This window comes from Pseudomonas sp. MIS38, from assembly GCF_019891575.1.
GTDB lineage: Bacteria > Pseudomonadota > Gammaproteobacteria > Pseudomonadales > Pseudomonadaceae > Aquipseudomonas > Aquipseudomonas putida_A.
The window spans coordinates 1-56,877 of sequence record NZ_JAFLXF010000027.1 but is presented as its reverse complement, the minus strand read 5'-3'; the positions used below and the strand labels follow the sequence as shown (position 1 = coordinate 56,877).

Sequence of the window (56,877 nt, the reverse complement as noted above, 5' to 3'; positions counted from 1 at the left end):
CCGCGCTAGCGCACCCACCGAGCCTTGGCCGAAGCCGAGCAACGCGGCGCCATTGGTCATCAGTGCCAGCCCGGCGATGACCCAGAGTCTGTAGCCTTTCATGCGCCGCCCACTCCTGCGAGTTCAGCGCGATCAACCAGCACGTCTGCGCGGTGTTCGAACTGGATGCCGGGGTGTGCGACCTGGATCGGTGCGTCGAAGCTGTGTTGGGTTTGCGCGGCGATGCTGACAAACAGCACCAAGGCCAGGTAAAGACCGATGGCCAGGTAGGCGCCGCGCTTGGCTGAAGTAATGATTGAACTGGCCATGATGTGCTCCGTGGGCATGTTTCAGTGCCGTCAGGATCAATCAAAAAAGCCGAAGCAACCACTCAGGGTTTTCCATAGTGAACATCAGCTTGGTTGATTATTTAGCCGGTCTATCTCAGCTTTGGAGAAAACCTATCGAGCGCAGATTTTTCGATCACGCATACGTGTAGGAGCTGCCGAAGGCTGCGATCTTTTGACTTTCAAGATCAAAAGATCGCAGCCTTCGGCAGCTCCTACAGGGAGTTGTTCGAAGCGGGCATTTCAGTGTTGGGCTTTGTGATCCAGCGCGGCGTAGAAGTTGGCGCTCTGTTGCAGGTATTTCTGGGTGTAGCTCTGGGTGTGGGATTTTTTGCCGGCTATTTCAACGTTGGCACTGGCTGGCAACGCAACGGTGGCGGAGATGGCGGAAGCGGCGATGATCGAGAAGAGATTGAAGTTCATGGCGGTAACCCTCGTGTTCGGTTGGCTTGCTTTGCCCGGTTGGGCCGTGGAGCAAACTTAACGCTCGAGGGTTGATCGCTTGAAATGCTTTGTAGCATTACCGGATATCAGCGCGATTAATACAACGAGACAGGCCCCGTGAACCGGGGCCTGTGGCTTATTGTCGCACTAGAAACTTCAGATCGCTGGGGGCGTCCATCGGCAGTTTTTGCACGGTTTTGCCGAGCAGACCGGTCTTGGCATCGCGCTCGACGACGACAATTGCGTTGCTCTTCTGGTTGGCGATCAGCAGGAATTTGCCACTCGGATCGAGGCTGAATTCGCGCGGGTGATCACCCTCCACCGAGCGTTTTTGCAGCTCTTTGAGCTGACCGGTGGCCGGATCAATGCTGAACACCAGCAACTGATTGGCGGTGCCACGATTGCTGACGTAGAGGAACTTGCCATCGGCCGACGCATGCAGCGCGGCGGCGGCTTTGTCCGAGGTCGGCTGACCGGCGGCCAGATCGACCATTTGCGTCTGGGTCAGCACGCCGTCGTGGTAGTCGAACACCGCGACCTGCGCGCTCATTTCCATGGTCAGCCAGGCATGCTTGCCGTCGGCACTGAACAGCAGATGACGCGGGCCGCTGCCGGCCGGCAGGCTCACCGAAGCGGTTTTCGCCGGGGTCAACGGCAGGTCCGGGTTGGCCTTCGGGTCAAATTTGTAGATGAAGACCTTGTCCGCCCCGAGGTCGTTGGAGAACACGTAGCGGCCATCCGGTGAGGAAACGGTCGAGTGCACGTGGTTCGAGGCCTGACGCTCGGGGTTGACCCGGCTCGCCGGGTGCGCGCTCATCTGCACCACCGGTTTGAGCTTGCCATCGGCGCCGACCGGCAACACCGCGAGGGTGCCGCCCGGATCTTCCACCACCGAATAGTTGCTGACGAACAGATGGCTGGCATCGCCGCTGAGGCTCGAATGGGTCGGCTCGTTGCCCAGGCTCTGCACTTGATTGATCAGGGTCAGAGTGTGGGTCTTCGGATCGATCGAGTAGCTGCTGACGCGGCCCACCGGGTCTTTCTGGCCGGGGCCGTTTTCGTTGACCACGAACAGCCGATGCTGGTCTTTGGACAGGGTCAGCCACGACGGGTTTTCGCTCTTCACCACTTGCAGCGGCTTGGCAGCGATCTGTCCGGTGGTGCTATCGAAATTCATTCGATAGATGCCCTGGCTGGTGCCGGCGGTGTAGGAGCCCACCAGCAATTGATAGGTCTCGGCGCTGGCACTGGATAGGCCCATCGCACCGACGCTGCCGGCCATCAGCAGTGGCCAGAATTTACGCATGTTCATTGATCATCTTCCTCGTCGTCGCTGCTGCTGACTACGTCGCCGACGCAGACCAAACGGTGCTCGCCGGTGGTCTTGGTGTCGCTGGCGTAGCCAATGATCAGCCAGCTCTGCAGGTCTTCATCAAACGTCGCCGCCGTAACCTGCGCCGGGGTGAACTCCCAATGCTTGGCCGTGCGGCCATCGATGCATTCGATGTGCAGGTTGTCGTCTTCGTCGAGGGCGAATTCGAAGGCATGCAAGCCATCGATTTCGACCATGCCGCAGTGTTCGAGGGCGTTGAGAAGGGTTTGGGCAGTCATGGCAAACAGTCTTTCTTAGGGGGGAAAGGGCCAATGATAGCTCATTGTCGCTGGAGATCCCTGTGGGAGCGGGCTTGCTCGCGAAAGCGGTGTGTCAGGCAATCAATCACTGACTGAAAGAATGCCTTCGCGAGCAAGCCCGCTCCCACAGGGGGTGTGCGGCGCGATTTACAACGCGTCGCGCGAGGGCTTGCCATCCACCAGCCGCTGGATGCGCAACGGATTGCCATTCTTCAGCGGTTCCGGCAGCAAGCTGTCGGGGTAGTTCTGGAAGCACACCGGGCGCAGGAAGCGATCGATCGCCAGCGTCCCCACCGACGTTCCGCGCGCATCGGATGTCGCCGGATACGGCCCGCCATGCACCATCGAATCACACACCTCCACACCCGTTGGATAACCATTGAGCAGGATCCGTCCGACTTTCTGTTCGAGCAGCGGCGTCAGTTCCGGGAAGCGTTCGAAGTCGGCTTGTTCGCCGATCATCGTCGCGGTCAGTTGGCCGTGGAGGCCCTGCAACGCCGCGCTCAGCTCGGCCTTGTCCGCTACTTCGACGATCACCGTGGTCGGGCCGAACACTTCTTCCTGCAGCACTTCATCGCCGTTGATCAACAGGCTGACATCGGCCTTGAACAATTGCGGCTGCGCCTGATTACCCTGCTGCGGCTGGCCCGCCAAGTGCTCGATCGCGGAATGCGCCAAGAGCTTCTGCAAGCCTTTGCCATAGCTGCCGAGGGTGCCGGCGTTGAGCATGGTCTGCGCCGGTTGATCGCCAATCAGCCCGGCAACTTGCTGGACGAAGGCGCTGAACTGCGGCGAGCGAATACCAATGACCAAACCCGGATTGGTGCAGAACTGGCCGCAGCCCTGCACCACCGAAGCGGTCAGGTCGCGGGCAATGGTTTCCGAGCGCTCAGCCAAGGCTTGAGGCAGAACGATCACCGGGTTGATGCTCGACATTTCGGCGAACACCGGAATCGGTTGCGGCCGCGCCGCTGCCATGTCGCACAGTGCCCGACCGCCCTTGAGCGAACCGGTGAAACCGACTGCCTGGATCGCCGGATGCTTGACCAGCCATTCGCCAACGCCACCGCCGTAGATCATGTTGAACACGCCTGCCGGCATCGCGGTTTTTTCGGCGGCGCGAATCAGTGCGTCGGCAACAAGTTCAGCGGTTGCCATGTGGCCGCTGTGGGCCTTGAACACCACCGGGCAACCGGCGGCCAGCGCGGCAGCGGTATCACCGCCCGCAGTGGAAAACGCCAACGGAAAGTTGCTCGCACCGAACACGGCCACCGGGCCGAGGCCGATGCGGTACTGGCGCAGATCCGGGCGCGGCAATGGCTGGCGATCCGGCAATGGCAAATCGATTCGCGCGCCGTAGAAATCTCCGCGCCGCAGGACTTTGGCGAACAGGCGCATCTGGCCGCTGGTGCGCCCGCGCTCGCCCTGAATCCGCCCCGCCGGCAGCGCGGTTTCGCGGCAGACCAGCGCGACGAACTCATCACCCAAGGCATCCAGTTCATCGGCAATCGCGTCGAGAAATTGCGCACGGCGTTCGCCGCTGAGGCTGCGATAAGCGGGGTACGCTGCGGCGGCGGCTTTGGCGGCGGCATCGACTTCGGCTTCAGTCGCTTGAATGAAATCGTACGGCAGGTGTTCGCCGTTGGTCGCGTCGACGCTTTGCAGTTTGACGTTGCCCGCTGCGCTGCGCTGTCCGCCGATGTAGTTGTGGCCAAGAATCTGAGTCATGGGAGCTCCTTAAAGGGTGCCGATGCTGTCCGGTTGAAAAGCCGCTGCTGCCGGAGCGATGCCGTTGACCAGCGGTGCGCCGAATTCGGCCTGGCTGATTTCAAACCGGTCGCCCGGTTGGGTGCGGATGCCATCGGCGAACGACAGGGTCGCGGTGCCGAAAAAGTGGATGTGCACGTCGCCAGGACGCAGGAACTGGCGGTATTTGAAGTGGTGGTATTCGAGGTTGGCGAGGCTGTGGCACATGTTGGCCTCGCCGCTGAGAAATTCGTTTTGCCACAGCACTTCGCCGTTACGCAGGATGCGACTGGTGCCGGCCAGATGCTGCGGCAATTCACCGGTGCGCAGTTCCGGGCCGTAGCTGCAACTGCGCAGTTTCGAGTGGGCCAGGTACAGGTAGTTCTTGCGTTCCATGACGTGGTCGGAGAATTCGTTGCCCACTGCGAAACCGAGGCGATACGGTTTGCCGTCGTGACCAATGACGTAGAGCCCGGCCATTTCCGGCTCTTCCCCGGCGTCTTCGGCAAACGGCGGCAACGGGAACGCTTCGCCCGGACGCACGACGATGCTGCCGTCGCCCTTGTAGAACCATTCCGGCTGCACGCCCGCTTGCCCCGCCGCTGGTTTACCGCCCTCCACGCCCCATTTGAAGATGCGCATGGTGTCGGTCATTTGCGCTTCGTCGCCGGCCTGCTGGTGCATCTTGTCCCGCGCCGAGGCGCTGCCCAGGTGCGTCAGGCCGGTGCCGCTGACCAGCAGGTGCGCCGGGTCCGGGTGATCCAGCGGTGGCAGGATGCGCCGGTCTTTGAGCAACTGCGCATAGTCATGACTGATGCCCAGGCCGTGGGTTTGTACTTGCTGCTCCAGAGTGCCGCCGGCTTCGATCGCGGCCAACGCGAGATCGCGTACGCTGCGGGCGTCCTGCACTTCGCGGATCAGCCCGTTGTCGACCACGCCGACGCGGCGCTCGCCGTTAATCAATTCGAATTGAACCAGATGCATATGTCCTCTCCTGTAAACCAGTCTTGAGTTCGGCGCCGATCCATTGTGGGAGCGGGCTTGCTCGCGAATGCGGTGTGTCATTCAACGAATGATGGTGGCTGACCCACCGCATTCGCGAGCAAGCCCGCTCCCACATGGGTTCCATGTTGTTCTGCAGATTCAGGTTCGGGTAGCACCGCGCGCACTGGCGGCGAACTGCTCGACCGGCAGCACGTGTTTGCGCTCAAGCACGCGGTAGACGATTCCGGTAAGAATCAAACCGAACACCATCACCCCGCTGAGGAAATACAGCCCCGAAGCCAGATTCCCGGTGTATTCCTTCAACGCCCCGATCACGAACGGCCCGATGTAGCCACCGAGGTTGCCCACCGAGTTGATCAGCGCGATCCCCGCCGCCGCACTCGCACCGGCAAAGAACCGCCCGGGCAAGGTCCAGAACACTGCCGTGCAGGAAAACAGCGCGAACGCCACCAGGCACAGCGCCGCCAGTTGCGCCACCGGCAGGGTCAGCCACGCGCTGAAGAACAGGCCCAGCGCGCCCAGCACATAGAGCACCGCGAGGTGGCCGTAGCGATCATTCATGCGGTCGGAACTGCGCGGCACGATCAGCAGACCGACGATGCCAAAGATGTACGGCACCGCCGAGACAAAACCGGTCACCAGATCGCTGCCGCCGAACTGTTTGATCAGCGTCGGCAGCCACAGGCCGAGGCCATAAATGCTCAGGGTCACCGGCAGGTAAAACAGTGCCAGCAGCAACACGCGTTTGTCTTTGAGCGCATGCAGCGGGTTGCCGTGACGGGTCTGGCCGTATTCCTGAAGATCTTTTTTCAGTTCGCCGGTCAGCCAGTCTTTCTCGGCCTGATCCATCCACTTCACGTTCTGCGGGCCGTCGGGCAGCCAGCGCAATACCGGCCAGGTCAGGAGGATCGCCGGGGTGCCGATGACGATGAACAGCCACTGCCAGCCGTGCAGACCGAGGATGCCGTCCATGCCCAGCAAGCCGCCGGATACCGGGCCGGTGATCATCATCGCGATGGGTTGCGAGAGGATGAACAGGCCGAGGATCTTGCCGCGATGGCGCACCGGAAACCATTGGGTGATGTAGTACAGAACGCCGGGGAAGAACCCCGCCTCCGCCGCGCCGAGCAGAAAGCGCATCACGTAGAAACTGTGCGGGCCCTGGACGAACGCCATGCCGATGGTGATTGCGCCCCAGGTGATCATGATCCGCGCGAACCAGCGCCGCGCACCGAAGCGCTCAAGCATCAGGTTGCTGGGGATTTCGAGAAGAAAGTAGCCGATGAAAAACAGCCCGGCACCGAGACCGTAGGCCGCATCACCGATGCCGATGTCGGCGCCCATGTGCAGTTTGGCGAAGCCGACGGCGGAGCGATCCACATAGGCGATCAGGTACAGCAGGATCAGGAAGGGAATCAGTTTCAGCGTGATGCGGCGAACAAGCCGCAGTTCCTGGCTCATGGGATCGGTCTCCGATTGTTGTTTTTATGGAACCTCGGGGGACGCCTCTCGCGGAAAACCGCCAGGGCCAATCCCTCCGTCGAAAACGACTATATAGTAATACTAATTACCCAACAACACTTCCAAAGCGGCGATTTTGCGCTTATGTTTAGCCGTGACTCGCAAACAATAGTCTTACAATAAGAGAATCGATCATGTCTGAGAAGAAACCCACCCTGCGCTCGGCCCAATGGTTTGGCACTGCCGACAAGAACGGCTTCATGTACCGCAGCTGGATGAAGAATCAGGGCATCGCCGACCACCAGTTTCATGGCAAGCCGATCATCGGCATCTGCAACACCTGGTCGGAACTGACCCCGTGCAACGCGCATTTCCGCCAGATCGCGGAGCACGTCAAACGCGGGGTGATCGAGGCTGGTGGCTTTCCGGTGGAATTCCCGGTGTTCTCCAATGGCGAGTCGAACCTGCGCCCGACCGCCATGCTCACCCGCAACCTGGCGAGCATGGACGTCGAAGAAGCGATTCGCGGCAACCCGATTGACGGCGTGGTGCTGCTGACCGGCTGCGACAAAACCACCCCGGCGCTGCTGATGGGCGCGGCCAGTTGCGACGTGCCGGCGATCGTCGTCACCGGCGGGCCGATGCTCAACGGCAAGCACAAGGGCAAGGACATCGGCTCCGGCACCGTGGTCTGGCAGCTCAGCGAACAGGTCAAGGCCGGCACTATCACCATTGACGACTTCCTCGCGGCCGAGGGCGGCATGTCACGCTCGGCGGGCACCTGTAACACTATGGGCACCGCGTCGACCATGGCTTGCATGGCCGAAGCACTGGGCACGTCCCTGCCGCACAACGCGGCGATTCCGGCAGTCGATGCGCGGCGTTACGTGTTGGCGCACATGTCCGGCATGCGTGCGGTGGAGATGGTGCGCGAAGACTTGCGCCTGTCGAAGATCCTGACCAAGGAAGCCTTTGAAAACGCCATTCGGGTCAACGCGGCTATTGGCGGTTCGACCAACGCGGTGATCCACTTGAAAGCCATCGCCGGGCGCATCGGTGTCGAGCTGGATCTGGATGACTGGACGCGCATCGGGCGCGGCATGCCGACCATTGTCGACCTGCAACCGTCCGGGCGCTTTCTGATGGAAGAGTTTTACTACGCCGGTGGTTTGCCAGCGGTACTGCGCCGTCTCGGCGAGGCCAATCTGATCCCCAATCCCGATGCACTGACCGTCAACGGTAAATCGCTGGGCGAGAACACCAAGGATGCGCCGATCTATGGGGAGGACGAAGTGATCCGCACCCTCGACAATCCGATCCGCGCTGACGGCGGCATCTGCGTGCTGCGCGGTAATCTGGCGCCGCTGGGTGCGGTGCTCAAGCCGTCCGCCGCTACGCCTGAGCTGATGCAGCATCGTGGCCGTGCGGTGGTGTTTGAAAACTTCGACATGTACAAGGCGCGGATCAATGATCCGGAACTGGATGTCGATAAAGATTCGATTCTGGTGATGAAGAATTGCGGGCCGAAGGGTTATCCGGGCATGGCCGAGGTGGGCAACATGGGCTTGCCGGCCAAGCTGCTGGCTCAGGGTGTGACCGATATGGTGCGCATTTCTGATGCGCGAATGAGCGGCACCGCGTACGGCACGGTGGTGTTGCACGTCGCCCCGGAAGCGGCGGCCGGCGGGCCGTTGGCGGTGGTGCAGGAAGGCGACTGGATCGAGCTGGATTGCGCCAGCGGGCGTTTGCATCTGGACATTCCGGATGCCGAACTGGCGGCGCGCATGGCGGATCTGCAACCACCGCAGCAGCTACTGGTCGGCGGCTATCGTCAGCTGTACATCGACCATGTGCTGCAGGCGGATCAGGGCTGTGACTTCGACTTCCTGGTGGGTTGCCGAGGGGCGGAAGTCCCGCGTCATTCTCACTGACACCGCAGATCTACTGTAGGAGTGAGCCTGCTCGCGATAGCGGTCCGCCAGTTGGTATCGATGCTGACTGACACACCGCCATCGCGAGCAGGCTCACTCCTACATTTGCTATGCATCAGCCTCAAGATCGCCGCACGCCTGCTATGATGCGCGGCATCTCCATCGCTCAGGATCGCGCCGTTCCCCATGGATTACCGCAAACCTTCCGACCGTAAAAGCATGCACTCGCGCATTGTCCAGGAACTGGGCATGCAGATCGTCTCCGGACGTTTTTTGCCCGACGACAAACTGCCCGCCGAAGCGCTGTTGTGCGAGGAATACGCGGTGAGCCGGCCGGTGTTGCGCGAAGCCACGCGGGTGCTGGTGGCCAAGGGGCTGGTGTATTCAAAACCGCGCGTCGGTACGGTGGTCAAGGCCCGTCGCGAGTGGCACATGCTCGACCCGGACGTGCTGCACTGGCTGATGCAAAGCAGTCCGCAGAATGAATTCTTCAATGTGCTGACCAGCGTGCGCAGCATCATCGAACCGGCCGCTGCCGCCCTCGCCGCCCAGCACGCGACAGAGGCCGACATCGCCGCCATCGGCGAAGCCTATCAGCGCATGGAATCAGCGCCGACGCCGGAAGCCTTGCTGCAACCGGATCTGGACTTCCACAGCCGCATCGCCGACGCGACCCATAACGATCTGCTGGCGAACCTGTGCAACATGCTTTCGGTGGCGATTGCCGAGGCGTTGAAGCATTCGAATCAACGGCCGAATCTGCATGAACTGGCGCTGCCGCGGCACAAGGCGATTCTTACCGCGATCGAGAACCGTGATGCCCTTGGCGCCCGCCACGCGACGCTGGTTCAGCTGGATGATGCGCGCAGTGCCTTGAGTGTTGTGCTTGGGGCGGATCTTTCGTAAGCCTTGAGACCGCTTGCCCTCACCCTAGCCCTCTCCCCGAGGGAGAGGGGACCGATCCGGGAATATTGACGACCTACACCGACGTGAACGATTTGCTTTGAATCCATAATCGGCTGGTATCTCAAATCTCATGATTTGCTGTGAATCCATAATCGATTCGGTATTTCCAGGTCGATGTATCAAGCCGCACACCTCGGTCAGTCCCCTCTCCCTCTGGGAGAGGGCTAGGGTGAGGGGCTTTTGATCTTGACTCATAAAAAAGCCGCAACCCTAAGGTTGCGGCTTCGTCGTTTCAGGCATCCGGATCAGTGAGCAAACAGCGAATTGCCCTTCTGCCCCGCCAGCTTCTCCGGTTTGATCAGGAACTTCGCCAGCGCCGGCAGCAGCCACAGCGCACCGAACATGTTCCACAGCAACATGAAGGTCAGCATCAGGCCCATGTCGGCCTGGAACTTGATCGCCGAGAAGATCCAGGTACACACGCCGATGGCCAGGCACAGACCGGTGAACAGCACCGCTTTACCGGTGGATTTCAGGGTCTGGTAATAGGCTTCCTGCAACGGCAGCCCGGCGCGCAGGAAACTTTCCAGACGGCTGTAGATGTAGATCCCGTAGTCCACGCCAATCCCCACGCCCAGCGCCACCACCGGCAGGGTCGCGACCTTGACGCCGATGCCCATGAACGCCATCAGCGCGTTGCCCAGCACCGAGGTCAGGACCAGCGGCAGGACGATGCACAGGGTCGCCGCCCATGAACGGAAGGTGATCATGCACATCACCGCGACGCAGATGTACACCAGGATCAGGATGGTCAGTTCGGCCTGTTTGATCACTTCGTTGGTGGCCGCCTCGATCCCGGCGTTACCGGCGGCGAGGATGAATTCCAGGCCGTCCTTGTTGTTGGCCTTGGCGAATTCCTGCACCGCGTGTACCGCACGGTCGAGGGTTTCGGCCTTGTGGTCGTTGAGGAAGATCAGCACCGGCGCCAGCGAACAGCTGTTGTTGTACAGGCCGTCAGCGCGGGCGATCGAGTTGTTCAGCACATCCGGGTTGCGCGACAGGGTTTCCCATTTCAGGTTGCCCTCGTTCATGCCCTTGATCATCTGCTTGGACACGGTCACCAGCGAGATCGCCGACTGCACGCCCTCGGTGTTCTGCATCTTCCACATCAGCTCATCGATCGGCGCCATGGCTTCGTAGCGCGAGCAGCCTTCGGTGGCGGTCTTGACCATCACCACCAGCACATCGGAACTGGTGGAATAGTTGTTGATGATGAAATTGTTGTCCTTGTTGTAGCGCGAGTCCGGGCGCAGCTCCGGCGCACCCTGATCGAGGTCGCCGATTTTCAGGTTCTGGCTGTACCAGAGGCCGCCGCCGAAAGCGATCAGCGCCAAAGCGATGGAGATCGGTGCGACTTTCGGGCTGGCGAAGTTCGACAGGAAGCGCCAGAACGGATGTTCGCGATTCGCGTCCTTCTTGCTCTTGGCGATGGCGCGCTTGCTGATGCCGACATAGGAAATCGCCACCGGCAGCAGGATCAGGTTGGTGAACACGATCACCGCCACGCCGATGGAGGCGCCAATCGCCAGTTCGCGGATCACCCCGATGTCGATGATCAGCAGCGTGATGAAGCCCACGGCGTCGGCAAGAATCGCGATCATCCCCGGCAGGAACAATTGCCGGAACGTGCGCCGCGCCGCCGTCAGGGCGTTATCGGCTTCGCTGGATTGCAGGGCGATCCCGTTGATCTTCTGCACACCGTGGGAAATGCCGATGGCGAAGATCAGGAACGGCACCAGCATCGAATACGGATCGAGTCCGAAACCGAAGAAGTGCATCAGCCCGAGCTGCCAGACCACCGCCACCAGTGTGGTGCTCAACACCGCCACGGTACTGCGCAGGCAGTTGGTGAACCACAGCAGCAGGATCAAGGTGATGACGAAAGCGATGCCGAAGAACATCACCACCATCACCAGCCCGTCGATCAGGTCACCGACCTTCTTGGCGAAACCGACGATGTGGATCTTGACGTTGGGGTTCTGCGCTTCGAACTTGTTGCGGATCTTGTCTTCGAGTTCATGGGAGAACTGGCGGTAGTCCAGCGCCAGCAGCTTGCCCTGATCCTGCGGGTCCGGGTAGGACTCCAGCAGCGGGATGTCGACGATGCTCGACTTGAAGTCATTGGACACCAAACGCCCGACCTGCCCCGACTTTAGGACGTTGTTGCGCAGCATGTCGAGGCTGTCCGGCGAGCCGTCGTAGCTCTGCGGAATCACTTCACCGCCGGCAAAACCTTCCTCGGTCACTTCGGTCCAGCGTACGCTCGGACTCCACAGCGACTTGAGGCCGGAGCGGTCGACGCCGGAGATGTAGAACACCTCGTCGTTGATCTGCCGCAGGGTCTCCATGTACTCCTTGGAGAAGATGTCGCCGTCTTTGGCTTCCACCGAAATCCGTACGGTGTTGCCCAGGTTCGCCAGATCGTTGCGGTGCTCCATCATCTTTTCGATGAACGGATGCTTGAGCGGGATCATTTTTTCGAAACTGGTGGACGGCCGGATCAGCGTGGCCTGCCAGAACAGGAAGATGCTGACCACCAGACAGATCAGGATCACGGCCGGGCGGTTGTTGAAAATCAGACGTTCGAGGAGCGTCGCTTTGTCCTGCTGAGGAGTGATCAAGGAAGTCATAGCCCCGCCTTCTTATTATTGATCTCGGCGCCGTTGGGCTGCGTGGTGTGCACGCCGCCCTGCCCGGTCAGAATCAGATTGCCGTCACCGGCCGCCGTCACCGAGGACAGCGAGATGCGGTCCGGGCGGTTGAACACGCTGAAGGTTTCGCCGTTGTCGCTGCTGCTGATCACCGAGCCGCCGTTGCCGACGATCACAATCGAGCCATCCGCGAGCAGGGTCGCGCCGGACAGACCGAACTCCAGCGCACCGCGCGCGGCCTTGAGTTCGACCTGCTGCCAGGTGCTGCCGAAATCGCTGGAGCGGTAGAGGTTGCCGCGCAGGCCGTAGGCCAACAGAGTCTGCGCCTGCGCGGTGCCGATCACGCCGAACAACGAGCCTTGATACGGCCCCTGGATTTTCTCCCAGGTCTGGCCCCAGTCCGGGGAGCGGAACATGCTGCCCTGCTCGCCGACGATGAACAGCCCGGCGTCCTTGACGGCGGCGATGGCGTTGAGGTGGAACTGGTCCTGGTTGTCGAGACGGTCGCTGACGTCTTGCCAGTTCTTGCCGCCGTCGGTGGTTTCCAGCAATGCACCGTAAGCACCGACCGCAACACCGTGATTAACGTCCTGGAACCAGACGTCGAGCAGCGGTGCTTCGCGCTTGAGGTCTTCGAACTGTTTGCTCCAGGTCAGGCCGCCGTCTTCGCTGGCGAGAATCTGCGCGTCGTGACCGACCGCCCAGCCGTGCTTGTCGTCGACGAAATACACCGCCGTCAGCAGTTGCCGGGTCGGCACCTTGGCCTGGGTCCAGGTCTTGCCCTGGTCATCGGAATAGAGAATGTGCCCGCGATCACCCACCGCCACCAAGCGGGTGCCGGCGTGGACGACATCGAGCATCAGGCTTTTGGCGGCTTTGGCCGATTCGGTGGAATACACCCCGTCGGCGGGCGCTTCGGCGGCCAGCACGGGTGCCGACAAGGCAGCACAGCCCAGCAGTGTGAGGGCTGTGGCCAGCAACGCGGTGTTGCGAAACGCCGGCGGGCGGCAACGACTCATAGACCTTCCCCTATTTATTATTGTTAGGCCATTGGGCCTTAGGGCGCCGCAAGGGTGCTCGTGGTAACTGACAGGTCACAAGCATAGCCGTGAAACCCGCAGTCCAGAGCGCCTTGGGAAGCTGGCTCATCCTATCGGGCTTTGGAAACGTCTGACAATCGGCGCCACGTTATCTTTTGTTAACCGGATGACCCTCCTGTCAGCGGTGATTTCCATCGTGGGAGGGGGCTTGCTCCCGAAGGCGCTGTGTCAGGCACCCGAGATGTCGACCGATCCACCGCTTTCGGGAGCAAGCCCCCTCCCACAGGGTGTAATGGTGTTTGTGAGATTGGGGCTGGCAGTGAATACACCGCCATTCGCCGGATGGATCCGGCAAATCTTGCGTGGGGGACTTGCACGATCGGTATTATGGTATACCATCAGACGCACAGACACTCTCAATCCCCCTACGGAGCAGCTCATGAGTTTCGAAATTCGCAAGATCGTCAGCTATGTCGAAGAAACCTTCATCGAAGGCGGCAAGGTCACTGACAAGCCAGTGACCATGGTCGGGCTGGCTGTGGTGATGAAGAACCCGTGGGTCGGCAACGGCTTCGTCGAGGATTTGAAACCGCAGATCCGCGCCAACTGCTCCGACCTCGGCGCCATGATGGTCGAGCGTCTGGTGGGCATCATCGGCGGCGCCGAGAAGATCGAGGCGTACGGCAAAGCGGCAGTGGTCGGCGCCGACGGCGAGATCGAACACGCCTCGGCGGTGATCCACACCCTGCGCTTCGGCAATCACTACCGCGAAGCGGTCAAGGCCAAGAGCTACCTGAGCTTCACCAACAAGCGCGGCGGCCCGGGAACCTCGATCCAGATCCCGATGATGCACAAGGACGACGAAGGGCTGCGTTCGCACTACATCACCCTGGAAATGCAGATCGAAGACGCGCCGCGTGCCGACGAAATCGTCGTGGTGCTCGGTTGCGCCGACGGTGGTCGCCTGCACCCGCGCATCGGCAACCGCTACATCGATCTGGAAGAACTGGCCGCCGAAAAAGCCCAGTAATCACAATAAAAAGGCATTGCAGGAGCGCTCCATGATTCGGCTCACCGCTGAACTCACCCCGGCTGGCACCAGTTACCTGGCGACCGGCCAAGGCCAGCCCGTGGTCTTGATCCACGGCGTGGGCCTGAACAAAGAAATGTGGGGCGGCCAGATCGTTGGCCTGTCTGCCCAATACCGGGTGATCGCCTACGACATGCTCGGCCACGGCGCCAGCCCGCGCCCGGCCAGCGGCACCGGCCTGCTCGGTTATGCCGATCAGTTGCTGGAGCTGCTCGATCACCTGAATCTGCCCCAGGCAGCGGTGATCGGTTTCTCCATGGGCGGACTGGTGGCACGGGCGTTTGCCCTGCACTACCCGGAGCGCCTGCAAAGCCTGGTGGTGCTTAACAGCGTGTTCAACCGCAGTGAAGAACAGCGCGCCGGGGTTATCGCCCGTACCGCGCAGGCCGCTGAGCACGGCCCGGATGCCAACGCCGAAGCGGCGCTGTCGCGCTGGTTCAGCCGTGAATATCAGGCGGCCAACCCGGCGCAGATCGCAGCCATTCGTCAGACCCTGGCCGGCAACGACCCGCAGGGTTACCTGACCACCTACGAATTGTTCGCCACGCAGGACATGTACCGCGCCGACGACCTCGGCAGCATTCAGGCGCCGACGCTGATCGCCACCGGCGAACTCGACCCCGGTTCCACCCCGGAAATGGCCGAGCAACTGGCCCGGCGCATCCCCGGCGCGAAGGTTGCGGTGCTGCCCGAGCAACGGCATATGATGCCGGTAGAGTCGCCGCGCCTGGTCAACCAGACGCTGCTGGAATTCCTCGACTACGCACACTCCCGACAAAACCCTATAAAGGGGATCGTTGCATGACACTCGCACGCTTCCAGATGTGCATCGGCGGAGAATGGGTCGACGCCCTCTCCGGCAAGACCTTCGAAAGCCTCAACCCGGCCAGCGCGCAAGCCTGGGCCGAACTGCCTGACGCCGGTGAAGCTGACGTCGAACGCGCCGTGCAAGCGGCGCAGACGGCTTTCGACAGCCCGGCTTGGCGCGGCCTCACCGCCACCGCACGCGGCAAACTGCTGCGCCGTCTCGGTGACCTGATCGCGGAAAACAAGGAACAACTGGCGCAGCTGGAAAGCCGCGACAACGGCAAACTGATCCGCGAAACCCGTGGCCAGGTCGGCTATCTGCCGGAGTTCTTCCACTACACCGCAGGCCTGGCCGACAAGCTCGAAGGCGGCACCCTGCCGCTGGATAAGCCCGACCTGTTTGCCTACACCGTGCACGAAGCGATGGGTGTGGTTGCCGCGATCATTCCGTGGAACAGCCCGCTGTACCTGACCGCGATCAAACTGGCCCCGGCCCTCGCCGCCGGCAACACCATCGTGATCAAGCCTTCCGAACACGCCTCAGCGACCATCCTTGAGCTGGCACGTCTGGCCCTCGAAGCCGGGATTCCGCCGGGCGTGGTCAACGTTGTCACCGGTTACGGCCCGAGCACCGGCGCCGCCCTCACCCGTCATCCGCTGATCCGCAAGATCGCCTTCACCGGCGGCGCGGCCACGGCCCGGCACGTGGTGCGCAGCAGCGCCGAAAACTTCGCCAAACTGTCGCTGGAACTGGGCGGCAAATCGCCGAACATCATCTTCGCCGACGCCGATCTGGACAGCGCGATCAATGGCGCGATTGCCGGGATCTATGCGGCCTCGGGCCAGAGCTGCGTGTCCGGCTCACGTTTGCTGGTGCAGGACGAAATCTACGACGAGTTCGTCAACCGCCTGGTCGAACGCGCCCAGCGCATCCGCATCGGCAACCCGCAGGAAGACCACAGCGAAATGGGCCCGATGGCTACTGCGCAGCAATTGGCGGTGGTCGAAGGTCTGGTGGCTGACGCCCTTGCTGAAGGCGCGCGGTTGCGCACCGGCGGCAAGCGTCCGACCGATCTCGGTGACGGCTGGTTCTACGAGCCGACGCTGTTCGAGTGCGATCGCAACTCGATGAAGATCATGCAGGAAGAAGTCTTCGGCCCGGTGGCTTCAGTGATTCGCTTCAAAGATGAAGCCGAAGCGCTGGCGATCGCCAACGACTCGCAGTTCGGCCTCGCCGCCGGCATCTGGACCCGCGATCTCGGTCGCGCCCATCGTCTGGCGCGGGATGTGCGTTCGGGGATCATCTGGGTCAACACCTACCGCGCAGTTTCGGCCATGGCGCCGATCGGCGGCTTCAAGAACAGTGGCTATGGACGCGAAAGCGGCATCGATTCGGTGCTGGCCTACACCGAACTGAAAACGGTGTGGATCAATCTCTCTCAGGCCCCGATGCCTGATCCGTTTGTGATGCGCTAGGAGTCCTGCGACATGATCGAACCCGGCATTTACAAAGACGTCATGAGCTCGTTTCCGTCCGGAGTCACGGTGGTCACCACCCTCGACCCGGAGGGCGGCATCGTCGGCATCACCGCCAGCGCCTTCAGCGCGCTGTCGATTGATCCGGCGTTGGTGCTGTTCTGCCCCAACTATGCCTCCGACACCTACCCGGTGCTGCGCGACAGCAAGAAATTCGCAATCCATTTGCTGTCCGCCGACCAGACCGCCGAGGCCTACGCTTTCGCCGGTAAAGGCAAGGACAAGGCTAACGGCATCGAGTGGCATTTGAGCGAACTCGGTAACCCGATCCTCGCCAAGGCCACGGCGATCATTGAGTGCGAGTTGTGGCGTGAATACGACGGTGGTGATCACGCGATCATTGTCGGCGCGGTGAAGAACCTGATCCTGCCCGAGCAACCGGTGACGCCGATGATTTATCACAAGGGCAAGCTCGGGCCGTTGCCAACCCTGGCCTGATTAACACACCCAAATCCCAATGTGGGAGCGGGCTTGCTCGCGAATGCGGTGGATCATTCAACATTGATGTCGACTGACACGACGCCTTCGCGAGCAAGCCCGCTCCCACAAGGAGAACCAGGGTGACAGGAGGAATGATGAGTAACGAAAAGTACGAAAAAGGCCTGAAGATCCGCACCCAGGTGCTGGGCGAAGCCTATGTGCAGCGCTCCATCGACAACGCCGACGACTTCACCCGCCCACTGCAGGAAATGGTCACCGAATACTGCTGGGGCCATGTCTGGGGGCGTGAGGGTTTGTCGCTCAAGGAGCGCAGCATGATCAACCTGGCGATGATCTCGGCGCTCAACCGTCCGCATGAACTCAAGCTGCATGTGCGCGGCGCCTTGCGTAACGGCCTGAGTCGTGAGCAAATACGCGAAATTCTGCTTCAGGTCGGTATTTATTGCGGCGTCCCGGCAGCCGTGGACAGTTTCCGGCTCGCCCGTGAAGCCTTCGCCGAAGCCGACGCCGAGGCCTCCAGTTAACCCCTCGGCTGTTTTGATGCCCGTCTGGCATGGACAGCCACAGTAAAGAGCGGACCCCATGAAACGCCAGCCACTCGACGACAGCTTCAAGGTCAATCGCAACCCCGTTACCCTGCGCGAAATCGTGCTGGATAAACTGCGTAGCGCGATCATGAATTTCCAGCTCATGCCCGGCGATCGACTGGTGGAGCGCGATCTGTGCGATCGCCTCGGTGTCAGCCGCACATCGGTGCGCGAAGCCCTGCGTCACCTGGAGTCCGAAGGTCTGGTCGAGTTCGCCGATGCCAAAGGCCCACGGGTGGCGATCATCACCCTCGCCGATGCGGTCGACATCTATGAGCTGCGCTGCGTGCTCGAAGGCCTGATCGTCCAGCTGTTCACCTTGCGCGCCAAGGCCAAGGACATCAAGGCCCTGGAAAAAGCCCTCGACGAGAACCGCAAGGCACTCAAGGACGGCGAACTGCAACAGGTGATCGACTCGGTGCAGGGCTTCTACGACGTGCTGCTCGAAGGCTCGGGCAACCACGTTGCGGCCACTCAATTGCGCCAGTTGCAGGCGCGCATCAGCTACCTGCGGGCGACCTCGGTGTCTCAGGAAAACCGTCGCGGCGCCAGTAACCACGAGATGGAAAAAATGGTCGAGGCGATCAAGAGCGGCGATCCGCTGGCGGCGCATCAGGCCTGTGTCGATCACGTACGCGCCGCTGCGGCCGTGGCCCTCGATTATCTCAAGCGCAAACAGGAAGAGACCGGCGCCACGCCGAACATCACTCTGCCGATCGCGCTGAAAGAACCGCGCATAGGTCACTGACATGTTCAGCCCGAGCTTTTGCCCGAAATGCGGTGGCCCTGACCTTGGTCAGCAGGTACCGCCGGGCGATACGCACGAGCGCCTGATGTGCCGCGGCTGCGGCTATATCCACTACGTCAATCCGAAGATCATCGCCGGCTGCATCATCGAGCAGGACGGCAAATACCTCTTGTGCCAACGGGCGATCCCACCGCGCCCGGGCACCTGGACGCTGCCGGCCGGCTTCATGGAAAGCGGCGAAACCACCGAGCAGGCGGCGCTGCGTGAAGTCTGGGAAGAAAGCGGCGTGCGCGCGGAAATCGTCTCGCCGTATTCGATTTTCAGCGTGCCGAAGATCAGCGAGGTGTACATCATCTTCCGCGCGATCGCGCTGGAGATCACCGGGCAGTTCGGCCCTGAGACCCTCGACTACAAGTTCTTCGCCCCTGAAGACATTCCGTGGGAGCAGATCTATTACCCGGCGATCCGGCAGATTCTCGAGCGTTACATCGAGGAGCGTCAGGCCGGGGTGTATGGGATCTACATGGGCAATGATGACAGCGGCAAGATCCACTTCATCCGCTGAGGATCACCTTCGCCCCTGTGGGAGCGGGCTTGCTCGCGAAGGCGGTGTGTCAGTCGATAGAAATGTTGAATGATTGACCGCCTTCGCGAGCAAGCCCGCTCCCACAGGGGATATTCGGTGTTGCTTAAAGTGGTGCGATGCCTTCTACGATGACGATCTCCGCCCTCGCCCATTCCTCGCGATAACGTTTCGCCTCCTGATACGCCGCCGAGTGGTAGCACGCCACGGCCTTCTCATAGCTCTCGAATTCGATCACCACGCTACGCTGAGGAGTAGCTCTGCCCTCCAGCGCTTCGCTGCGTCCGCCCCGGGCCAGAAATTTCGCGCCGAACGCGGCGAAGGCCGCCGGTGCGCGCTGGGTGTATTGGCTGTAATGCTCGGCATCGTCGACATCCACGTGGGCAATCCAGTACGCCTTCATAGTGACCTCTTTGTTTATTTTGTATTATGGTATACCAATATATTTCCAACAAACCCTGAGAGTCCAGCATGGCCTTCAACAGCATCGAAGAAATCCTCGAAGATTATCGCCTCGGCAAAATGGTCCTGCTGGTCGATGACGAAGATCGAGAAAACGAGGGCGACCTGCTGCTGGCCGCCGACTGCTGCACACCGGAGGCGATCAGCTTCATGGCGCGTGAGGCGCGCGGGCTGATTTGCCTGACGCTGACCGACGACCACTGCCAGCGCCTGGGCCTTGAGCAAATGGTGCCGAGCAACGGCAGCGTGTTCAGCACCGCGTTCACCGTGTCGATCGAAGCGGCGGTCGGGGTCACCACTGGCATTTCTGCAGCTGACCGCGCCCGCACGGTCGCGGCCGCTGTGGCCAAAGACGCCCGCGCCGAAGACCTGGTGCAACCCGGGCACATCTTCCCGCTGCGCGCCAAGGAAGGCGGCGTGCTGACCCGCGCCGGCCACACCGAGGCCGGCTGCGACCTTGCCCGCCTCGCCGGTTTCACCCCGGCCTCGGTGATCGTCGAGGTGATGAACGATGACGGCACCATGGCCCGCCGCCCGGATCTGGAAGTGTTCGCCCGTAAGCACGGGATCAGGATCGGCACCATCGCCGACTTGATCCACTACCGTCTGAGCACCGAACACACCATTGAACGCATCGGCGAGCGTGAACTGCCGACGGTGCATGGCACGTTCCGCCTGATCACCTTTGAAGACCGCATTGAGGGCGGTGTGCACATGGCGATGGTCATGGGCGATCTGCGCCGCGAAGAGCCGACGTTAGTACGCGTGCATGTGATCGATCCGCTGCGTGATCTGGTCGGCGCCGAGTACAGCGGGCCGAGCAACTGGACGTTGTGGGCGGCGTTGCAACGGGTCGCGGCGGAAGGTCATGGCGTTGTGGTGGTGTTGGCCAATCATGAATCGTCGCAGGCGCTTCTCGAGCGCGTGCCGCAACTGACCCAGCCGCCGAGGCAGTTCAGTCGCTCGCAATCGCGGATTTATTCGGAGGTGGGCACCGGGGCGCAGATTCTGCAGAACCTGGGGGTGGGCAAGCTGCGGCATCTGGGGCCGCCGCTGAAGTATGCGGGGCTGACCGGGTATGACCTGGAGGTGGTCGAGAGCATCCCCTTCACCGAATAACACTGCCCTCACCCCAGCCCTCTCCCGGAGGTAGAGGGAGCCGACCGAGTTGTTCTACCGCTATACATCGACCTGAAACTGCGAGTCGAACTCAAGTTTTAAACAGCATGGAAATCGGCTCCCTTTCCCCTCTCCCTTTGGGAGAGGGCTGGGGTGAGGGGCTGGTTCTAAAGTGCGCCCTATGACTCGTGCCGAGCACAGGCAAAAAACCAGAATCAACAGATAACCGGTAAGGCAAAGTGCTTGCACAAAGTTTGGAATACCATAATATGATATTCCATAGACCGGACGACCTGAAAAACCGTCCGGCTACTGCTCCCGACAGGCGGGCAACAACGCAAGCCCGCTCAAAAACACAACAATGAGGGCGTAAAAATGGTGTTGAACAAAGCTGCAACCGCAATCTTTTTTGCGGGACTGCTGAGCGTGACCGGCCAGGCTGCAATGGCCGCCGAAAGCGTGAACTTCGTCAGTTGGGGCGGTAGCACCCAGGATGCGCAGAAACAGGCCTGGGCCGATCCGTTCAGCAAGGCCAGTGGCATCACCGTGGTGCAGGACGGCCCGACCGACTACGGCAAACTCAAGGCCATGGTCGAGAGCGGCAACGTGCAATGGGACGTGGTCGATGTCGAAGCCGATTTCGCCCTGCGCGCCGCCGCTGAAGGCCTGCTCGAACCCCTCGATTTCAAAGTCATCCAGCGCGACAAGATCGACCCGCGTTTCGTCAGCGATTACGGTGTCGGCTCGTTCTTCTTCTCCTTCGTCCTCGGCTACAACGAGGGCAAGCTCGGCGCGGCCAAGCCGCAAGACTGGACCGCGCTGTTCGACACCAAGACCTACCCCGGCAAACGCGCCCTGTACAAATGGCCAAGCCCCGGCGTGCTCGAACTGGCGCTGCTGGCCGACGGCGTGCCGGCCGACAAGCTCTACCCGCTGGACCTTGATCGCGCCTTCAAAAAACTCGACACCATCAAGAAAGACATCGTCTGGTGGGGCGGCGGCGCGCAGTCGCAGCAACTGCTGGCCTCCGGCGAAGCGAGCATGGGTCAGTTCTGGAACGGCCGCATTCACGCTCTGCAGGAAGACGGCGCGCCGGTGGGTGTGAGCTGGAAACAGAACCTGGTCATGGCCGACATTCTGGTGATTCCAAAGGGTTCGAAAAACAAGGACGCGGCGATGAAGTTTCTGGCCAACGCCAGCAGTGCCAAAGGCCAGGCCGACTTCTCCAACCTGACCGCCTACGCCCCGGTCAACGTCGACAGTGTGGCGCGCCTGGACTCGGTGCTGGCCCCGAACCTGCCGACGGCCTATGCCAAGGATCAGATCACTCTTGATTTCGCGTACTGGGCCAAGAACGGTCAAGCCATCGCGACACGGTGGAACGAATGGCTGGTCAAATGAAAATGGCGGCTGCTGCGCCTCGTCCTGCAACGGTGACCGGGAGCGCCACCGGCGCTGCCGGCTCGACCCCCACCTTCAGACAACGCTGGAAAGGTGCCGGCAACCTGGTTCCGGCACTGCTGTTCCTCGGCCTGTTCTTTCTCGCGCCGTTGATTGGCCTGCTGTTGCGCGGCGTATTGGAACCGACCCCGGGCCTTGGCAACTATGAACAACTGTTCGCCAACTCGGCGTATGCACGGGTGCTACTCAACACCTTTTCGGTGGCCGGACTGGTGACGATTTTCAGCCTGTTGCTGGGTTTTCCGCTGGCCTGGGCGATCACCCTGGTACCGCGCGGCTGGGGCCGCTGGATTCTCAACATCGTGCTGCTGTCGATGTGGACCAGCCTGCTCGCCCGCACCTATTCGTGGCTGGTGTTGCTGCAAGCCTCGGGCGTGATCAACAAGGCGCTGATGGCGCTGGGGATCATCGATCAGCCGCTGGAAATGGTGCACAACCTGACCGGTGTGGTGATCGGCATGAGCTACATCATGATCCCGTTCATCGTCCTGCCGTTGCAGGCGACCATGCAGGCCATCGACCCGATGATCCTGCAGGCCGGTTCGATCTGCGGCGCCAGCCCGTGGACCAACTTCTTCCGGGTGTTCCTGCCGCTGTGCCGGCCGGGTCTGGCATCCGGCGGGTTGATGGTGTTCGTGATGTCGCTCGGTTACTACGTCACCCCGGCGCTGCTCGGCGGGGCGCAGAACATGATGCTGCCGGAGTTCATCATTCAGCAGGTGCAATCGTTCCTCAACTGGGGCCTGGCCAGTGCCGGCGCCGCGTTGCTGATCGCGATCACGCTGGTGCTGTTCTACTTCTACCTGAAGCTTCAGCCGGAATCCCCGGTTGGCGCCAGCAACGCGAGGTAAGCCGAGATGCTCCTGACTCCCAATGCCATGAGCCGCCGGATGCGTTTCGGCTTGTATGCAACCACCGGACTGATCGGTTTGTTCCTGCTGTTGCCGATCGTGTTCATCGTCCTGCTGTCGTTCGGCTCGTCGCAGTGGCTGGTGTTCCCACCGCCGGGCTGGACGCTGAAATGGTACGGCCAGTTCTTCTCCAACGCCGACTGGATGAACGCTGCGGCGGCCAGCCTCAAGGTTGCCGTGCTGACCACGATTTGCGCCGTGGCCCTCGGTCTGCCAACCGCGTTTGCTCTGGTGCGCGGGCGCTTCCCCGGTCGGGAAATGCTCTACGGCCTGTTCACCCTGCCGATGATCGTGCCGCTGGTGATCATCGCGGTGGCGGTGTACGCGCTATTTCTCAAGCTCGGTTACACCGGGACCATGTTTGCCTTCGTGGTCAGCCATGTGATCGTCGCGCTGCCGTTCACCATCATCTCGATCATCAACTCGCTGAAGCTGTTCGATCAGTCGATTGAAGACGCGGCGGTGATCTGCGGCGCCTCACGCCTGCAAGCGGTGTTCAAGGTGACGTTCCCGGCGATCCGTCCGGGCATGGTCGCCGGCGCCCTTTTCGCCTTTCTGGTTTCGTGGGACGAAGTGGTGCTCAGCGTGATGATGGCCAGCCCGACCCTGCAAACCCTTCCCGTAAAAATGTGGACCACTTTGCGCCAGGACCTGACCCCGGTGATCGCCGTCGCTTCGACGCTGCTGATCGGCCTGTCGGTATTGGTCATGGTGATCGCCGCCGCGCTGCGCCGGCGCAACGAAATCAGCGCCTGAGCGCCCAGGAGTACGACATGAGTGCCGTGATCAAAGACGCATCCCAGCAGAACGACAAACCCCTGGTCAGCCTACGCAATCTGAACAAGCACTACGGCGACTTTGCCGCCGTCGACAACATCTCGCTGGACATCAAGGACGGCGAGTTCCTGACCTTCCTCGGTTCCAGCGGCTCGGGCAAAAGCACCACGCTGTCGATGCTCGCCGGGTTCGAAACCCCGAGCAGCGGCGAGATCCTGGTCAACGGTCAGTCGCTGGTCAACGTGCCGCCGCACAAGCGCGACATCGGCATGGTGTTCCAGCGCTATTCGCTGTTCCCGCATCTGTCGGTGCGCGACAACATCGCCTTCCCGCTGGCGATCCGCAAACTCGCCGCCACCGAACGTGACAAGCGTGTCGATGCGATGTTGAAACTGGTGCAGCTCGAACAATTCGCCCATCGCCGCCCTTCGCAACTCTCTGGCGGCCAGCAGCAACGCGTCGCCATCGCCCGGGCGCTGGTCTACGAGCCACGCATTCTGCTGATGGACGAACCGCTCGGTGCGCTGGACAAAAAACTGCGTGAAGACCTGCAGGATGAACTGCGCCAATTGCATCGGCGCCTAGGCATCACCATCGTCTACGTCACCCACGATCAGGAAGAAGCCATGCGCCTGTCGCAGCGCATCGCGATTTTCAGTCACGGCAAGATTGTTGGTTTGGGCAGCGGTTATGACCTGTATCAGAATCCGCCGAATGCGTTTGTCGCGTCGTTCCTCGGCAACTCGAACTTCCTCAAGCTCAAGGCCCAGGGCAACGCGGCGGCGAGTTTCGAGGGGCAGTCGTTGTCGATTCGACTGACTGCCGGCTTGCACACCGAGCAGGATGTGCTGCTGATGGTGCGGCCGGAAAAAGCTGTGGCGCTGAGCGTGCAGCAGGCGAGCGAGGAGCCGCTGGCAGCGGGTTGGAATGAGGTGTCGGCCAAGGTCGTGGAGGTGCTGTTTCTTGGCGAAAGCCAGACGTGCAGCGTGGTGACGTCGGGCGGGACTTCGATGACGGTTAAAGCGCTGTCGGCGGCGGGCATGCCGCTCAAGGCTGGCGATCCGGTGCGAGTGCGCTGGGCCACGGCGGATGCCTGCGTCTACACCGAATGGGCTGAAAGCGACCTCAACAAAGCCGCCGGCGCCCACTGAGGATCTCGGTAACCCCGCAAATCCCCTTGTGGGAGCGGGCTTGCTCGCGAAGGCGGTGTGTCAGTCACTGTTTATGTTGAATGACACACCGCCTTCGCGAGCAAGCCCGCTCCCACAGTTTTTTTGTGGCGCTCAGCTAATCGGTGCAAATCCTTCAATCTGATCCGGCCACGCCGTGAGAATTTCGAAACCGGTTTCGGTCACCGCGACCATATGCTCCCACTGCGCCGACAGCGAGCCATCCTTGGTCAGCACCGTCCAGCCGTCCGGCATGTTCTTCACATGACGCTTGCCGGCATTGAGCATCGGCTCGACGGTGAAGATCATCCCCGCCTTGAGCTTCATGCCCTGATTGGGAAAACCGTAATGCAGGATCTGCGGTTCATCGTGATACACCTTGCCAATGCCATGCCCGCAATACTCGCGCACCACGCTGAAACCTTCGCTCTCCGCCAGGCTCTGGATCGCATGACCGATGTCGCCCAGTGTCGCGCCCGGACGCACCATGCGGATGCCCGCGCACATCGCGTCGTAGGTGGTCTTGATCAGGTGTTGTGCTTCAGGCGTCGCCTCGCCGACCACGTACATGCGGCTGGTGTCGCCGAACCAGCTACCCTTGATTACCGCGATGTCGAGGTTGACGATGTCGCCATCCTTCAGCGGCGTGCCCGAGGGGATGCCGTGGCACACCACATCGTTGACCGAGGCGCAGACGGTTTTCGGGAAACCGTGATAACCGACGTTGGCCGGAATCGCTTTCTGCACGTTGACGATGTAATCGTTGCACAACCGATCCAGCTCATCGGTGGTCACCCCGGCCTTCACATGGGGCACCAGCATCGCCAGCACTTCGGCGGCGAGTTTGCCCGCCGCGCGCGACTTCGCGATTTCCGCAGGGGTGTTGATCTTGATCTGATTTCTCATGCGCTGACGGCTTCCTGAGTCAGTTGATGCAGATCCAGCCCGCCGTTCTGTTCGGCGCGGATCAGCAAGCGGCAAATGGCGCTGTGGTCGAGGTTGGGGTGCAGCTCGGCGAGCATGCCGATGCGCATCCAGTGCTCGGCCTGCGCGTTGATCGAGCGGCTGAGCGCGGTGCTGGAGATGCGCAGGTTCTCGTGCATGTCTTCTGAAATTTTTACGATGCCCATATCCGAATCCGATACGAAGTGTATATGGATCGTATACTAGCCAAGGGACGCCCACGATTGCAAACCTTGCGCACGGCTTGCCAAATCGCGGGCAAAAAAAAGCTGCCCAAAGAGGCAGCAAAAACTTTAAGAACACGCGATGTATTGGGGTCAGGATAGACGCCGGATAATGACAGTGTCATGACAGCCAACAATTCACTGAACCGCCCCTGCCCCGTCATCAGGATGTCATCAAGCGCACCGCAGAATCCTCGCAAACCGTCTTGAGCCTTCGACGGATGATTTGCAGGGATTCCCATGAAAGAAGACGCCTCGCTGTTTGCCGCCATCGACCTGGGCTCGAATGCGTTTCGCCTGATGATCGGCCAGTCGGTTCGCAGTCGAAAAGGCTTCATGATTCAGGAAGTCAAAACCCTGCGTGAACCGGTGCGGCTGGCCGAGGGCTTTGACGGCGGTGCTCTGGATGAAATGGCGCTGGATCGTGGCTGGCAGGCGCTGGCGCGGTTCGGCAAGAAACTGCGCGGCTTCGAGGCCGGCAAGGTGCGGGCAGTGGCGACCAGCGCGGTGCGCGAGGCCGACAATGCGCAGTTGTTTCTGCACAGTGCCGAACGCCATCTCGGGTTTCGCATCGACGTCATTTCCGGCCATGAAGAGGCGCAACTGGTGTATGCCGGCGTCGCCCACTCCCTACCGGGGGCGGAGGACATGCGGCTGGTGGTAGACATTGGCGGTGGTTCCACCGAGCTGATTCTCGGCCAGGGGTCGCAACCGTTGCTCACCGAAAGCATCGCCATTGGCAGCGGCACACTGGGCGCACGCTATTTCCCTGACGGGCGCATCGCGCCCGGTGCGCTGCAGGAAGCCGAGCGCGTGGCGATCCTGCAATTCGAAAAAGTCGCCCGTCGCTATCGCGCGCAGGGCTGGCAGCAAACCATTGGCTCGTCGGGCACGGCGCGGATGCTGGCGAAGGTGCTCAAGGCTAATCGCTTGAATGACTTCGGTCAGGATGGCATCACCTATGGTGGGTTGTTGCGCCTGTCGCTATTGCTGCTGAAAGTGAAAAACGTTCAGCAATTGAAGCTGGCAGGTTTGCAGCCGCATCGCCAGAGCATCCTCCCGGGAGGGCTGGTGCTGATGCTGGCGGCGTTCAAGGTATTCGGCATTTCGCAGATGGCGCCGTCGGAACCGGGGCTGCGCCTGGGTGTGTTGCACGGCTTGATGAGCCGTCACTGACACCCTGCACACTCCCGTGTGGGAGCGGGCTTGCTCGCGAAGGCGGAGTGTCAGTCGAAAATTATTTAGCTGACACTCCGCTTTCGCGAGCAAGCCCGCTCCCACAGAGACGGAGTTAGCGCTTTACGCCAGTTCTTTGCGCAACTGGCGGGCGGCGGCAACCATGTGCACCAGCGCCGCTTCAGTCTCCGGCCAGCCACGGGTTTTCAGACCGCAATCCGGGTTGACCCACAACCGCTCCGCCGGAATCCGCTGCGCCGCCTTGCGCAGCAAATTGGCCATCTCCGAAGCATCGGGAACGCGAGGCGAGTGAATGTCGTAGACGCCCGGCCCGATCTCGTTCGGGTAATCGAATGCTTCAAAGGCATTGAGCAGTTCCATGTCCGAACGCGAGGTTTCGATGGTGATCACGTCGGCGTCCATGGCGGCGATGGACTCGATCACATCATTGAACTCGCTGTAGCACATGTGCGTATGGATCTGCGTTTCGTCGCGTACACCGGAGGCACACAGGCGGAACGCTTCGGTGGCCCAGTCCAGATAGTGCTGCCATTGCGCGCGGCGCAGCGGCAGACCTTCGCGGAATGCGGCTTCGTCGATCTGCACGATCCTGATCCCGGCGGCTTCCAGATCCACCACTTCGTCACGGAGCGCCAGCGCCAGTTGCCGCGCCTGCACTTCACGGGACACGTCTTCGCGGGGGAACGACCACATCAGCATGGTCACCGGGCCGGTCAGCATGCCTTTCATAACCTTGTCGGTCAGGCCCTGGGCGTAGCGAATCCACTCCACGGTCATGGCTTGCGGGCGGCTCAAGTCACCGAAGATCACCGCCGGTTTCACGCAGCGCGAACCGTAGCTCTGCACCCAGCCGAAACGGGTGAACACGTAGCCATCCAACTGCTCGGCGAAGTACTCGACCATGTCGTTGCGCTCGGCTTCACCGTGCACCAGTACGTCGAGGCCCAACTGTTCCTGGATTTGCACGGCGTGGCGGATTTCGCTGTACATCGCTTCGGTGTATTCGGCTTCGCTCAGTTTGCCCTGCTTGAACGACTGACGCGCCAGGCGGATCGACGCAGTTTGCGGAAACGATCCGATAGTGGTGGTCGGAAACAGCGGCAGATCGAGACCGGCGCGCTGTTGGGCGATGCGCTGGGTAAATGGCGATTGGCGCTGGCTATCCTGTGCAGTAATGGCCGCCACACGGGCCTGCACTGCCGGTTTGTGAATACGAGGCGAGGCGGCGCGGCTGGTCTGTACCGAGCGACTTTGGGCCAAGGCGCGCAGCACTTTCGGCGCTTCCGGCTCGCTGACCGCCTGCGCCAGCACGGCGACTTCCTCGCACTTCTGCACGGCGAACGCCAGCCAGCTTTTCAGCTCGGCATCGAGCTGGTCTTCGCGGTTCAGATCCACTGGGCTGTGCAGCAACGAGCACGATGGCGCGACCCACAGGCGATCACCCAGGCGCTCATGTGCGTGCTGCAAAGTTGCCAACGCATGTTCCAGGTCGCAGCGCCAGACGTTGCGGCCGTTGACCACACCCAGCGACAGCACCTTGTAGGCCGGCAGGCGATCAAGGATGGTCGGATACTGTTCCGCAGCACGCACCAGATCGATGTGCAGGCCATCGACCGGCAGATTGGCGGCCAGACCGAGGTTCTCTTCCAGACCACCGAAGTAAGTGGCGAGCAGTTTCTTCAGCGGATCACGCTGGATCTGGTTATAGGCTCGCTCGAAAGCGTTTTTCCACTCCTGGGGCAAGTCGAGCACCAGAATCGGCTCGTCTATCTGCACCCATTCCACACCAAGGGCGGCGAGGCGCGCAAAGATCTGTCCGTACAGCGGCAGCAGGCGATCAAGCAATTCCAGCTTGTCGAACTCGGCACCTTTGGCCTTGCCCAGCCATAGATAAGTCAGTGGGCCAATGATCACCGGTTTGACGTTATGGCCCAGTGCGCGGGCCTCTTCGACTTCTTCGAACAACTGTTCCCAACCGAGCTGGAACTGTTGATCGACGCTGAATTCCGGGACCAGATAGTGGTAGTTGGTGTCGAACCACTTGGTCATTTCCTGCGCATGCGCACCGCCGCAGCAACTGTCGCTGACGCCACGGGCCATGCCGAACAGGGTCTGCAGCGTGGCTTTGCCGTCGTGCGGTCGGAAACGCTCGGGAATCACGCCGAACATCAGCGAGTGGGTCAGCACCTGGTCGTACCAGGCGAAATCACCCACCGGCAGCAGCTCGATGCCGGCGTTCCTCTGCAAGTCCCAGTGGGCCTTGCGCAGTTCACGACCCACTTCACGCAGGCCGGCCTCGTTCAGTTCTCCTTTCCAGAACGCCTCTTGCGCTTTTTTCAGTTCGCGGTCGCGACCGATGCGCGGAAATCCGAGGGAATGGGCCAGTGCCATGACAAACAACTCCAATGTCTTGTTGATGGCGAACATTGTCGAGATCAAGCACTAGTGAGACAAACTCATTTTAATCTTGATGATCACGAGTTTCTCTCATGATCAGATGTGAGCTGTTTTTCCGCTGAAAACACGGTTTGCCCTGCAGGATATTCATCCGCAGATCAAGCTGCAGGCGAAGCTCACGACGCCCTTTCAATACTCGATGGCGCCTTGATGTAAACCCTCTGAAACCGGGCGCTTGCAGGCTGCGATTCTGTTCTATGGTTAGATCGAAATGGCTGGCGCAGCGGCGGGTTAAAGGTTGCGACAGATCATGTCTGCGCCTATGTTGCACGCGAGCTTTTCCCCGCGAATGGAACGCGATCAACACCACTACAAGAGGTGAAGAAATGTCAAAGGATTCACGCCCTGCCGTACTTGGGCTGATCGGCAATACGCCGCTGGTACAGGTTACCCGCTTCGATACCGGCCTCTGCACACTGTTTCTCAAACTGGAATCACAAAACCCCGGCGGCTCGATCAAGGACCGCGTCGGTCTGGCGATGATCGATGCCGCTGAACGCGACGGGCGCCTGCAACCGGGTGGCACCATCGTCGAGGCCACCGCCGGCAACACCGGTCTGGGTCTGGCGCTGGTCGGCCGGGCCAAAGGCTACCGCGTGGTGCTGGTAGTCCCGGACAAGATGTCCACCGAGAAAGTCCTGCACTTGAAAGCCATGGGCGCCGAAGTGCACATCACTCGCTCGGACGTCGGCAAGGGCCACCCCGAGTATTACCAGGACGTGGCCGCACGCCTGGCAAAAGACATTCCCGGCGCGTTCTTCGCCGACCAGTTCAACAACCCCGCCAACCCGCTGGCACACGAGTGCAGCACCGCGCCGGAGATCTGGGCGCAGACCGAACATGATCTGGACGCGATCGTGGTCGGCGTCGGTTCCGCCGGCACCCTGACCGGGCTGAGCCGCTTCTTCAAACGGGTACAACCGGATCTGCAAATGGTCCTCGCCGACCCGGTCGGTTCGGTGATGGCTCAGTACAGCCGCGACGGCACGATGCCGACGCCCGGTTCGTGGGCGGTGGAAGGCATCGGCGAAGACTTCATTCCGTCGATCACCGACCTCAGCAGCGTGCGTCACGCCTACTCGATCAGCGATGAAGAAAGCTTCGACCACGCCCGCCAGTTGCTGCGCGCCGAAGGCATTCTCGGTGGCTCGTCGACCGGCACCTTGCTCGCCGCCGCGCTGCGTTATTGCCGCGAACAGACCGAGCCGAAACGCGTGGTCAGCTTCGTCTGCGACACCGGCACGCGCTATCTGTCCAAGGTTTACAACGACCAGTGGATGACCGATCAGGGCCTGTTGCAGCGCAAGCGCTATGGCGACCTGCGCGATCTGATCGCCCGGCGCTTCGAAGATGGCCGCGTGATCAGCGTCGGCCCCGACGACACCCTGCTGACCGCGTTTCAGCGCATGCGCCTGGCGGATGTCTCGCAGCTGCCGGTGCTGGTTGAAGGCAAACAACTGGTCGGGGTGATCGACGAGTCGGACATCCTGCTGCCCGTGCACGAAGACGCTGCGCGCTTCAGTCAATCGGTGTCCAGCGTGATGACCGACAAACTGCAAACCCTCGCCCCCGGTGCCAACCTCGCCGAGCTGGAAGCGGTGCTCAGTCGCGGCCTCGTCGCGATCATCGCCGATGCTTCGGGCTTCCACGGCCTGATTACCCGCACCGACATGCTCAACCAATTACGGAGATCCCTCGCATGAGTCAGCACGACGATAAATCCCAAGGCTTCGCGACCCGGGTGATCCATGCCGGGCAAACGCCTGACCCGACCACCGGCGCGCTGATGCCGCCGATCTACGCCAACTCGACTTACCTGCAAGACAGCCCCGGCGTGCACAAGGGCTTCGACTACGGGCGCTCGCACAACCCGACGCGTTTTGCGCTGGAGCGTTGCGTGGCGGATCTGGAAGGTGGCACCCGCGCCTTTGCTTTCGCTTCCGGGCTGGCGACGATTTCCACCGTGCTCGAACTGATCGATGCCGGTTCGCACGTCATCTCCGGCAATGACCTGTACGGCGGCACGTTCCGCCTGTTCGACAAGGTCCGTCAGCGCAGTGCCGGGCATCGTTTCAGCTATGTCGATCTGACTGACCTGGCGGCGTTCGAAGCGGCGCTGCAGGACGACACCCGCCTGGTGATTGTCGAGTCGCCGACCAACCCGCTGCTGAGCCTGTCGGATCTGGCCGCGATTGCGCGCATCTGCCGCGCACGCGGGATCATCAGCGTTGCCGACAACACCTTCGCCAGCCCGTACATTCAGCGCCCGCTGGAGCTGGGTTTCGACATCGTGCTGCACTCGACCACCAAGTACCTGAACGGTCACTCCGACGTGATCGGTGGTATCGCGGTGGTTGGGCAGAATGCCGAGCTCGCGGACAAACTCGGCTTCCTGCAAAACGCGGTCGGCGCGATTTCCGGGCCGTTCGATGCGTTCCTGACCCTGCGCGGGGTGAAGACCCTGGCGCTGCGCATGGAGCGTCATTGCAGCAACGCGCTAGAGCTGGCCAAGTGGCTGGAGCAGCAACCGCAGGTCAAACGTGTCTACTACCCGGGCCTGCCGTCGCACCCGCAACATGAGTTGGCCAAGCGGCAGATGCATGGTTTTGGCGGGATGATCTCGGTGGATCTGAACAGTGATCTGGAGGGCGCACGGCGCTTTCTGGAAAACGTGAAGATTTTTGCCCTGGCCGAAAGCCTGGGCGGCGTTGAAAGCCTGATCGAGCATCCGGCGATCATGACCCACGCGACCATTCCCGCTGAAACCCGTGCGAAACTGGGCATCGGCGATGGTCTGGTGCGCTTGTCGGTGGGGGTCGAAGATCTCGAAGACCTGCGCGCCGATCTGGCGTACGCGCTGACCAAAATCTGATGCCGTAACAACGACAAAGCCCGCAGCAATGCGGGCTTTGGTGTTCGAGTAGGCGGCCAGTGCTGGTCTCTGGCTTACAAGGTTTATCGGGCCTCTCACAGTACAAAAGCAACCATGGAAAAAGAGCGGTGCTTTGCTGCCTCACACGGCATAAGGGCTGGATCTCAGCGCGGAGATCTTTCTAACCGTGTACCCTTCGGAACGCGCCCCACGTCCCCTTGCTATCCGCTTGCGCATCAGTCTGCGTCTTCGCCTACACCTTTGAGGCTAGCAAAAGCCATCGCGTCCCGGGCGGTGTTTTTAGACTGATTTCCTTCAAGCGCCCCTGCGCAAGGAAGTTAACCGACTATCGCTTGCATGCCGTCACTCCTGCACCTGCATTTTGCCGATCTATACTTTTCAGTTCGCTAACGCGGTTTCATGCAAAAACGTCGACACCCGTGCGCCCATCGAGCGCGCCCGTGCCAATTGCCAACTTGGTCAACCCCGGGCCAACGAATGCTGTGTGGCTGATGGGTCGTGGAGAAAATCATGAAACACACGCTTTTGTCAGGCGCCATCCTTGCGGTCGCGGCGACCGTGATGTTGCCAACGGTTTGGGCTGCGCAGCCGCAGGCGGTGGCCTCTGATGGTTCGGATCATGTCGGCGCTGGCGCAGTGGCGTCCGATGGTTCCGACCACGTCGGGGCTGGTGCAGTCGCCTCGGATGGTTCCGATCACGTCGGCGCTGGTGCAGTCGCCTCGGATGGTTCGGATCATGTCGGCGCTGGCGCAGTCGCCTCGGACGGTTCGGATCATGTCGGCGCTGGCGCAGTCGCCTCGGACGGTTCCGATCATGTCGGGGCTGGTGCAGTCGCCTCGGACGGTTCCGATCATGTCGGCGCTGGAGCAGTCGCCTCGGACGGTTCTGATCATGTCGGAGCAGGCGCAGTGGCGTCCGATGGTTCTGATCATGTCGGCGCTGGCGCAGTGGCGTCCGATGGCTCCGATCACGTCGGCGCAGGCGCACTGGCTTCCGACGGCACCGACAAGGTCGGCGCCAATCGCTATGCCTACTCACGCGTCGGCGTCGGTTCTGATCGCGTCGCTTCGGCGCTGATGACCGGCAGCTATTCCGACCAGTTCAACTCTCCTCAGTAATCGGCGCGGGGCGACCCGTTGGGTCGCCTCTCCCTCCGCCGCACTAGCACATTTGTGCTAATCGACCGCCCCGCCCACCGGCGTTATATTCCCTCGCAACCCCCGATGCTCCCCAACATTGCCGCTGTGCAGTGCGCGGGATCGTCGTGCCTGGAAATCAGAACAACACCAAGGAAGAAACACCATGAAACTGCATTCCAACCTTCTCAAAGTGGCGATCGTCAGCGCCCTGCTGCTTGGTGCCAGCGGCTGCCAGACCGCCAAACCTACCGAAGCCAGCATGAAAGAACGCGCCCAGACGGTCATCGGCAAGCCGGTGTCGAAAATCGACAACATCCGCAGCGACAGCACCCTCACCTACTACACCGCGTACACCCCCGCCGGCGAGTACAACTGCGAGTTGCCCAGCGGCGCGATTATCGCGGTGGCGAGCATGGGCATCATGACCCCGCCGCTGTCGTGCCTGCCCAAAGGCGCCTCGCCGATTCCGTTCCAGTAAACCTTCATCCCCGGTAAAGGACTACGTTCCATCATGAAAATCCTGATCGCAACTCTCACTCTCACCGCCCTCGCTCTGACAGGCTGCGCCACGCCCAAACAATGGGAAGCCACCGGTGGCAGCAAGAACGACGGCGTGGTCCAGGTCTCCTACGAATTGGGTCAGTTCGAAAGCGGCCAGACCAACGCCGCGCAAGGCCTGACTGTGGCGATGGAGCGCTGCAAGACCTGGGGTTACAAGAACGCCGAGGTGACCGGTTCCGAGAAGAACATCTGCCGCACCATGGGCCAGTTCAACTGCCTGCAAACCACCATCACTCAGGACTACCTCTGCAAGCGTTGAGTCAAACCTGCTCGGCCGGCTCGGTTTGCCGGTCGCGCAGGCTGCGCAAGGTCGCGCGCAGCTCGGCCGGGCGTACCGGTTTGGACAGGATGGCAATTTGGCGGTCGTGCAAGGCCGCCTGTATTTTCTCGATGTCATGCCCGGTGATGATCATCGCCGGCACCGCAAAACCCCGCTGGCGCCGCACCTCGTCAATGCACTCGATGCCCGTGGAATGTGGACCCAGATCGTAATCGGCGACGATGATGTCGCAATCGGTGACCAGCCCCTGCCCGCTCAATTCGCCCTGCACCACGCAGCCCCAGCGCTCGAGCAGCGCCGAGGTCGCCAGCAAGACGTTGCGGTCATCCTCCACCAGACACACCTTCAGCCCGGTCAACAGGCCGGCCTGCCGCACATCGTCACGCATGACCGGCAACTGCGGCGCCACGGCCACCGGCAAGCCATAGAGGGAGACCGCCGTGCCGCGCCCAAGCTGCGAGCGCAAGGCCACATCGACGCCGATCAACTGCCCCAGACGCTTGACGATCGACAGTCCGAGGCCGACGCCTTCTACGTCCTTGTCACGCACCTGACGCACCCGATAAAACTCCTCAAACACTTTCGACAGATGCTCCTCGGCAATGCCGTTGCCGCGGTCATAAATCACGATGGCCAGCCCGTTGCCACGCTTGCGCACGCCGATCAGTACCGGGCGTTGCGCGCCGTATTTGAAGCAATTGGAAAGCACGTTCTGCACCATGGTCGCGAGCAACGCTGGATCGCTCTGCACCCAGTGCTGGCACGGACGCAGGCGCAATTCCACACCGGCCCAGCGTGCCGCCTCGGCGTTCTGGCGGATCAGGTCGGCCAGCCACTCGCCGAGATTGAACACCTGCAGCCTCGGCAGAATGCGCCCGTTGTCGAGGGTGTAGAGGTCAAGAATCGAACGGAACAACTGCGAGACGTTGAGCAGCGACCGGTCAATGTTGTCGACCAGTTGCCGCTCCTGCTCGCCCAGCCGCGATTCACGCAGGCACGCCGTGAACAGCCCGATGGAATGAATCGGCTGGCGCAGATCATGGCTGGCCTGAGCGAGAAACCGGGATTTCTCCAGATTGGCCGCGACCGCCTCTTCGGAGGCCTTGCGCGTGCGCTCCAGCAGCAAGTGCGCGTAGAACGGAATCACGGTGCTGGTGAGCATCAACATCAGCACCATGTACGGCTGCGCCTGCCACACCGGCGTCAACCGATAGACCGCCAGCAACGCCAGCAGCGCCAACCCCGTGGCAATCGCCAGATAGCGCGAGCCATAGCGCATGCCGTTGCCCAGGTTGACCCAGATGATCACCGCGTACAGCGGCAACGCCGCTTCACCGCCGAGCACCAGGCCGAAACAGGTGCCGGTGTAATCATGGATCATCGCGAATATTCGTCGCGCCGGGTAATGCCCCGGCCAGCGCGCGATGGCCTGGCGCAGGACAATCGACGCCAGCAGAAACAGCGTGATGTAGACCACCACCGGCAGATAGACATCGAAGCGCTGACCCGGCAATACACCGAGCACGCAGATGTAAACCATGGCAATGCTGGCGATGATGATCCGCAGATTGGCCTGATCCAGCTCGGTGTTTTTCTCGAACTTCATGGGCAACGTCCTTGTGCGACAGTCGTCAGATTCAGCAGCGGCCGGCAGGCAATCTGCGTACGCGGTGCTAAGGTGCATGCCGTAAACCACGCTGATCCAGGGAGGGTCACGTCATGACATGCCGCATCATCATAGCCGACGATCACCCGTTGTTTCGCGAAGCCATGCGGCGCACCGTGCAGCGCCTGTTGCCCGAGGCGACTATCGAGGAGGCCGGCGACCTCGACGCCGTGCTGGCCTTGCTGCCCGACGGCAGCGAGCCGGACACACTGATTCTCGACCTGCGCTTCCCCGGCCTGACCTGCATCAGCCAACTCGCCGAACTGCGCCGAAAACTGCCGCGCACCACGCTGATTGTGGTGTCGATGGTCGACGACGAGGCATTGATCGGCGAAGTGATGGCGGCCGGCATCGACGGTTTCATCGGCAAGAACATCGCCCCGGATGAGATCGGCGAGGCCATTCTGGCGATCCGCGAAGGCGAAGTGCTGGTCAGGTTCGCGCCTTCCGGGCTGCTGCCGCTGGAGACCGGCACCGCCCTCACCCCGCGTCAGCAGGATGTGTTGCGGCTGATCGCCCAAGGCAAGACCAACAAGGAGATCGCCCGGGAACTGGATATCTCGCCGTTCACCGTGCGCATCCACGTGTCGTCGCTGTTGCGCACACTCAATGTGCCGTCGCGGGCAGCCGCTGCGGTGAAGTATTCGGGAGGCAGCGGCGCAATTTAAATGAACCCTGCGCGTTTGGACTCACCTAACTGAAAGACCATCAGGAGGTAGCCCATGCAAATTGAACCCGTCTGGATCGTACTCGCCGTCGTTCTTGTGATCATCGAATTGTGGGCGATCAACCGCGTGCGCAAGAGCGCAGGCAAAGGCAGCAACAAAGGCGTGTGGATTATCGCCATCGTGTTCGTGCCGTTGTTTGGCCTGATTGCCTGGGCACTGGCCGGCCCGAAACACGTGACTCAGGACTGAAGGATTCTTGCGCTGTAATGCCCTGCGCGGTCAACTGTGGGAGCGAGCCTGCTCGCGATGGCTGACCGCCGGGCATCACTGCATTATGGATCAACCTGCGCCATCAGCTCCGGCACCGATTCCGGCCGTTTGGCATAGCGCTGCGCCAACACCGCGCAGACCATCAATTGAATCTGATGGAACAGCATCAGCGGCAGAATCAACACACCAATCGTGCTGCCGGCAAACAACACCTGCGCCATCGGCACGCCGGTGGCCAGGCTCTTCTTCGAACCGCAGAACAAAATGGTGATGCGGTCTTCCTGGCTGAAACCGAACGCCTTGCCCAGCAAGGTCGACGCCAACAGCACCAGCGCCAGCAGAATGCAGCAGACCACCACCAGCCCCAGCAGATCGACTACCGGAATCTGATGCCAGATACCTTCGTTGACCGCCTCGCTGAACGCGCCGTACACCACCAGCAGAATCGAACCCTGATCGACAAACTTCAGCCAGTTCTTGTTGCGTCCCACCCACGCGCCGATCCAGCGCCGAGCGATCTGCCCGGCAATAAACGGCAGCAGCAGTTGCACGCTGATTTTCAGGATCGCATCCAGGGTCGAGCCACCATCGCCGTGCACGTTCAGCAGCAGCGTCACCAGCAATGGCGTGAGGAAGATCCCGAACAGGCTCGACGCCGCTGCACTGCAGATCGCCGCCGGGATATTGCCTCGGGCCAGCGAGGTGAAGGCAATTGCCGACTGCACGGTGGCGGGCAACGCGCAGAGATACAGCATGCCCATGTACAGCTTGTCGCCGATCAGCGGTGACAGCAGCGGTTTCAACGCCAGCCCGAGCAGCGGGAACAGCACAAAGGTCAGACCGAACACCAACAGGTGCAGGCGCCAGTGGCCGGCACCGGCGATGATCGACTCACGCGAGAGCTTGGCGCCATGCAGGAAAAACAGCAGCGCAATGGCGATATTGGTCAGCCAGCCGAACCCCACCGCGACCTGCCCGCTGGCCGGCAGAAAACTGGCCAGCAGCACGACGCCGATCAGGGTCAGGGTGAAGTTGTCGGGCAGGAATCTTGGGCGAGTCATGGGTCTGTTCATCCGGGGGTTGCCAGTACGTGACTGCGACTCTAACGTGAGCAGGAATTACCGACTAACGCCGAAGAGCCAACAGATGCCGCCTAAAGGACATGAGAAAAGCTTCCGGCGCAGCATTCCCGGGTTGCCCAGCCTGCCCCGTGCGCTGTACGGGCGCACCGAATCGCTGCCCAATCGCGCACTGACCCGGCGTCACAGCCACCCGTGGGTGCAATTGTCGTACGCGATTCAGGGCGTGCTCGAAGTGCAGACCAGCGCCGGGCGTTTCGTCGCGCCACCGGAGCGCGCGGTGTGGATTCCGGCGGGCGTGCCGCACCGAGTGTTCAGCTCGCCGCACACGGAAATGCGCAGCCTGTACATCGATTGCAGCGTGGCCGGCTGGGCGCTTGAACGTTGTCATGTGTTGGGCGTCAGTGACCTGCTGCGCGAGCTGATCCGCGAGTTCAGTCTGGTCCCGGTGGAATACGACGAGACCGGCGCGCACGGCCGCCTGGCCCAGGTGATCCTCGATCAACTGGCCGAGGCGCCGCAGATCGACCTGATGCTGCCACTGCCGCAGGACAGCCGTCTGCGGCAAATCTATCAAAGCCTTGAGCAACATCCGGAACAGCAGACCACACTGCACCATTGGAGCGACAAATTCGGCGTCACCGAAAAAACCCTCAGCCGCCTGTTTTTACGCGACACCGGCCTGACCTTCCGTGCCTGGCGTCAGCGCTTGCGATTGCTCGGCGCACTGACCCCGCTGGAACGTGGCGAACGCGTCACCGACGTGGCTCTGGCCTGCGGTTATGACTCGACCTCGGCGTTCATCGCAGCCTTCCGCCAACAGTTTGGCGAGACACCGGGGGAATTTTTTCGCTGAGTTTTGTCGATATTTATCGAATTAGCACATGCCATTCGGCAAAGTTCAGGGTAGAGTTTCGCTCATCGGTAATTCTTCACACGTTTCGACGATAACCATAATGACCCACCCCTTTAGCGAACCTGTCGGCGGTAACAGCATGATCGAAGTCACTGAAGTCTCCATTGCTCAATTACGCGCGGCGCTCGACGCCGGCCAGACCACCGCGGTTGAACTGGTGCAGGCCTATCTGGCCCGGATCGACGCCTATGACGGCCCGAACACGGCCACTGCACTGAACGCCGTGGTCGTACGCAATCCCGAAGCACTGGCAGAGGCCCAGGCGTCCGATGCACGCCGCGCCAAGGGCGAAACCCTCGGCCCGCTCGACGGCATCCCTTACACCGCCAAGGACAGCTATCTGGTCAAGGGTCTGACCGCGGCTTCCGGCAGCCCGGCCTTCGCCGATCTGGTGGCGCATCGCGACGCCTTCACCATCGAACGCCTGCGTGCCGCCGGAGCCATTTGCCTGGGCAAGACCAACATGCCGCCGATGGCCAATGGCGGCATGCAGCGTGGCGTCTATGGCCGGGCCGAAAGCCCGTACAACGCGGCCTTCCTGACCGCGCCGTTTGCTTCCGGCTCGTCCAACGGTGCCGGCACCGCCACTGCCGCGAGTTTTTCAGCGTTCGGCCTGGCGGAAGAAACCTGGTCGAGCGGTCGCGGCCCGGCGTCGAACAACGGTTTGTGCGCCTACACGCCGTCACGCGGGGTGATTTCGGTGCGCGGCAACTGGCCGCTGACGCCGACGATGGACGTGGTGGTGCCGTACGCCCGCACCATGGCCGATCTGCTTGAAGTGCTCGATGTGGTGGTCGCCGAAGACCCCGACACCCGTGGCGATCTGTGGCGCCTGCAGCCGTGGGTGCCGATCCCGAGCGTTGCCTCGGTACGCCCGGCGTCCTACGCCGAACTGGCAGTGAAACCCAATGCACTGGCCGGTAAACGCCTCGGTGTACCGAAGATGTACATCAACGCCGACCCTGAAGCCGGCACCAGTGAAGCACCGGGTATCGGCGGCCCGACCGGGCAGCGGATCAACACCCGCGCTTCGGTGATCGACCTGTGGAACCAGGCCCGCACCGCTCTGGAAGCGGCCGGCGCCGAAGTCATCGAAGTGGATTTTCCGCTGGTTTCCAACTGCGAAGGCGACCGCCCCGGCGCGCCGACCGTGTTCAATCGCGGCATCGTTTCCAAGGAATTCCTGCACCACGAACTGTGGGATCTGTCGGCCTGGGCCTTCGACGATTTCCTGCGCGCCAACGGCGATCCGAAGCTCAATCGCCTGGCCGATGTCGACGGACCGAAGATCTTCCCGCACGACCCGGGCACCCTGCCCAACCGTGAGGGCGACCTGGCCGCCGGCATGGACGAATACGTGCGCATGGCCCAACGCGGCATCACCCCGTGGGACCAGATCCCGACCCTGCCCGATGGCCTGCGCGGTCTGGAAAAGACCCGCAAGCTCGACCTCGAAGACTGGATGGACACACTGAAACTCGACGCGGTGCTGTTCCCGACCAACGCAGACGTTGGTCCGGCAGATGCCGATATCAATCCGGAATCGGCGGACATCGCCTGGAGCAATGGCGTCTGGGTCGCCAACGGCAACCTGGCGATCCGTCACCTCGGCGTTCCGACCGTCACCGTGCCGATGGGCATCATGGCCGACATCGGCATGCCGGTCGGCCTGACCTTCGCCGGTCGTGCTTACGATGACTCGAATCTGTTGCGTCTGGCCTCGGCATTCGAGGCGACTGGCTCGAAGCGTCAGGTGCCGCCGCGTACTCCGGCGTTGACTGCCGGCAAGTAAAAAGCAGGGTTGGATTGAGGCTCGATAGGGCCTCAATCCGCTTTCGATTGCATTGCCCTGTCACTTATCTCTGCATCAATACAACCCTGCCAACACACTCCCCCCTAACTGGCAACTGACAGTTCTGACAGTAGCGATCGAACAGGACGGCGAGTAACGTTCTCGCTCGATAGACTTTCCATTTGGAAAATCCCTGAAACCGTTCAGCACTGAAGGAACGCAACCATGAGCAATGCCATTCTGCTTAAACAACATGGCGTCGATGAAGACTTGAAGCCATTACTCATAGAAGTAGAAGAACAACCCGTTGGCAAATACTACAAGGCCGAATTCAATCCTGATTTTCCGCCCATTCCGAGTTTCAGGCCGGAGCTGTTTATTTATGCATCCTTGGTTCCCGGATCAGTCAGCATCATCGGTCGATATCACGAAGCAGACGTTTTTTACCAGATTACTATCATCATTGATCAGAAGCTCGAAAGTGGCACATATCCAATTAAGAAAGGTGACGAAAGCCCTGTGCGTGCCAGCGTCATTGCTTCTGGAGGGATCATTTCGAGTGACAACGGCGAAATCAAACTTAAGCGAGACGACAAAAACAAATCAATATACGCAGACTTTGATTTTCAAATAGAGCCCGATGGAAAGCCGCACAAAGTACAAGGCAGATTAGAACTGCTGGCATCGGGTCCTCTTGACAAACCTGCGCAATAAGAAAGTCAGTCGCAATGACATATTGATGCCAAACGGGTATGTGTCCGCCCGCAGTGTTTGGCAGCTCTGCCTTCCAAATCAACTCGCACTGAAATTTCTCTCGTATAAACGCATCAATGCCGCTTGCCATTGCAAAGACGCCTGCCGCAAAAAAAGCCAGACACTTCGTTTTTATCGAACTTTACCTCAGGAATATACGATTTTTCCTTGGCATTCACTCCTCGCTAGCATGTCCCGGTCTGCCTCCAACGACATAAAAGACAGGGAGATTGCCATGCCCACTGACAACATCAATATCGGCGAACCGTGGATGTGGGGCGCGTTTATCGTCTTCGTCCTCGCCATGCTTGCACTGGATTTGTTCGTCTTCGGCGGACGTAAGGCGCACCGCGTTTCAGTGCGGGAAGCGTCCTGTTGGGTGATCGCCTGGTGCGCACTGGCCATGGCCTTCGCCGGGTTGCTCTGGTGGTATTTGCACGGCGAGTTCGGCGCCGAGATCGCCCAGCGCAAGACGCTGGAATTCCTCACCGGTTATCTGATCGAGCAATCGCTGTCGATCGACAACATGTTCGTCTTCGTGATGATCTTCAGCTACTTCGCCGTGCCACCGGAATTGCAGCGCCGGGTGCTGCTGTACGGCGTACTCGGGGCGATCGTGATGCGCGCGGCGATGATCTTCGCCGGTGTGTGGCTGGTGTCGCAGTTCGAGTGGCTGTTGTATGCCTTCGGGGGGTTCCTGATCATCACCGGGATCAAGATGCTGATGTTCGCCGAGCAGCAACCGGACCTCGACAAAAACCCGCTGCTGCGCTGGGTGCGCGGGCACATGCGGATCACCCAGGGCTTTCACGGCGAGCGCTTTTTCGTGCTGCAGAACGGCGTGCGCTGGGCCACGCCGATGTTCCTGGTGCTGGTGCTGATCGAGGCCAGCGACCTGATGTTTGCGGTCGACAGCATCCCGGCGATCTTCGCCGTCACCACCGATCCGTTCATCGTGTTCACCTCGAACATCTTCGCGATCATGGGTCTGCGCGCGCTGTATTTCCTGCTGGCCGACATGGCCGACCGCTTTCATTTGCTCAAGTATGGACTGGCGATTGTGCTGGTGTTCATCGGCGGCAAGATGACGCTGATGCCTTGGTTTCACATGCCGGTGGAATGGTCACTGGCGGTGGTGGGCGGGGTTATTCTGGGGTCGGTGGTGTTGAGTCTGGTGATGAGTAAAAACGCGTCACAAAACCTGTAGGAGTGAGCCTGCTCACAATGCGGTGCGACATTCAATAAAGGTGTCGGCTGACCCGACGCCTTCGCGAGCAAGCCCGCTCCCACAGGTGATAGTCAGTGGATGGAGGATCCGGAGCTGGCCGAGATCAAAGGGTGGGAGTGGGCTTGCTCACGAAGGGGCCGGCACATTCAGCATCCATGTTGCCTGGTCCGGCGCCTTTGCGAGCAGGCTCACTCCTCGAGAGGGTGTGCGGCTACTTGTCGGACTTGATGCTGGTCCACACCCGCGTGCGTACCCGTTCGAGTTTTTGCGGTAGTGGCTGGACTACATAAAGGGTTTTCAGGGCCTCAGGCGTTGGCGTCAGGTTCGGGTTGCCGGTGATGTCCTTGTTCACCAGCGGCATCGAGTCGTTGTTCACGTTCGGGTAGCCGAGGAAGTCGCTGATCGGCGCAATGACTTTCGGATCGAGCAAGGTGTTGAGGAATTCATGCGCCTCTTCGACATTCTTCGCGCTCTTCGGAATCGCGAAAGTATCGAACCAGATCGGCGCGCCCTCCTTCGGCAAGCGCCAGTCAACCACCACACCGTTGCCCGCCTCTTTCGCACGGTTGCCGAACTGATAGAAGCTGCCGGAGTAACCGATGGCCACACAGATGTCGCCATTGGCGATGTCGGTCATGTACTTGGCCGAGTTGAAGTAGGTCACGTACGGGCGAATCTTCAGCATCAGATCCTTGGCCTTTTCATAGTCGGCCGGGTTCTGGCTGTTCGGGTCGAGGCCGAGGTAATGCAGGGCCAGCGGCAGAATTTCCGACGGCGAGTCGAGCATCGCCACGCCGCAGGATTTGAGCTTCTCCATGTTCTCCGGCTTGAACACCAGATCCCAGCTGTCCACCGGCGCGTTGTCGCCGAGCGCTGCCTTGACTTTGGCCGGGTTGAAACCGATCAGTACCGTGCCGTACATGTAGGGCACGCCGTACTGGTTGCCAGGGTCATTGGCGTCGAGCAGTTTGAGCAGCGCCGGATCCTGATGACTCCAGTTCGGCAGTTTTGACTTGTCGAGTTTCTGGAATACCCCGGCCTTGATCTGAGTGTCGATGAACTGGTTCGACGGCACCACCAGGTCGTAGCCGGAGTTGCCGGTGAGCAACTTGGCCTCCAGCGATTCGTTGGTGTCGAAGGTGTCCCAGGTCACTTTGATGCCGGTCTTCGCGGCGAAATCCTTGGGCACCGACGGCAGGATGTAATCCGCCCAGTTGTACACCCGCAGCTCGCGCTGTTCGGCGTGTACCGCGCTGGCCAGCAGCGTCAGCCCACACACGGTGGCACCCAGAATGCGTTTCATAGTGACCATGGTTGTTTCCCCGGAATGCGACGTGAGATCGATGGTTTTTATGTTCTGTACACGGCAGCGGCTGTAAAGGTAGCCAAGGGCAAGGAAGGTCCAGCGTTTCGTTATGGCTTTGATTCTTGCCGACCGCGGGGTCGCGGCACAGTGGGGGATGGGCCAAAAGGGGATCGAAATGGCCAATTTGAATGACCGCTGGAATGCGGAGGCTGGGCGAGGATCACTTGTGGTGAGGGGATTCATCCCCGATGGCGCGCGAAGCGGCCCCCTTTACATCTCAAAGAGGCCCGCACTCGCTGATTTCACGACTGCTTCGCAGCCGATCGGGGATAAATCCCCTCGCCACGTTGCTTCTGGGTCTGCCCACGTGTGGCGAGGCAGTAATACAACGGCACTGTCACCACCAGGCCGAACAGCCACGACAGGTCGGCGCCTTCGACCAGATTGGCGTACGGCCCGACATACAACGAGGTATTGGCGAACGGCAACTGCACAATGATCCCGATGAAATAGGCAATGATCGCATGCAGATTGAAGCGCCCGTAAATGCCGCCGTCCGCGCGAAAAATCGAGGTGATGTCATAGCTGCCGCGCTTGATCAGGTAGAAGTCGATCAGGTTGATCGACGCCCACGGCACCAACACCAGCAGCAACGCCAGAATCAGCCCGATGAACTGCGAAATGAAATTCGCCGAGGCACCCAGCGCCACCACGCAGCAACCCGCCAGCACCACACTCGACAACGCCACGCGCACCTTGATGCTCGGCGTCCACTGACTGGCAAAGGTCTGGATCGAGGTGATGATCGACAGCACCGCGCCGTACAGATTCAGCGCGTTGTGGCTGATGATATTGAGCAGAAACAGCACCATCAGAATCGGCCCCAGCCACCCGGTGGACTGCTTGACCGCAGCCATCGCTTCGGTGCCTTCAGGCGTTGCCAGAACCGCTACGGCACCGAAGCTGAATGACAGAATCGTCCCCAGCGTCGCCCCCAGATAAGTGGCCCAGAACGGTTTGGCGATGCCGATATCCGCCGGCAGGTAACGCGAATAATCGGACACGTACGGCGAGAAGCTGATCTGCCAGATGATCCCCAGCGACACCGTCGCCAGCCAGCCCGACAGGTTGAAGCTGCCGCGCGTCAGGAAGTCTGCCGGCAAGTCGTGGGCGAAGATGTAGATGAAACCGGCGAGCAGCGCGCTGCCCATCACCCAGGTGCCGATGCGGTTGAGCGTGTGGATGAAGTTGTAGCCGATCACGCCAATCGCCGTGGCCGCCAGTGCGCCAATCAGAATGCTCAGCGGTGCCGGCACCGATGGCGCAATACCGACAATCGATTTACCTGCGAGCACGATGTTGGAAATGAAAAAGCCGATGTAGATCAGCGCCGCAAAAAACACGATCAGCAGTGCGCCGTAACGCCCGAACTGGCCACGACTCTGGACCATTTGCGGAATGCCCATGCGCGGCCCCTGCGCCGAGGCCAGGGCGATCACCACGCCGCCGATCAGGTGCCCCAGCGCAATCGCCAGCAGCCCCCAAAGCAAGTCGAGATGGAACACCTGAACCACCATGGCGCCGGTGACGATGGGCAGTGGCGCGATGTTGGTGCTGAACCATAAAGTGAAAAGGTCGCGGGCCTTCCCGTGGCGTTCCGCGAGTGGGACGTAGTCGACCGTGTGATTCTCGATCAACGGATCTTGCCGGGACATCTGGGACATATGCATGAACTCGAGTTTGTCTGTTCTTATCTTTGTATGAAGCCAAACCGGGGGAACTCTGGGTCGCCCCTCAGATGCAGACCATATTATGGTATTCCAAACATTTCACAAGACTGATCCGTAGTTTACGGCGCTAGCTGATCCGCCATCCTCACTGATACTGCGGCCTGAAGGCCAGCCGAAAGCCCAATAAACGCTGAGTTTCCGACGAAAGCACCACGTTTATCGGTTCAGCCTAAAAGCCCTTGCAAAGAAAAAATACTGGTATACCATCAGACCAACAAATACATAAAAATCGCGTCACAACACCCGAGGACCGTCCAATGATCGATGCTGCCATCTACAAACAAGTCATGGGCTCGTTTCCGTCCGGCGTCACTGTCATCACCACGCTGGACGATGACGGCCAGATCGTCGGCCTCACCGCCAGCGCCTTCAGTTCACTGTCGATGGACCCGGCCCTGGTGCTGTTCTGCCCCAACTACAGCTCCGACTCCTACCCTGTGCTGATCAAAAACAAGCGCTTCGCAATCCACGTCCTTTCCGGCGGCCAGCAAAGCGAAGCCTATGCCTTCGCCCGTAAAGGCAAGGACAAGGCGCAGGGCATCGAGTGGACGTTGAGCGAGCTGGGCAACCCGATCCTGGCCAACGCGACGGCTATCATCGAGTGTGAGTTGTGGCGCGAATACGAAGGTGGTGACCACGCGATCATGGTCGGCGCGGTGAAGAACCTGATCGTCCCGGAGCAGCACACCGGGCCGCTGGTGTATTGCCACGGCAAGATGGGCGCCCTGCCCGTTCTGGCCTGAGCAAAACTTCAACCCCACACAAATCCACTGTGGGAGGGGGCTTGCTCCCGAAGGCGATGTGTTAGCCACCAGAGGTGTCGATTGACCCACCGCTTTCGGGAGCAAGCCCCTCCCACACAGTTTTGTAGCCTCAACAACAAAAGATCCGAGGAAGCGTCATGAAATTTTCCCTGTTCATCCACATGGAACGCTGGGACGAAAGCGTCAGCCACCGCCAACTGTTCGAAGACCTGACCGAACTGACCCTGATGGCCGAGGCCGGCGGTTTCAGCACCGTGTGGATCGGCGAACACCACGCGATGGAATACACCATCTCGCCAAGCCCGATGCCGCTGCTGGCATACCTCGCCGCCAAAACCACCACCATCCACCTCGGCGCCGGCACCATCATCGCGCCGTTCTGGCACCCGCTGCGGGTGGCCGGTGAATGCGCCTTGCTCGACGTCATCAGCAGCGGACGCATGGAAGTCGGCCTGGCCCGTGGCGCCTATCAGGTCGAATTCGATCGCATGGCCGGCGGCATGCCCGCCTCCAGCGGCGGTCAGGCCCTGCGCGAAATGGTCCCGGTGGTCCGCGCCCTGTGGCAAGGCGACTACGCCCACGACGGCGACATCTGGAAATTCCCCACCTCGACCAGCGTGCCGAAGCCGATTCAGAAGCCCAACCCACCGATGTGGATCGCCGCCCGCGACCCCGACTCGCACAACTTCGCCGTGGCCAACGGCTGCAACGTGATGGTCACGCCGTTGATGAAAGGCGACGAAGAAGTCGTCGACCTGAAGAACAAATTCCAGGCCGCACTGGATAACAACCCGGATGTGCCGCGTCCGCAACTGATGGTGCTGCGCCACACCCACGTGCACTCGGCTGACGATCCAGACGGTTGGAAAATCGGTGCAAAAGCCATCTCGCGTTTCTACCGCACCTTCGATGCCTGGTTCGGCAACAAGGAAACCCCGGTCAACGGCTTCCTCGCTCCGAGCCCGGAAGAGAAGTTTGCCGGGCGTCCGGAGTTTGAGCTGGAGAGCCTGCACAAGACGGCGATGATTGGTACGCCGGAAGAGATCATTCCGCGGATCAAGTATTACCAGGAACTGGGGGTGGATGAGTTCAGTTTCTGGTGTGACAACAGTCTGCCGCATGCGGAGAAGAAGAGGTCGTTGGAGTTGTTTATCAAGCATGTGGTGCCGGCGTTTCGATAAACACTTAGCCGGTTAAGCCCGGTAAATGAAAACGCCCCGATAGAGTTCGGGGCGTTTTAGTTTTACGTGGACTCATCGTCCAGAAATTTCCGGCGGGCGCATATTGTCCATCTCGAAAAACAGCGCACCAACCAAAACTTGGGCAGAACATTTCAAGATCAATGATCTGGTAAAAGTCTTCACCAATTTTGCTTAAGGTAATCAGACTATTGGCATAGTGGGTGTATTGACCACCCGCCCCGGCGACCGCATGTCGTTCCAGCTCCTCACAATTCCAGCCAGATACGATCCCCGGACGATTCAGGAACTGTATCCGAGAAGGAGATTTCGAATTGCGTTGAAACTTTGCAAAGGCACGGAATCCGTCGCTTTTTGAGCAAATCATCAGTGATCAGGTTTTCAGGGAAATCAATGGTTAATTTCAAACGGGTGGGGCTCCGATGAGAACACGTTGATCCGGCCGGCTAACATCGTAAACATGCTGCTCGCAACCCTGCCCGACAAACTGAAACTCCACCAGGTAGACCTTGCTTCGTTCCGGCGTAAAGGTACTGATCAGCGGCCTGCAGCTGTATGTATTGCCGGTGCCCATGCCGTTGGAACGCCCCGATACCTCAAAGGGTTCGTCAGCATTGGCTTGAGTTTCCAGCTGAGGGAAGTGCTTGAACGTGGCGCTATTGGTCGCTTCGTTAAGCTAGGCGATCCAGCCGAACACCTTGCCTCGCCCGGAATCCACCACAGTACCCAGCACTTCCATTCGTTGATCGGGATCTGAAGCCCGGCGAACCGAGAACTCGACAGGGTATGTGTAGCCTGTCGAGTTCATGATGACTTTGGCGTGTTGTGCATCTGGCGTTACCGTTTTTTGCTGAAGTTGGACACCCTCCTTTAAAAGACTGGGGGAAGAGTCTCTGACGTGGGTGTTGCAGCCTGAAAGTATGAGAAACAACATAAACAACATAAACAACATAAACAACATAAACAACATAAACAACATAAACAACATAAACAACAATGGCATTTTGGCCAATTTTTGACACTCCGTTCCAGCGTTACAACGGCCCAACACTGACAATTGAGCCCACGAAGATTCACGAGCCATCAACGGGTAATTGAACGGCTCAATAACCCACGTCACCAGAACCCGCGGCGACGTGCTATCTGTATCGCGACACTCCTCTTATAACCCGCCCAGAAGGTTCTAGTATTTCTCACAAACTGAACTGTGGGAAAGAACAGAATCGTCCACGTCATTTAAAACACAAGGCCAAGCTTCCGCAAAACTCAAAAAAACCTTCAAGTAAATTAACTTCGCATGCTCGGTATGATCGAGGTTAAGCTCAATCATTACCTGCGGCTCCCCCCCAAGACATCCTGCCACCCTTGCAGATCTTCGGCATCGTAAAATTCTTCAAGAACATCTTTTGAATGCAATGCCAGCCAGACTTCCGAATTGCCCTCGCTAACGCCGCCCCGAAAGGGCTTGCCGGAACTCACGAACCCACCGTGCGCCAAGATGATTTCTTTGAAGTCTTCTGTGTTCAACTTTTCTGATGAAATGATCATTGCCGATAACGACATGGTTATAACCCTCCTCTGCTTGCACCATACAAAAAGAGCTGATCCAAAGTATTTATCACCTTGACACCTAACTTCTCGTAGGACTTTATCTGCTGGGGTTAACGGGGACAGACCACATTTTCGGAGTGCTTTCTAAACGTGGTCTGTCCCCATTTACCCACCTTTTGTGCCGCCACCACTGTCGCCTTTTGCACCAACTAACCCAGATAAATTATGTCCATATCTCCTGGCCAGCGGAGGTAAACCATACTACTCCAACCGGAACGGTAGTTAAAAACCAAAATCCAAAACCATCAAGTTCATCCTCCTCAGGGTGAACAGGCCATGCGAGTGCAATGATACTAATTTGCTCATCATTACTACCAGATAGATAATTTCCATCTGAGGCCAGCTTTAAATGCCCTTCGAGCATTAGACGCCTCAGTAATTCGAGAAAAATTTCCGCTCTTTCTTCATTACTTATTTTAAAGTGCGAAATTTCCACACTTAAGTGCTGCCAAATCGATCCAATTGATAGACCGAAGGAGCTACTTAGAATAGCTGAGTACAAAAAATCTATATTCATTTGAATTTAATCTCGATTCGTTTCCCAGCATTAATAGACGGATTTATTACATCTATGGTCCAAGCTGCGCCTGACTGTTGAGTTGAGTTCGAGAAATTCCTCAACGTAATTTTGCTACCTGCGTTAGCTCCAGAAGTAATCGTTGCAGCATAAACATCCCCTTTCCCGGGAATCGACTTTACGACTGGCATATATTCAGTTCCTGTCAACTGTCTAAAATAGCTCATTACATCTGATGTCGTAGTGCCAGAATAAACAGACGCACCAACACTGAGATAAGGGTCAGCTTGGAGCGTCTTTCCTCCTATACTCAATTGAGAATCCTTTGGTTGAAGACTTGAATTATTGTACTGCGATGCAAGATCGCTAATTCGGTTATCAGATTGCTGCTGTAGAATTGCCCCGGGCTGCTTACCTGTTAAATCAGGGCCTTTGGGGTTCTGCGCTATTCGGTCTAGTGCATCTTTCTCAGCACCAACTATCGAGCTACCTTTTGGGGGTTAACGGGGACAGACCACATTTTCGGAGTGCTTCTAAACGTGGTCTGTCCCCATTCACCCTCCATTTACCTCGCGTCACAGGCTTAGCCTAATTTTTTAGCAAACTTTCGGCCACAGCTCTATCAACATCTTTGAAGACAACTTCCAACTCGTGTCCATCGTCACCAATCCAATCAAGGACCGAGTCACGCAAAATCTCGAGGTATATCTTTAGGTCGTCTCTTGGCAATTCTGGCAGAGACTCATGCACAATGACGACTTTATGACACGGCATCCAACTGAGATCGCTTAAGCAGTCATACAAGGCATCCCAGTTGTATCCGAAGTACCCCGGTAACCAAAGTAGGTAATACAGCGATCTTATCAATTCCTCCGTAACCTGAATGGAGGGGTCAATCCGCACATAAAACACTTTCGCCGTGTTATATGAAGGCGGGGTTTCCACAAACGTGAATGGCAACATTTTGACAGACCTCAATTTTTTATTGGGATGAAGGTTTTGTAGTGGTCGGCGGTGTAATACATTTCGCCGCCTTTCCCTACGACTATTCGCTGAGGCCCAGGTCCTGCAATACCCGCCGATGGATGGACATACTCAGTGTAGTAACCGGCTGGTTTCTGCGGCAAATCCAATGCACGATTCTGGAATACAGAGCCATCCTTTCGATGAGGGAAAGGAGTTTAACGGGGACAGACCACATTTTCTGAGTGCTTTCTAAACGTGGTCTGTCCCCATTTACCCCTAGCTCAGCAGATCGTTCAGTACGCCTTGTTCCCCAACTGACACAAATCCGTTATCAGGATCGTCAAATTCACCAACCCGCATTATCAGCAGTCCTTTTCGCTCACCTACATAAGCACACAGCGTCTGATCTTCAGAGAGTCCGCCGCACCAACCAAGATCCAAGACGCACTCTATGTCAAAATTCTTGGGTAAAATAGCGATATAAGAACATCGTTCAGTTAAAAGAACTTCTATTGATTTACGATCCGAAAAATCGGACAAACACATAGCTCCAAAAAACCTTAACTTCCCATCACGCTCAACGATACGCTCTACCGAACGAGTAACCTGGGGCATTTCGATTCCTCGTGATTTCAAACCACCCCATAGTCCCAGGTACCTAACAAGTCTCGTGTTTGGTTGCCAAGCCGAATTACCTAATAGCAGCCAGAATGCATATTCCGGCATATTTTTAACGGCAGATTTACAAATAAAATCCAATACGACTACCGATGCTTCATAAGACTTTTCTGACACCGTAAGACTAGCCGCCGATAGCTTCAACTCACCATATTCTTTATCTTCATGCAGGTTGAATACCTCACTGGGAAGAGAAATATCAAATGTTCTTATGATTTTAATTTTAGTAGCCATAGTGATTCCCGGCTTCGTCGTTGAAATGAGCCCCCCGATAATGCGTGATGGTTAACGGGGACAGACCACATTTTCGGAGTGTTTTCTAAACGTGGTCTGTCCCCCCACTTACTCCAAATTGATCTGCCGCCTTTGAATTATCATAAAATCAACTATAAAGCCGATTAAAAATTGAATCCACCTCACAACTTCTAACAATCTGATCAGACGTAAAATCCAATACATCCGATACGACCACAACCCCTCTAAGCTCTTCGGGGAAATCATCAATACTCGCATACACAGTTGGCATCAGGTAGCGGAAATAATCACCCATTTCAGTTTTCCCGCTATAACCAACAGGATAATCCTCACCTTGAACACTACCCTCCACTGCATGATAAACGTAAAAACCCTTTATCGAAGGAGTTTAACGGGGACAGACCACATTTTCGGAGTGCTTTCTAAACGCGGCCTGTCCCCATTTACTCAAACAATCATATCCACATCACTCAATAGTCCTTCCGGGCTGCAGCACAGGCGGCAGCTGTTGCGGCGTTGTGATTTTCATATCCTATGCTTTATCGGTAACGAACTTATACTAGTAGTGAATGGTTATATTTTCTCCGCTTGGCAGACGATGACTAACTTCCATTTTTCAACATCCCTCACTCCGCAAGAAGTCTTTATCGCCCGCTAATTTCGTATCACGACCAGCGGAGGGGTTCTCTATCATTCTATTCCACAAAATCTGCTCATTCAGATCTCGTGGCACCGTTGACTGATAGTTCTTTGAGGTTAACGGGGACAGACCACATTTTCGGAGTGCTTTCTAAACGTGGTCTGTCCCCCATTTACCTCTTGCATCAGCCAATTGAACTAAAGGTGGTTTATCCCCACTACCCCTTCCCCTCTCGCGATGTCAATAACGAATCCATTTCCCGGTGAAAATTAACTCCGGACTATTCGGATCGACCAAATAAAGCCATTCCGGTTCATGGCCAACTGTACCGACTAACACACCCAACTTATCAGGATGATCGGAAACCGCACCAGAGTGCATGGCACCTATATAACCATCTTGCCCATAAATATTATGTAACTGAAAACGCAACGAGCCGTCAGAATTATATACTGCAGCATTATCAGGATAGCTAAAAAACCAAGGCGCTACTGGAACACTGAATCTCGAGGGCTCCTTTTCAAAAACCACCAAAAATCCAGTTCTATTCGGCAATATATTCAGAACCTCAAGTATTGGAATATCGACTTCCTCCCCCCCCTCTAAAACCAAAAACTGCCGACGTTTTATTACGCTGCGCTTTTCAGAATAGAGAATATATTTTCTAACATCTTCAAAATTAGTGCACCCCCCATCCCAACTTACAAAGCGCTCAAAGACGACCCCATCATCCAACTCTACAACGGTAACAACTTTATTTATTAGCACTGTCATTTTAGCGCCCTTACCGACTCTAAATTTACTTCATACAGCTCCGGATTGGTTCGGGGTGTCTTATCCATAAAATTCACCTGATGCCCTCCGCCAGGCAAGCGAACTCCGTTGAGTTGATCCCACATATCACCAACGGTACCCTCACGAGTGCCGACACCGGGCTTAACCGTAATCTCGATCTGTAGCAATTTACCACTTTTAAACTCTTCAGAAACTGCGAGTTTATTCCTAACATCTGCTACAGAACTTATTGGTGTTTCCGTAGCCCAAGCCCCTAGAGCTGATGACGGGTTTTTCCCTGCCTCCCTTGCGACAAGCATCTTTGCATACTGCGCTTCGTTGATGGTCATCGTCATTGTACGTGGCTGATCCAGTACCCTATCGATCACCATCGTCCCCTCCTTCCAAGCCGGACGCTGTGTTCCCCAGTATGGAGCATCTATTCCACCTGACTGCTGTTTCAGGAGCAGGTCATTCGCCGCTTTCTCACCATCAACACGCGGGAGACCATCACGATCCGTTACTTGTCCAGCGTTGATATTTTCCGCACGATGCACTTTCCCCGGGACAAAGTCACGCTGCGCAGACAACCCAAAACCCTCTGCATCGCGAGTGGCATTGAACTCAACTTTTGAGACTTCCGAGGTGGTGCCCGGGAGACTCCCTCCCTTCTTTCCACCTGAAGTCAACAGCAGCTCCCCGGTTCCCTCCAGGTATTTTCCGGCGCCCTTGAGCAGCACCATTTCCATGGCAGCTTTCGCGGCTTCCGTTCCGTAGTCGCGAAGCGGGTTCACATCACCGGGGTATGTAGCGCTGCTAAAAGAGTCGAGTACTTTGCTTCCCTGGGTGTAGTCATAGGGCGCAAATAACTGCCCCGTTGCTTGCCACCCATCAGCGAACGACGCCGCACCTCCCAGTCCAGACAACGCCGGAATCGCGCATCCAACAACTGTTACACAAGACGGGCTGGACGCTATCGCACCCCCAAATCCAGCGGCAGCCCCTATCGCACCGAGTACCGCCCGACTGGCATTAGCCGATTGCCTGAGATTCTTGTCGTTGAGCAACAAGTCGTCATTGGCTTGATCCCATTTCGAATACTCGTCAAAAGCTCCGGTAGCGACAAGCGCACCCTGTGCATCCTTGAAGCCTTTGCCCTCGGTCTCCAATGCCTGGATGTATTCATAGTTCGGATCATCCGGCGGAACCGAAGCACTGCAATGAACCAAGGCGCAAGCCGCCGCTTTAAGCTGATAGGCCTTATCAGGATTCTCTTTTTGCAGTTTTTCCAGTGCCAAAGTTTCTTTTTGATGAAGTTGACGATTGTATTCGTCAGCCATCAAGGCAACCCACGATGCCTTGTTGACATCTCCGCCTGCCAACCCAGCGGCGGTCAAACCGACGATTTGGGAAAATGCCTGGCGTAATTCAGGTTGGTTATCGAAGGTGAAGTTGAGAACGCTAGCCATTGCCTGGCTGGCGCCAGCAGCGATTGCGCCAGTTTTGAAATCTCCACCGGTGGCACTCGAAATCGCTCCCCCCATCAACGCGTGCATCGCAGTGCGAGCAACTCCCCCTTCGGCCCACATGGCCATGCCGGTTGTATCACCTGCATTCTTTGCTGCTTGCCAGTGATCCTGTGCGAAGCCCCCGACAAAGTTGAACGCTGTTGCAGCGGCGACGTTGCCGGCTTGGGAAACGAGCCCTTCCTTCAGATTCTCGCTGTAACTGCCTCCGCCAATTACGGTTTTTATGGCCCCCCCTGCGAGTCCCTGCGCTCCCGCATGGACGGCGAAACCACCGATGTCTTGAAGGGTATTTAAGTCAAATCCTTTTGTAAGGTTGTTAAACGGTACCGTGTGGCCGCCGAGTTGGGGGTCGATTACACCCTTTGTGAAGCCGGCCGTGACACCCGCAACCGCCGAATTTTTCAGACTGTCCTTACTAAATGTGTCCTTGGCGACGGCCCCCAGATTGCCTTTGTTATTGATCGTGCTGACGGCCGCAGTACTGGCCATGGACGTCAATACGGCCGAGGCCATCACGTTCCCTAACCCCGCGGCGACTGTTGAGCCGACCGCAGCTCCGCCAGCCACTGCCGAAGCTGATGCAGTACCCGCTGCCGCCATGGCAGTCCCTGATCCCGCCGTCGCACCGGCGAAGCTTCCCACCGCCGCACTCGCGGCTCCAGCCGTAAGTACGGTGACGATAATAATGATCACCAACATCGCGCCCTGACCAAGGCTCGAACTGCTGTACTTGAACGACTCGTGGGTTTCCTTTATCAGTTTCCAGTCAACATCACCGCGCTTCTCGGCTTCTTTCAGCCACGCCAGTTGTGGATCAGCCTTCACCATTACATCAATGGTCTGGCTGATCGATTTTTGATTGATCTGTTTGATATCGATGTTCAGGCCATCAACCGCATTGATCACCAATTGCCCTTTGGCCAGCAGTTGGGTTTGGCGCAAGGTCTCATCGGTTTTGCCTTTACCCGACATCGAGCTCCAGGAGAGGCTGGTATTACTTTTCGTGTGGCTCTCTTGATGCAGGTCCTTCACGCCCTCGAATGTGACGGCCCCACCACTGCTGATAACCAGGTCGTTTCCGCTATCAAGTTTGGCTGCCTGGTAATGCTGATCGCCGCCACTGGCGAGCAGCATGCTGCCGCCGGAGCTGATTTCGCTGCTGATGTTTTTCACATCAGTGACTTCATCATGCTTGGTTTTCTTTTTGCCGAAGCTACCCTTCTTCTTCATGTCATATAGCGAGTAGTCGATATCCTGCGCAGCAAGAATATCGAGACGGTCGCCTGCCACCAGATAGGCTTCATCGCCAGCGGTGATGCGACTGGAAACCACGGCTAGGTTTTGCCCCGCGGCCAGCGATACGTCGCCTCCCGCCGTGATGCCGGACATGACCTGGCTGACATGGTCTTCCTGGCGAGTCAGTTTCTTGCTCTTGGACAGGGAATGTTCTTCATCCGCCGCTGAGCTGATCAGGATGTTGTCAGTGGCTGACATCGCCACGTCGCGCTTGGCGTCAATCTGACTCGCGATAACACTGATATCGCGTTTGGCATCAGCCTTGAAGTCACGCCCAGCATCGATGTCAGCACCCAGTTGGGTGATGTCGCTGCTGTTGTGCCGATCGTCATGGAACACGCTGTTGGTGACTTGCACCGACGACACGTTAATGTCGCGCCCGGCGTTCAGGACCATGTCCTGGCCGCTTTTCATCACGCCACCGGTGATGTTGATGTCGTTGGCCGCTTTGACGGTCAGGTCATTGGCCGCTTCGATCCGTGCGGCGTTGTCCAGGTAGTCGCGGTGGAACACGTTGCCACCGCGATTGACATCGACACTGGTCACGTCACGCTGGTTGATCACGCTGCCGT

Annotated in this window: 53 protein-coding genes and 2 pseudogenes (1 of these 55 only partly in view); 28 read left to right on the top strand and 27 right to left on the bottom strand. The window is 59.2% G+C overall.

What is annotated here, in order from left to right; all coding sequences use genetic code 11:
- The 8 genes from J1G18_RS24775 to J1G18_RS24740 form a co-directional block, all read right to left on the bottom strand.
- Window positions 1–102: the 5' end (the start) of a hypothetical protein gene (locus tag J1G18_RS24775; protein ID WP_210558801.1), read on the bottom strand. Its footprint begins 156 nt before the window's first position; 102 of the gene's 258 nt are visible here — the first part of the coding sequence; the start codon lies at window positions 100–102; its stop codon lies off the left edge, out of view.
- Window positions 99–308, bottom strand: a complete 210-nt coding sequence (locus J1G18_RS24770; protein WP_027613086.1) for a hypothetical protein — start codon at window positions 306–308, stop codon at window positions 99–101. The genes J1G18_RS24775 and J1G18_RS24770 overlap by 4 nt, the downstream gene beginning before the upstream one ends.
- Window positions 309–569: 261 nt before the next feature.
- Window positions 570–749 (bottom strand): hypothetical protein, encoded by a 180-nt coding sequence (locus J1G18_RS24765; RefSeq protein WP_047598402.1) that lies wholly within the window; start codon window positions 747–749, stop codon window positions 570–572.
- A gap of 157 nt (window positions 750–906) precedes the next feature.
- Window positions 907–2,082, bottom strand: a complete 1,176-nt coding sequence (locus tag J1G18_RS24760; protein WP_223008910.1) for a lactonase family protein — start codon at window positions 2,080–2,082, stop codon at window positions 907–909.
- Complete coding sequence (locus J1G18_RS24755; protein WP_098964272.1) at window positions 2,079–2,381, bottom strand: DUF5629 family protein; 303 nt, start codon at window positions 2,379–2,381, stop codon at window positions 2,079–2,081. Before J1G18_RS24755 ends, J1G18_RS24760 begins: the two co-directional genes overlap by 4 nt.
- A gap of 168 nt (window positions 2,382–2,549) precedes the next feature.
- Complete coding sequence (locus J1G18_RS24750; protein ID WP_223008908.1) at window positions 2,550–4,130, bottom strand: aldehyde dehydrogenase (NADP(+)); 1,581 nt, start codon at window positions 4,128–4,130, stop codon at window positions 2,550–2,552.
- Between the two features lie 9 nt (window positions 4,131–4,139).
- Window positions 4,140–5,132, bottom strand: a complete 993-nt coding sequence (gene araD1, locus J1G18_RS24745; RefSeq protein WP_098964274.1) for an AraD1 family protein — start codon at window positions 5,130–5,132, stop codon at window positions 4,140–4,142.
- Window positions 5,133–5,291: 159 nt separating this feature from the next.
- Entirely contained in the window at window positions 5,292–6,614 is a 1,323-nt protein-coding gene (locus J1G18_RS24740) for an MFS transporter (RefSeq protein WP_007968618.1), read from the bottom strand.
- Window positions 6,615–6,808: 194 nt separating this feature from the next.
- On the opposite strand from J1G18_RS24740, the gene J1G18_RS24735 reads away from it, so the two are divergent.
- Together J1G18_RS24735 and J1G18_RS24730 are read left to right on the top strand one after the other, a co-directional pair.
- The gene (locus J1G18_RS24735) at window positions 6,809–8,545 is read left to right on the top strand and encodes an IlvD/Edd family dehydratase (RefSeq protein WP_115984925.1); all 1,737 of its coding nucleotides are present in this window, start codon (window positions 6,809–6,811) and stop codon (window positions 8,543–8,545) included.
- A gap of 186 nt (window positions 8,546–8,731) precedes the next feature.
- The gene (locus J1G18_RS24730; RefSeq protein ID WP_134786600.1) at window positions 8,732–9,451 is read left to right on the top strand and encodes a FadR/GntR family transcriptional regulator; all 720 of its coding nucleotides are present in this window, start codon (window positions 8,732–8,734) and stop codon (window positions 9,449–9,451) included.
- Window positions 9,452–9,756: 305 nt separating this feature from the next.
- On the opposite strand, the gene J1G18_RS24725 is transcribed toward J1G18_RS24730, so the two are convergent.
- Window positions 9,757–12,141 (bottom strand): efflux RND transporter permease subunit, encoded by a 2,385-nt coding sequence (locus J1G18_RS24725; protein WP_103369119.1) that lies wholly within the window; start codon window positions 12,139–12,141, stop codon window positions 9,757–9,759.
- Window positions 12,138–13,181 carry a WD40/YVTN/BNR-like repeat-containing protein gene (locus J1G18_RS24720; protein ID WP_098964277.1) on the bottom strand — a complete coding sequence of 348 codons (1,044 nt, stop codon included), beginning with the start codon at window positions 13,179–13,181 and terminating at the stop codon, window positions 12,138–12,140. The genes J1G18_RS24725 and J1G18_RS24720 overlap by 4 nt, the downstream gene beginning before the upstream one ends.
- Window positions 13,182–13,641: 460 nt before the next feature.
- On the opposite strand from J1G18_RS24720, the gene J1G18_RS24715 reads away from it, so the two are divergent.
- The 7 genes from J1G18_RS24715 (at window position 13,642) to J1G18_RS24685 (ending at window position 18,976) form a co-directional block, all read left to right on the top strand.
- A complete protein-coding gene (locus J1G18_RS24715) occupies window positions 13,642–14,232 on the top strand; it encodes an amino acid synthesis family protein (RefSeq protein ID WP_095136389.1) in 591 nt (196 codons plus the stop codon).
- Between the two features lie 31 nt (window positions 14,233–14,263).
- Window positions 14,264–15,097: an alpha/beta fold hydrolase gene (locus J1G18_RS24710; protein ID WP_223008906.1), complete on the top strand. Its 834-nt coding sequence runs from the start codon at window positions 14,264–14,266 to the stop codon at window positions 15,095–15,097.
- Entirely contained in the window at window positions 15,094–16,575 is a 1,482-nt protein-coding gene (locus tag J1G18_RS24705) for an aldehyde dehydrogenase (RefSeq protein WP_139054814.1), read from the top strand. Before J1G18_RS24710 ends, J1G18_RS24705 begins: the two co-directional genes overlap by 4 nt.
- Window positions 16,576–16,587: 12 nt before the next feature.
- On the top strand, window positions 16,588–17,073 hold the full coding sequence (locus J1G18_RS24700; RefSeq protein WP_202368456.1) for a flavin reductase family protein: 486 nt from the start codon (window positions 16,588–16,590) through the stop codon (window positions 17,071–17,073).
- Window positions 17,074–17,210: 137 nt separating this feature from the next.
- Window positions 17,211–17,600, top strand: a complete 390-nt coding sequence (locus tag J1G18_RS24695; protein WP_027613073.1) for a carboxymuconolactone decarboxylase family protein — start codon at window positions 17,211–17,213, stop codon at window positions 17,598–17,600.
- Window positions 17,601–17,658: 58 nt separating this feature from the next.
- On the top strand, window positions 17,659–18,411 hold the full coding sequence (locus J1G18_RS24690) for a GntR family transcriptional regulator (RefSeq protein WP_007968636.1): 753 nt from the start codon (window positions 17,659–17,661) through the stop codon (window positions 18,409–18,411).
- A 1-nt stretch (window position 18,412) separates the two neighbouring features.
- Complete coding sequence (locus J1G18_RS24685; protein ID WP_098964282.1) at window positions 18,413–18,976, top strand: NUDIX hydrolase; 564 nt, start codon at window positions 18,413–18,415, stop codon at window positions 18,974–18,976.
- A 124-nt stretch (window positions 18,977–19,100) separates the two neighbouring features.
- Here the strand turns inward: J1G18_RS24685 and J1G18_RS24680 are convergent, their stop codons facing one another.
- Window positions 19,101–19,397: a DUF1330 domain-containing protein gene (locus tag J1G18_RS24680; protein WP_027613071.1), complete on the bottom strand. Its 297-nt coding sequence runs from the start codon at window positions 19,395–19,397 to the stop codon at window positions 19,101–19,103.
- Between the two features lie 68 nt (window positions 19,398–19,465).
- On the opposite strand from J1G18_RS24680, the gene ribBA reads away from it, so the two are divergent.
- The 5 genes from ribBA (at window position 19,466) to J1G18_RS24655 (ending at window position 24,875) form a co-directional block, all read left to right on the top strand.
- Window positions 19,466–20,575, top strand: coding sequence for a bifunctional 3,4-dihydroxy-2-butanone-4-phosphate synthase/GTP cyclohydrolase II (gene ribBA / locus J1G18_RS24675; protein ID WP_135295988.1), 1,110 nt, complete (start codon window positions 19,466–19,468; stop codon window positions 20,573–20,575).
- 375 nt (window positions 20,576–20,950) lie between these two features.
- On the top strand, window positions 20,951–21,976 hold the full coding sequence (locus J1G18_RS24670; RefSeq protein ID WP_102356547.1) for an ABC transporter substrate-binding protein: 1,026 nt from the start codon (window positions 20,951–20,953) through the stop codon (window positions 21,974–21,976).
- The gene (locus J1G18_RS24665; protein ID WP_098964286.1) at window positions 21,973–22,887 is read left to right on the top strand and encodes an ABC transporter permease; all 915 of its coding nucleotides are present in this window, start codon (window positions 21,973–21,975) and stop codon (window positions 22,885–22,887) included. Before J1G18_RS24670 ends, J1G18_RS24665 begins: the two co-directional genes overlap by 4 nt.
- Before the next feature lie 6 nt (window positions 22,888–22,893).
- Window positions 22,894–23,703: an ABC transporter permease gene (locus tag J1G18_RS24660; protein WP_025111627.1), complete on the top strand. Its 810-nt coding sequence runs from the start codon at window positions 22,894–22,896 to the stop codon at window positions 23,701–23,703.
- Window positions 23,704–23,720: 17 nt separating this feature from the next.
- Window positions 23,721–24,875, top strand: a complete 1,155-nt coding sequence (locus tag J1G18_RS24655) for an ABC transporter ATP-binding protein (protein WP_223008904.1) — start codon at window positions 23,721–23,723, stop codon at window positions 24,873–24,875.
- A 132-nt stretch (window positions 24,876–25,007) separates the two neighbouring features.
- Here J1G18_RS24655 and map read toward each other — a convergent pair whose 3' ends face one another.
- Both map and J1G18_RS24645 read right to left on the bottom strand, forming a co-directional pair.
- The gene (map, locus tag J1G18_RS24650; RefSeq protein ID WP_223008902.1) at window positions 25,008–25,799 is read right to left on the bottom strand and encodes a type I methionyl aminopeptidase; all 792 of its coding nucleotides are present in this window, start codon (window positions 25,797–25,799) and stop codon (window positions 25,008–25,010) included.
- Window positions 25,796–26,023 carry a ParD-like family protein gene (locus J1G18_RS24645; protein ID WP_025111624.1) on the bottom strand — a complete coding sequence of 76 codons (228 nt, stop codon included), beginning with the start codon at window positions 26,021–26,023 and terminating at the stop codon, window positions 25,796–25,798. The genes map and J1G18_RS24645 overlap by 4 nt, the downstream gene beginning before the upstream one ends.
- Window positions 26,024–26,320: 297 nt before the next feature.
- Here J1G18_RS24645 and J1G18_RS24640 point away from each other — a divergent pair, with 297 nt between their 5' ends.
- The gene (locus J1G18_RS24640; protein WP_223008900.1) at window positions 26,321–27,256 is read left to right on the top strand and encodes a Ppx/GppA family phosphatase; all 936 of its coding nucleotides are present in this window, start codon (window positions 26,321–26,323) and stop codon (window positions 27,254–27,256) included.
- Between the two features lie 123 nt (window positions 27,257–27,379).
- Here the strand turns inward: J1G18_RS24640 and metE are convergent, their stop codons facing one another.
- Window positions 27,380–29,668, bottom strand: a complete 2,289-nt coding sequence (gene metE / locus J1G18_RS24635; RefSeq protein WP_223008956.1) for a 5-methyltetrahydropteroyltriglutamate--homocysteine S-methyltransferase — start codon at window positions 29,666–29,668, stop codon at window positions 27,380–27,382.
- 392 nt (window positions 29,669–30,060) lie between these two features.
- Here metE and J1G18_RS24630 point away from each other — a divergent pair, with 392 nt between their 5' ends.
- The 5 genes from J1G18_RS24630 (at window position 30,061) to yecR (ending at window position 34,587) form a co-directional block, all read left to right on the top strand.
- A complete protein-coding gene (locus J1G18_RS24630; protein WP_098964290.1) occupies window positions 30,061–31,437 on the top strand; it encodes a pyridoxal-phosphate dependent enzyme in 1,377 nt (458 codons plus the stop codon).
- A complete protein-coding gene (locus J1G18_RS24625; RefSeq protein WP_041062583.1) occupies window positions 31,434–32,606 on the top strand; it encodes a cystathionine gamma-synthase in 1,173 nt (390 codons plus the stop codon). The genes J1G18_RS24630 and J1G18_RS24625 overlap by 4 nt, the downstream gene beginning before the upstream one ends.
- Before the next feature lie 531 nt (window positions 32,607–33,137).
- Window positions 33,138–33,746, top strand: coding sequence for a phage infection protein (locus tag J1G18_RS24620; RefSeq protein ID WP_262415666.1), 609 nt, complete (start codon window positions 33,138–33,140; stop codon window positions 33,744–33,746).
- A 184-nt stretch (window positions 33,747–33,930) separates the two neighbouring features.
- Window positions 33,931–34,245: a hypothetical protein gene (locus J1G18_RS24615; RefSeq protein WP_134786611.1), complete on the top strand. Its 315-nt coding sequence runs from the start codon at window positions 33,931–33,933 to the stop codon at window positions 34,243–34,245.
- A 33-nt stretch (window positions 34,246–34,278) separates the two neighbouring features.
- Window positions 34,279–34,587, top strand: a complete 309-nt coding sequence (gene yecR / locus J1G18_RS24610) for a YecR family lipoprotein (RefSeq protein WP_027613060.1) — start codon at window positions 34,279–34,281, stop codon at window positions 34,585–34,587.
- A gap of 1 nt (window position 34,588) precedes the next feature.
- Here the strand turns inward: yecR and J1G18_RS24605 are convergent, their stop codons facing one another.
- Window positions 34,589–36,214, bottom strand: a complete 1,626-nt coding sequence (locus J1G18_RS24605; protein WP_135295995.1) for a hybrid sensor histidine kinase/response regulator — start codon at window positions 36,212–36,214, stop codon at window positions 34,589–34,591.
- Between the two features lie 113 nt (window positions 36,215–36,327).
- On the opposite strand from J1G18_RS24605, the gene J1G18_RS24600 reads away from it, so the two are divergent.
- Complete coding sequence (locus J1G18_RS24600; RefSeq protein ID WP_223008898.1) at window positions 36,328–36,942, top strand: LuxR C-terminal-related transcriptional regulator; 615 nt, start codon at window positions 36,328–36,330, stop codon at window positions 36,940–36,942.
- Between the two features lie 54 nt (window positions 36,943–36,996).
- Window positions 36,997–37,191: a PLDc N-terminal domain-containing protein gene (locus J1G18_RS24595; protein WP_007965735.1), complete on the top strand. Its 195-nt coding sequence runs from the start codon at window positions 36,997–36,999 to the stop codon at window positions 37,189–37,191.
- A gap of 83 nt (window positions 37,192–37,274) precedes the next feature.
- On the opposite strand, the gene J1G18_RS24590 is transcribed toward J1G18_RS24595, so the two are convergent.
- Window positions 37,275–38,273 (bottom strand): bile acid:sodium symporter family protein, encoded by a 999-nt coding sequence (locus tag J1G18_RS24590; protein ID WP_064587897.1) that lies wholly within the window; start codon window positions 38,271–38,273, stop codon window positions 37,275–37,277.
- An 85-nt stretch (window positions 38,274–38,358) separates the two neighbouring features.
- On the opposite strand from J1G18_RS24590, the gene J1G18_RS24585 reads away from it, so the two are divergent.
- The 4 genes from J1G18_RS24585 to J1G18_RS24570 all read left to right on the top strand — a co-directional run bounded on the left by J1G18_RS24585 (window position 38,359) and on the right by J1G18_RS24570 (window position 42,959).
- Window positions 38,359–39,147, top strand: a complete 789-nt coding sequence (locus J1G18_RS24585; protein WP_223008895.1) for an AraC family transcriptional regulator — start codon at window positions 38,359–38,361, stop codon at window positions 39,145–39,147.
- 139 nt (window positions 39,148–39,286) lie between these two features.
- Window positions 39,287–40,999, top strand: coding sequence for an amidase (locus J1G18_RS24580; RefSeq protein ID WP_223008947.1), 1,713 nt, complete (start codon window positions 39,287–39,289; stop codon window positions 40,997–40,999).
- Window positions 41,000–41,224: 225 nt separating this feature from the next.
- Window positions 41,225–41,713, top strand: a complete 489-nt coding sequence (locus J1G18_RS24575) for a hypothetical protein (RefSeq protein WP_223008893.1) — start codon at window positions 41,225–41,227, stop codon at window positions 41,711–41,713.
- 274 nt (window positions 41,714–41,987) lie between these two features.
- Window positions 41,988–42,959 carry a TerC family protein gene (locus J1G18_RS24570; protein WP_223008885.1) on the top strand — a complete coding sequence of 324 codons (972 nt, stop codon included), beginning with the start codon at window positions 41,988–41,990 and terminating at the stop codon, window positions 42,957–42,959.
- A gap of 232 nt (window positions 42,960–43,191) precedes the next feature.
- Here the strand turns inward: J1G18_RS24570 and J1G18_RS24565 are convergent, their stop codons facing one another.
- Together J1G18_RS24565 and J1G18_RS24560 are read right to left on the bottom strand one after the other, a co-directional pair.
- Window positions 43,192–44,292, bottom strand: a complete 1,101-nt coding sequence (locus J1G18_RS24565) for a polyamine ABC transporter substrate-binding protein (protein ID WP_282188311.1) — start codon at window positions 44,290–44,292, stop codon at window positions 43,192–43,194.
- Between the two features lie 296 nt (window positions 44,293–44,588).
- Entirely contained in the window at window positions 44,589–46,010 is a 1,422-nt protein-coding gene (locus tag J1G18_RS24560; RefSeq protein WP_223008877.1) for a purine-cytosine permease family protein, read from the bottom strand.
- 323 nt (window positions 46,011–46,333) lie between these two features.
- On the opposite strand from J1G18_RS24560, the gene J1G18_RS24555 reads away from it, so the two are divergent.
- A complete protein-coding gene (locus tag J1G18_RS24555) occupies window positions 46,334–46,819 on the top strand; it encodes a flavin reductase family protein (RefSeq protein ID WP_003225754.1) in 486 nt (161 codons plus the stop codon).
- Between the two features lie 158 nt (window positions 46,820–46,977).
- Window positions 46,978–48,021 (top strand): LLM class flavin-dependent oxidoreductase, encoded by a 1,044-nt coding sequence (locus J1G18_RS24550; protein ID WP_223008875.1) that lies wholly within the window; start codon window positions 46,978–46,980, stop codon window positions 48,019–48,021.
- A 4-nt stretch (window positions 48,022–48,025) separates the two neighbouring features.
- Here J1G18_RS24550 and J1G18_RS24545 read toward each other — a convergent pair whose 3' ends face one another.
- The 9 genes and pseudogenes from J1G18_RS24545 to J1G18_RS24505 all read right to left on the bottom strand — a co-directional run.
- A complete protein-coding gene (locus J1G18_RS24545) occupies window positions 48,026–48,406 on the bottom strand; it encodes a hypothetical protein (protein ID WP_262415665.1) in 381 nt (126 codons plus the stop codon).
- Window positions 48,407–48,442: 36 nt separating this feature from the next.
- Window positions 48,443–49,000 (bottom strand): annotated as a pseudogene (locus tag J1G18_RS24540) (hypothetical protein).
- 368 nt (window positions 49,001–49,368) lie between these two features.
- Window positions 49,369–49,602 (bottom strand): hypothetical protein, encoded by a 234-nt coding sequence (locus tag J1G18_RS24535; RefSeq protein ID WP_223008873.1) that lies wholly within the window; start codon window positions 49,600–49,602, stop codon window positions 49,369–49,371.
- 211 nt (window positions 49,603–49,813) lie between these two features.
- Window positions 49,814–50,167 carry a DUF596 domain-containing protein gene (locus J1G18_RS24530; protein ID WP_223008871.1) on the bottom strand — a complete coding sequence of 118 codons (354 nt, stop codon included), beginning with the start codon at window positions 50,165–50,167 and terminating at the stop codon, window positions 49,814–49,816.
- 588 nt (window positions 50,168–50,755) lie between these two features.
- Complete coding sequence (locus J1G18_RS24525; protein WP_223008869.1) at window positions 50,756–51,130, bottom strand: barstar family protein; 375 nt, start codon at window positions 51,128–51,130, stop codon at window positions 50,756–50,758.
- Window positions 51,131–51,141: 11 nt separating this feature from the next.
- Window positions 51,142–51,330, bottom strand: a pseudogene (locus tag J1G18_RS28520) (ribonuclease domain-containing protein); the annotation flags it as partial.
- 79 nt (window positions 51,331–51,409) lie between these two features.
- On the bottom strand, window positions 51,410–52,045 hold the full coding sequence (locus J1G18_RS24515) for a hypothetical protein (protein WP_223008867.1): 636 nt from the start codon (window positions 52,043–52,045) through the stop codon (window positions 51,410–51,412).
- A gap of 901 nt (window positions 52,046–52,946) precedes the next feature.
- A complete protein-coding gene (locus J1G18_RS24510) occupies window positions 52,947–53,480 on the bottom strand; it encodes a hypothetical protein (protein ID WP_223008865.1) in 534 nt (177 codons plus the stop codon).
- On the bottom strand, window positions 53,477–56,877 hold a 3,401-nt coding region (locus J1G18_RS24505; protein ID WP_223008863.1), incomplete at its 5' end, for a DUF637 domain-containing protein. The genes J1G18_RS24510 and J1G18_RS24505, both read right to left, overlap by 4 nt.

Coding starts and splice junctions, on each gene's coding strand:
- J1G18_RS24720 (WP_098964277.1), bottom strand. CDS start 13,181: ATGAGTCGTTGCCGCCCGCCGGCGTTTCGCAACACCGCGTTGCTGGCC.
- J1G18_RS24700 (WP_202368456.1), top strand. CDS start 16,588: ATGATCGAACCCGGCATTTACAAAGACGTCATGAGCTCGTTTCCGTCC.
- J1G18_RS24580 (WP_223008947.1), top strand. CDS start 39,287: ATGATCGAAGTCACTGAAGTCTCCATTGCTCAATTACGCGCGGCGCTC.
- J1G18_RS24760 (WP_223008910.1), bottom strand. CDS start 2,082: ATGAACATGCGTAAATTCTGGCCACTGCTGATGGCCGGCAGCGTCGGT.
- J1G18_RS24695 (WP_027613073.1), top strand. CDS start 17,211: ATGAGTAACGAAAAGTACGAAAAAGGCCTGAAGATCCGCACCCAGGTG.
- J1G18_RS24630 (WP_098964290.1), top strand. CDS start 30,061: ATGTCAAAGGATTCACGCCCTGCCGTACTTGGGCTGATCGGCAATACG.
- J1G18_RS24655 (WP_223008904.1), top strand. CDS start 23,721: ATGAGTGCCGTGATCAAAGACGCATCCCAGCAGAACGACAAACCCCTG.
- J1G18_RS24565 (WP_282188311.1), bottom strand. CDS start 44,292: ATGGTCACTATGAAACGCATTCTGGGTGCCACCGTGTGTGGGCTGACG.
- J1G18_RS24510 (WP_223008865.1), bottom strand. CDS start 53,480: ATGACAGTGCTAATAAATAAAGTTGTTACCGTTGTAGAGTTGGATGAT.
- J1G18_RS24670 (WP_102356547.1), top strand. CDS start 20,951: ATGGTGTTGAACAAAGCTGCAACCGCAATCTTTTTTGCGGGACTGCTG.
- yecR (WP_027613060.1), top strand. CDS start 34,279: ATGAAAATCCTGATCGCAACTCTCACTCTCACCGCCCTCGCTCTGACA.
- J1G18_RS24705 (WP_139054814.1), top strand. CDS start 15,094: ATGACACTCGCACGCTTCCAGATGTGCATCGGCGGAGAATGGGTCGAC.
- J1G18_RS24690 (WP_007968636.1), top strand. CDS start 17,659: ATGAAACGCCAGCCACTCGACGACAGCTTCAAGGTCAATCGCAACCCC.
- J1G18_RS24590 (WP_064587897.1), bottom strand. CDS start 38,273: ATGACTCGCCCAAGATTCCTGCCCGACAACTTCACCCTGACCCTGATC.
- J1G18_RS24625 (WP_041062583.1), top strand. CDS start 31,434: ATGAGTCAGCACGACGATAAATCCCAAGGCTTCGCGACCCGGGTGATC.
- J1G18_RS24530 (WP_223008871.1), bottom strand. CDS start 50,167: ATGAATATAGATTTTTTGTACTCAGCTATTCTAAGTAGCTCCTTCGGT.
- J1G18_RS24595 (WP_007965735.1), top strand. CDS start 36,997: ATGCAAATTGAACCCGTCTGGATCGTACTCGCCGTCGTTCTTGTGATC.
- map (WP_223008902.1), bottom strand. CDS start 25,799: ATGAGAAATCAGATCAAGATCAACACCCCTGCGGAAATCGCGAAGTCG.
- araD1 (WP_098964274.1), bottom strand. CDS start 5,132: ATGCATCTGGTTCAATTCGAATTGATTAACGGCGAGCGCCGCGTCGGC.
- J1G18_RS24575 (WP_223008893.1), top strand. CDS start 41,225: ATGAGCAATGCCATTCTGCTTAAACAACATGGCGTCGATGAAGACTTG.
- J1G18_RS24545 (WP_262415665.1), bottom strand. CDS start 48,406: ATGATTTGCTCAAAAAGCGACGGATTCCGTGCCTTTGCAAAGTTTCAA.
- J1G18_RS24585 (WP_223008895.1), top strand. CDS start 38,359: ATGCCGCCTAAAGGACATGAGAAAAGCTTCCGGCGCAGCATTCCCGGG.
- J1G18_RS24515 (WP_223008867.1), bottom strand. CDS start 52,045: ATGGCTACTAAAATTAAAATCATAAGAACATTTGATATTTCTCTTCCC.
- J1G18_RS24740 (WP_007968618.1), bottom strand. CDS start 6,614: ATGAGCCAGGAACTGCGGCTTGTTCGCCGCATCACGCTGAAACTGATT.
- J1G18_RS24570 (WP_223008885.1), top strand. CDS start 41,988: ATGCCCACTGACAACATCAATATCGGCGAACCGTGGATGTGGGGCGCG.
- J1G18_RS24665 (WP_098964286.1), top strand. CDS start 21,973: ATGAAAATGGCGGCTGCTGCGCCTCGTCCTGCAACGGTGACCGGGAGC.
- J1G18_RS24645 (WP_025111624.1), bottom strand. CDS start 26,023: ATGGGCATCGTAAAAATTTCAGAAGACATGCACGAGAACCTGCGCATC.
- J1G18_RS24685 (WP_098964282.1), top strand. CDS start 18,413: ATGTTCAGCCCGAGCTTTTGCCCGAAATGCGGTGGCCCTGACCTTGGT.
- J1G18_RS24715 (WP_095136389.1), top strand. CDS start 13,642: ATGAGTTTCGAAATTCGCAAGATCGTCAGCTATGTCGAAGAAACCTTC.
- J1G18_RS24560 (WP_223008877.1), bottom strand. CDS start 46,010: ATGTCCCAGATGTCCCGGCAAGATCCGTTGATCGAGAATCACACGGTC.
- J1G18_RS24725 (WP_103369119.1), bottom strand. CDS start 12,141: ATGACTTCCTTGATCACTCCTCAGCAGGACAAAGCGACGCTCCTCGAA.
- J1G18_RS24660 (WP_025111627.1), top strand. CDS start 22,894: ATGCTCCTGACTCCCAATGCCATGAGCCGCCGGATGCGTTTCGGCTTG.
- J1G18_RS24550 (WP_223008875.1), top strand. CDS start 46,978: ATGAAATTTTCCCTGTTCATCCACATGGAACGCTGGGACGAAAGCGTC.
- J1G18_RS24555 (WP_003225754.1), top strand. CDS start 46,334: ATGATCGATGCTGCCATCTACAAACAAGTCATGGGCTCGTTTCCGTCC.
- J1G18_RS24750 (WP_223008908.1), bottom strand. CDS start 4,130: ATGACTCAGATTCTTGGCCACAACTACATCGGCGGACAGCGCAGCGCA.
- J1G18_RS24525 (WP_223008869.1), bottom strand. CDS start 51,130: ATGTTGCCATTCACGTTTGTGGAAACCCCGCCTTCATATAACACGGCG.
- J1G18_RS24755 (WP_098964272.1), bottom strand. CDS start 2,381: ATGACTGCCCAAACCCTTCTCAACGCCCTCGAACACTGCGGCATGGTC.
- J1G18_RS24770 (WP_027613086.1), bottom strand. CDS start 308: ATGGCCAGTTCAATCATTACTTCAGCCAAGCGCGGCGCCTACCTGGCC.
- metE (WP_223008956.1), bottom strand. CDS start 29,668: ATGGCACTGGCCCATTCCCTCGGATTTCCGCGCATCGGTCGCGACCGC.
- ribBA (WP_135295988.1), top strand. CDS start 19,466: ATGGCCTTCAACAGCATCGAAGAAATCCTCGAAGATTATCGCCTCGGC.
- J1G18_RS24765 (WP_047598402.1), bottom strand. CDS start 749: ATGAACTTCAATCTCTTCTCGATCATCGCCGCTTCCGCCATCTCCGCC.
- J1G18_RS24620 (WP_262415666.1), top strand. CDS start 33,138: ATGAAACACACGCTTTTGTCAGGCGCCATCCTTGCGGTCGCGGCGACC.
- J1G18_RS24605 (WP_135295995.1), bottom strand. CDS start 36,214: ATGAAGTTCGAGAAAAACACCGAGCTGGATCAGGCCAATCTGCGGATC.
- J1G18_RS24640 (WP_223008900.1), top strand. CDS start 26,321: ATGAAAGAAGACGCCTCGCTGTTTGCCGCCATCGACCTGGGCTCGAAT.
- J1G18_RS24535 (WP_223008873.1), bottom strand. CDS start 49,602: ATGTCGTTATCGGCAATGATCATTTCATCAGAAAAGTTGAACACAGAA.
- J1G18_RS24615 (WP_134786611.1), top strand. CDS start 33,931: ATGAAACTGCATTCCAACCTTCTCAAAGTGGCGATCGTCAGCGCCCTG.
- J1G18_RS24710 (WP_223008906.1), top strand. CDS start 14,264: ATGATTCGGCTCACCGCTGAACTCACCCCGGCTGGCACCAGTTACCTG.
- J1G18_RS24735 (WP_115984925.1), top strand. CDS start 6,809: ATGTCTGAGAAGAAACCCACCCTGCGCTCGGCCCAATGGTTTGGCACT.
- J1G18_RS24730 (WP_134786600.1), top strand. CDS start 8,732: ATGGATTACCGCAAACCTTCCGACCGTAAAAGCATGCACTCGCGCATT.
- J1G18_RS24600 (WP_223008898.1), top strand. CDS start 36,328: ATGACATGCCGCATCATCATAGCCGACGATCACCCGTTGTTTCGCGAA.
- J1G18_RS24680 (WP_027613071.1), bottom strand. CDS start 19,397: ATGAAGGCGTACTGGATTGCCCACGTGGATGTCGACGATGCCGAGCAT.